Origin of the sequence: Bacteroides sp. M10 (assembly GCF_014334015.1) — a bacterium.
Taxonomy (GTDB): Bacteria; Bacteroidota; Bacteroidia; order Bacteroidales; family Bacteroidaceae; genus Bacteroides; species Bacteroides intestinigallinarum.
Window position 1 is genome coordinate 2374968 of record NZ_CP060488.1, and the last position, 57671, is coordinate 2432638.

The 57671-nt window shown below is 42.5% G+C and carries 35 protein-coding genes (2 of these 35 cut by a window edge); 12 read left to right on the forward strand and 23 right to left on the reverse strand.

All coding sequences use genetic code 11. From position 1 onward, the window contains the following. From H8796_RS08470 to H8796_RS08485, 4 genes are all read right to left on the reverse strand, one after another. On the reverse strand, nt 1-1605 hold the 5' portion of the coding sequence (locus tag H8796_RS08470; protein WP_117932495.1) for a glycoside hydrolase N-terminal domain-containing protein. 828 nt of this gene lie to the left of the window's left edge; 1605 of the gene's 2433 nt are visible here — the first part of the coding sequence; it begins with the start codon at nt 1603-1605; its stop codon lies beyond the left edge, outside the window. A gap of 27 nt (nt 1606-1632) precedes the next feature. After that, nucleotides 1633-3585, reverse strand: coding sequence for a glycoside hydrolase family 97 protein (locus tag H8796_RS08475; RefSeq protein ID WP_117932140.1), 1953 nt, complete (start codon nt 3583-3585; stop codon nt 1633-1635). A 5-nt stretch (nt 3586-3590) separates the two neighbouring features. Continuing rightward, nucleotides 3591-4985 carry a glycoside hydrolase family 43 protein gene (locus H8796_RS08480; protein WP_117932138.1) on the reverse strand — a complete coding sequence of 465 codons (1395 nt, stop codon included), beginning with the start codon at nt 4983-4985 and terminating at the stop codon, nt 3591-3593. A gap of 132 nt (nt 4986-5117) precedes the next feature. After that, on the reverse strand, nt 5118-5567 hold the full coding sequence (locus H8796_RS08485; protein WP_117932136.1) for a hypothetical protein: 450 nt from the start codon (nt 5565-5567) through the stop codon (nt 5118-5120). Nucleotides 5568-5939: 372 nt separating this feature from the next. On the opposite strand from H8796_RS08485, the gene H8796_RS08490 reads away from it, so the two are divergent. The 10 genes from H8796_RS08490 to H8796_RS08535 all read left to right on the forward strand — a co-directional run bounded on the left by H8796_RS08490 (nt 5940) and on the right by H8796_RS08535 (nt 29190). Next, a complete protein-coding gene (locus H8796_RS08490; RefSeq protein WP_117971573.1) occupies nt 5940-9917 on the forward strand; it encodes a hybrid sensor histidine kinase/response regulator transcription factor in 3978 nt (1325 codons plus the stop codon). Nucleotides 9918-10671: 754 nt separating this feature from the next. After that, complete coding sequence (locus H8796_RS08495; RefSeq protein WP_117932134.1) at nt 10672-13824, forward strand: TonB-dependent receptor; 3153 nt, start codon at nt 10672-10674, stop codon at nt 13822-13824. Nucleotides 13825-13840: 16 nt separating this feature from the next. Continuing rightward, nucleotides 13841-15709, forward strand: a complete 1869-nt coding sequence (locus H8796_RS08500) for a RagB/SusD family nutrient uptake outer membrane protein (RefSeq protein ID WP_117932132.1) — start codon at nt 13841-13843, stop codon at nt 15707-15709. Nucleotides 15710-15741: 32 nt separating this feature from the next. Then, a complete protein-coding gene (locus tag H8796_RS08505) occupies nt 15742-18582 on the forward strand; it encodes a SusC/RagA family TonB-linked outer membrane protein (protein ID WP_117932130.1) in 2841 nt (946 codons plus the stop codon). Between the two features lie 26 nt (nt 18583-18608). Then, complete coding sequence (locus tag H8796_RS08510; protein ID WP_117932128.1) at nt 18609-20375, forward strand: RagB/SusD family nutrient uptake outer membrane protein; 1767 nt, start codon at nt 18609-18611, stop codon at nt 20373-20375. A gap of 32 nt (nt 20376-20407) precedes the next feature. Beyond that, a complete protein-coding gene (locus tag H8796_RS08515) occupies nt 20408-21442 on the forward strand; it encodes a DUF5627 domain-containing protein (protein ID WP_117932491.1) in 1035 nt (344 codons plus the stop codon). 37 nt (nt 21443-21479) lie between these two features. After that, entirely contained in the window at nt 21480-23720 is a 2241-nt protein-coding gene (locus H8796_RS08520) for an endo-1,4-beta-xylanase (protein ID WP_117932126.1), read from the forward strand. A gap of 45 nt (nt 23721-23765) precedes the next feature. After that, nucleotides 23766-26570 (forward strand): glycoside hydrolase family 98 domain-containing protein, encoded by a 2805-nt coding sequence (locus H8796_RS08525; protein WP_117932124.1) that lies wholly within the window; start codon nt 23766-23768, stop codon nt 26568-26570. A 122-nt stretch (nt 26571-26692) separates the two neighbouring features. Beyond that, the gene (locus H8796_RS08530) at nt 26693-28216 is read left to right on the forward strand and encodes a glycoside hydrolase 43 family protein (RefSeq protein ID WP_233530338.1); all 1524 of its coding nucleotides are present in this window, start codon (nt 26693-26695) and stop codon (nt 28214-28216) included. A gap of 101 nt (nt 28217-28317) precedes the next feature. Then, nucleotides 28318-29190 (forward strand): esterase family protein, encoded by an 873-nt coding sequence (locus tag H8796_RS08535; RefSeq protein ID WP_117932489.1) that lies wholly within the window; start codon nt 28318-28320, stop codon nt 29188-29190. A gap of 167 nt (nt 29191-29357) precedes the next feature. On the opposite strand, the gene H8796_RS08540 is transcribed toward H8796_RS08535, so the two are convergent. After that, on the reverse strand, nt 29358-31415 hold the full coding sequence (locus tag H8796_RS08540) for a hypothetical protein (RefSeq protein ID WP_117932487.1): 2058 nt from the start codon (nt 31413-31415) through the stop codon (nt 29358-29360). 310 nt (nt 31416-31725) lie between these two features. Here H8796_RS08540 and tnpB point away from each other — a divergent pair, with 310 nt between their 5' ends. Together tnpB and H8796_RS08550 are read left to right on the forward strand one after the other, a co-directional pair. Further along, complete coding sequence (tnpB, locus tag H8796_RS08545; RefSeq protein WP_117932120.1) at nt 31726-32235, forward strand: IS66 family insertion sequence element accessory protein TnpB; 510 nt, start codon at nt 31726-31728, stop codon at nt 32233-32235. A gap of 69 nt (nt 32236-32304) precedes the next feature. Then, nucleotides 32305-33918, forward strand: coding sequence for an IS66 family transposase (locus H8796_RS08550; RefSeq protein ID WP_117932118.1), 1614 nt, complete (start codon nt 32305-32307; stop codon nt 33916-33918). A 547-nt stretch (nt 33919-34465) separates the two neighbouring features. On the opposite strand, the gene H8796_RS08555 is transcribed toward H8796_RS08550, so the two are convergent. The 18 genes from H8796_RS08555 to H8796_RS08640 form a co-directional block, all read right to left on the reverse strand. Next, the gene (locus H8796_RS08555; RefSeq protein ID WP_117935589.1) at nt 34466-37003 is read right to left on the reverse strand and encodes a glycosyl hydrolase 115 family protein; all 2538 of its coding nucleotides are present in this window, start codon (nt 37001-37003) and stop codon (nt 34466-34468) included. Nucleotides 37004-37265: 262 nt separating this feature from the next. Next, nucleotides 37266-38081, reverse strand: a complete 816-nt coding sequence (gene murQ, locus H8796_RS08560; RefSeq protein WP_117935422.1) for an N-acetylmuramic acid 6-phosphate etherase — start codon at nt 38079-38081, stop codon at nt 37266-37268. 31 nt (nt 38082-38112) lie between these two features. Beyond that, nucleotides 38113-38964, reverse strand: coding sequence for an ATPase (locus tag H8796_RS08565; RefSeq protein WP_117935424.1), 852 nt, complete (start codon nt 38962-38964; stop codon nt 38113-38115). Beyond that, the gene (locus H8796_RS08570) at nt 38961-40076 is read right to left on the reverse strand and encodes an acyltransferase family protein (protein WP_117935426.1); all 1116 of its coding nucleotides are present in this window, start codon (nt 40074-40076) and stop codon (nt 38961-38963) included. Before H8796_RS08570 ends, H8796_RS08565 begins: the two co-directional genes overlap by 4 nt. 42 nt (nt 40077-40118) lie before the next feature. Further along, nucleotides 40119-41402 carry an MFS transporter gene (locus H8796_RS08575; protein WP_117935428.1) on the reverse strand — a complete coding sequence of 428 codons (1284 nt, stop codon included), beginning with the start codon at nt 41400-41402 and terminating at the stop codon, nt 40119-40121. Nucleotides 41403-41417: 15 nt separating this feature from the next. Then, nucleotides 41418-42749, reverse strand: coding sequence for a SpoIID/LytB domain-containing protein (locus H8796_RS08580; protein WP_117935430.1), 1332 nt, complete (start codon nt 42747-42749; stop codon nt 41418-41420). Further along, on the reverse strand, nt 42746-45211 hold the full coding sequence (locus H8796_RS08585; protein WP_117935432.1) for a DUF4922 domain-containing protein: 2466 nt from the start codon (nt 45209-45211) through the stop codon (nt 42746-42748). The genes H8796_RS08580 and H8796_RS08585 overlap by 4 nt, the downstream gene beginning before the upstream one ends. Continuing rightward, nucleotides 45211-46704, reverse strand: a complete 1494-nt coding sequence (locus H8796_RS08590; RefSeq protein WP_117935434.1) for a sodium:solute symporter — start codon at nt 46702-46704, stop codon at nt 45211-45213. Before H8796_RS08590 ends, H8796_RS08585 begins: the two co-directional genes overlap by 1 nt. Before the next feature lie 91 nt (nt 46705-46795). After that, on the reverse strand, nt 46796-48070 hold the full coding sequence (locus H8796_RS08595) for a lamin tail domain-containing protein (protein WP_117935591.1): 1275 nt from the start codon (nt 48068-48070) through the stop codon (nt 46796-46798). Between the two features lie 259 nt (nt 48071-48329). Continuing rightward, the gene (locus H8796_RS08600) at nt 48330-49364 is read right to left on the reverse strand and encodes a DUF4857 domain-containing protein (RefSeq protein ID WP_117935436.1); all 1035 of its coding nucleotides are present in this window, start codon (nt 49362-49364) and stop codon (nt 48330-48332) included. Between the two features lie 42 nt (nt 49365-49406). After that, a complete protein-coding gene (locus H8796_RS08605; RefSeq protein WP_117935438.1) occupies nt 49407-50075 on the reverse strand; it encodes a hypothetical protein in 669 nt (222 codons plus the stop codon). Nucleotides 50076-50099: 24 nt separating this feature from the next. Beyond that, a complete protein-coding gene (locus tag H8796_RS08610; protein WP_117935440.1) occupies nt 50100-50987 on the reverse strand; it encodes an ABC transporter ATP-binding protein in 888 nt (295 codons plus the stop codon). 22 nt (nt 50988-51009) lie between these two features. Continuing rightward, nucleotides 51010-51576, reverse strand: a complete 567-nt coding sequence (locus H8796_RS08615) for a PepSY-associated TM helix domain-containing protein (protein ID WP_117935442.1) — start codon at nt 51574-51576, stop codon at nt 51010-51012. Then, entirely contained in the window at nt 51563-52150 is a 588-nt protein-coding gene (locus tag H8796_RS08620; protein WP_004322225.1) for a hypothetical protein, read from the reverse strand. Before H8796_RS08620 ends, H8796_RS08615 begins: the two co-directional genes overlap by 14 nt. A 203-nt stretch (nt 52151-52353) precedes the next feature. Continuing rightward, nucleotides 52354-53979, reverse strand: a complete 1626-nt coding sequence (locus H8796_RS08625) for a fimbrillin family protein (RefSeq protein WP_117935592.1) — start codon at nt 53977-53979, stop codon at nt 52354-52356. A gap of 35 nt (nt 53980-54014) precedes the next feature. Next, nucleotides 54015-55526 (reverse strand): DUF6850 family outer membrane beta-barrel protein, encoded by a 1512-nt coding sequence (locus H8796_RS08630; protein WP_117935444.1) that lies wholly within the window; start codon nt 55524-55526, stop codon nt 54015-54017. Continuing rightward, entirely contained in the window at nt 55519-56751 is a 1233-nt protein-coding gene (locus H8796_RS08635; protein ID WP_117935446.1) for a DUF4876 domain-containing protein, read from the reverse strand. Before H8796_RS08635 ends, H8796_RS08630 begins: the two co-directional genes overlap by 8 nt. Before the next feature lie 4 nt (nt 56752-56755). After that, a protein-coding gene (locus tag H8796_RS08640) for a TonB-dependent receptor (RefSeq protein ID WP_117935448.1) crosses the window boundary here: on the reverse strand, nt 56756-57671 show its 3' end. The gene runs 1922 nt beyond the window's last position; only the last 916 of its 2838 coding nucleotides appear in the window; its start codon lies off the right edge, out of view — the gene reads right to left on this strand; the stop codon is at nt 56756-56758.

The following is a 57671-nucleotide window of genomic DNA, read 5'->3' on the forward strand; positions in this document are numbered from 1 at the left end:
AGAGGAGGTTTCACCAGTGATCCGGGAGGCTAATAATGTATTATGCAAAGCATCAAAAGCAATCTGATTATCCATAGTGCAACCGGCAGTAATCGGTCCATGTTCCGGTGATACGGAAGGAGACACTACTAACCATTTATAATCGGGATGTTCTACCAGAAAATCCATATAGAACTGTGCCGTTCCTTTCAGTATCGGGTAATATTCTTTCAGAAATTCCTTATCTCCTGTGAAAAGATAATGTTGCCAGATATGTTGGGCTAGCCAGGCACCGCCACTGGGCCACATTCCTGCCGCAGCAAAGTCTACAACACCACAGATTCTCCATAAGTCAGTGTTATGATGAGCCACCCATCCGCGACAATTATACATACTTTGTGCTGTTTTGGCTCCCGTGACAGACAAGTCTTTCAACATGGAGAATAGCGGACTGTGTGTCTCACTTAAATTAGCAACTTCTGCCGGCCAATAATTCATCTCCGTATTAATATTGATGGTATATTTGCTATCCCAGGGGGCATGGGTACTGTTGTTCCATATACCCTGTAGATTGGCGGGTTGCCCTCCCGGTTGTGAAGACGAAATCAGCAGGTAACGTCCGAACTGGAATAAAAGGGCTGCCATTGCCATATCTTCCCCTTTATTGAAATTCTCTATACGCCGGGGAGTTTCTGCTTTGGATGCTTCACTTGATGAAAGATTTAAACGGACACGGTCGAATTGTTTCTTGTAGAAAGCAATGTGATCCTTTAAAGCCTTGTTGTAAGGCGTTTGAATCGCTTTTTCCAGGAATTTGTTTGCCCGTTCGGATGCATTGGCGCTGACATTCTGATAATTTACGTAATTGGTAGCTGCAGCAATGTAGAGGGTAGCTTCCGTTGCTTTTTCTACCTGAAGAACTTTTCCGGCAGGATTGATTGCTCCGTTAGTTTTCACCTGAACGACACATTTCGCCTGGATGGCTGCTTTGATGCCCTCTTGTTCTCTTCCCTGGCAAGTAATAATAAGCTTGTCATCTTGGGCATTGACGTTATACTCAAGCGGACAATTATAGGTCACATTGAAATTCAGTGCCTGTGTTTTATCTGCTTGAATATGTATGATGATGACATTGTCTGTGAATGAAGCAAAAGTGGTACGGGTATAAGTCACACCGTTTACTTCATATCGGGTGGTAGTAGTCGCATTTTCGAGGTTTAAGTCCCGATAGAAATCAGACGCATCTTTATGTCCGGGGAAATCTATATACAAGTTTCCCAGCGTCAAATAACTCATTCCATGCTGCTTGGTCAGGAAGTTGGCATCTACCAGACTCTGTGCTTCCCTGTTCTTACTGTCGAATATAAGATTACGTACGACAGGTAATACATACTTTGCATTTGGATTGTTGTTACTATAAGGCCCGCCAGCCCAGAATGTTTCTTCATTAAGTTGAAGTTCTTCGCGCTCGGTTCCGCCATATACCATGGCACCAAGACGGGAATTACCGATAGGGAGGGCTTCCGACCAATTTCGGGCAGGTTGACTGTACCAAAGTTTCAGGTCCTGTCCGAAACTAACGTTGCTTATTAATAGAAGCAAAAAGATGAGTGTGTTTCTGTTCATCATAAAGTGTGACTTAAATAATATAGATTAATTTACGATTACGATGCCGCCATTGCAAGGTATTGAAACTTGTAACTGTTGATGTTTATTTAGTTTCTCCGTCGAAGTTTTTCCTACCAGTCTGGCATTATCAGTATAAACGCTTATTGTTTCTCCCGCAGAAATCATCGGTAAATGAAGTTTGACTTTGATCTCTTCGGATGAAGCATTAATGCCTGCAATATACCAATTATTTTGATGTCGTCTGGCCAATATGATAAATTTTCCCGGATATCCATCCAAAAAACGTACTTCGTCCCAGGTACTCGGAACCTCTTTCATGAATTTGATAGCCCATTCAGGAGCATCCGTCAAATTGTTGGGAGTGAGTGCGAAATGTTGTACGGGGCTTTGAAAGAGAACAGCCGTAGCGAGTGCAAATACATCCGAGGTGATACGGCGGCTGGTTCTTGTAGTTGAATCATTCCTTGCGTTATAATATTTATTCAATGTGCTGCCACCGAAGTCCATGCTACCGACCGTGTTGCGTATAAACGGATGCAAACAGGCATTGAACGCTTCAGCATCACAACTGCCTTGTGAAAAATGCATATTTTCACTAGCTAATACAGCTTCACTTGAAGCAAAATTGGGATACATACGCTCCCAACCACGTGGTAGCGTACATCCGTGGAATATAACTAATAATCCATAGTCGTTGGCATCTGCTAAAATATCTTCGTAAAGTTGCATGGTCACTTGTTTATCGCTTCCTATGAAGTCCACTTTTATCCCACGAATCCCGATACTTTGCATCCATTTCATCTCCTTACGACGATTGATAGTAGTATTCATGATACCTCTCGGACTTTGAGGTGCATCATTCCAATAGCCATTGGAGTTATACCATAAGTAAAGGGCGACTCCTTTGCTTTTTGCATATTCGGCTAATTTCTCAATACCTTTTCGTCCTATTTGCTTGTCCCATAAAGCATCGATTAAAACAGACTGGTATCCCATGACTGCACTGAAATCAATATATCTTATCTGTTCGTTGTAATTACAGCTGCTGTCTCCGCCAATAATCCAGCTCCATGAACCTTTTCCATATTTATATTCCTGAGAAGCCTCATAAAGTGGTTTTACAACATCGAAAGCTACAGTTGTTTCAACGATGGGGGCTAATGTTTCACCTATGGTTATGGTACGCCAGGGAGTTTCTCCGGGCAACATGATGCCGGGATTGGTAGTGCCGTTACCGTTATATTCGCCGGTTTGCGGGAATCCGATTTGATACACGCCGTCCGGTTTCCCTATCAGGCGACTGCCGCAATAAGCGCTGCTAACCCCGGTTTCGGATATCAGTATCCAACCTTTATCATTGTTGCGGAATAAGCATGGGAAAGTATATCCCTCGCCCCATCTGTTTTTTCCTACAGCATCATCTACTGTGTAAGGGGTTTCATAACTGGGTGACGTACGGGCGAATCCTCCCATTGGTTTGCTTTGCGGACATAGGAAAGTAGTACTTCCGGAAGGAAGTACGAATCCTGTCATTTCTTCATTAATCACACAGCAGAGAGTCTCCTTTTGCGGATACATGTTATATTTGAATGCGACATCCCGGTTGCTCACCTGAAAGATCACATCATATATTACTTTTCCATTTTGAGAGAAAGTAAATACTCCTCTATTGGCCTGATAGTGTACGTTACTTTGTTTGATCGTTGGCAAATTGTATTCTTCATTCAATAGTTGGACCGGACTGGTGGTAGACAGTTTCATTTCCCGGGTAAAATTACCGATATTTGTATCCAGCCCTAGCGGGGAAGCCAGGATAAATGGGATATGATTATAAGAAACGCTGTAGGATGGTACACCATTTTCATCGGTTATGTGAACTGACAGTTTCCCGTCAGGGCTTGTAATTTGACTCTGTTCTGCATGGATAGACTGACTGAACAGCCACAAAATACCTGTTAATAATATTATTCTGCTCATATCTATTAGTGATTAAATATCCAGTAATCTACGTTAAAAAGCTCTTCATCGCCGCCTTTGAATAGTAAATACAAATCATGTACCCCTTTGACGGCATTCACTTGGGTTGTCTGTACTTTCCATTGTTCCGATCCACCTGTCGGTGAAACGTCTAATGTTCCGATAACAGAACCTCCCAGTGCATCAATGCGCAGTTCTATGCTGCCTCCCTGCATCAAACCGGCTACGCAGGCGGAGAAGTTTGTCGCCCCTTTTTCTCCGAAATCGACGGAACGAACTTTCAGCCAGTCACCATTATGAATGGAAGTGATATAATGTTGCGAACCGGCCCTGCGGTCAGTCTTCAATCCATAGCTGAAAGCCATTGTTTCTGCTTCTACCCGCTGATAGGGATTCAGGTTACGGACAGGAGTACGAACCCCCTCTTTAGTGAAAGGGATAAAAGGAATCTTTCCATCTTCGCCAAACTTGAATTCTTCTATGCAGGTTGAACGACGGAAACCGCCTCCATTGGGTAATGCTCCATTATGATAGAACATAAAATGACGGTTATGATATTCGATGGAGCCTCCATGAATGGTGAAGCTGTTTGTTGCTTCATTCATGATACGTCCCTGATATTTCCATGGACCATGAATACTTTTGGCAGTGGAGTAGGCCATATGTTCCGGAACACCACCGGCAGCATATACCATGTAGTAAAGCCCGTTGCGCTTGAACACCCATGGGCCTTCTTCATAATTTGTTTTCAGCATACGTTTATTAAGCTGATAGTCTCGTTTCATAACCAATGGACCAAAAGCGGTGGAGTCATTCAGTTCTTTAACAGGAATGACTTCGCTGCCTAACGATATCATGTCCTTGTTTAGTTTGGCATACCATAATCCGTTATTTCCCCAGAAAAGATAGGCTTGTCCGTCATCATCAATGAATACAGAGGGGTCGATATAACCGAAAGCTCCGGGGACAAGAGGCTTTTTCAAAGGATCGGAGTAAGGTCCTTCCGGTCTGTCAGCTACGGCCACACCTATACCATGCAGCTTTTTTATGGTGTCATTGGCACAGATATACCAGTACCATTTTCCATCCCGTTCAATGGCTTGAGAAGCCCAGGCATTATCTCCCTGCATGGCCCACTGAAACGTTTCTGTGGAAATAGGAGTTCCACGGTAGGTCCAGTTTACCATGTCGGTAGTGGAATACAACTGCCAATCTTTCATTTTGAAATATTGTGCATCGTCTTCATCATGATCGGTGAAGAGATAAACAGTGTCGTTATGCACCATAGGTGCCGGGTCTGGTGTGAACCATGTTTGTACAATAGGGTTTTGCGCCTGGCAAACATGACTCATCAATAAGGGAAACAGGCTTATAGCCATTACTTTCTGTAAGTTTTTCATGTCTTTATTATTTATTTTACTTTGTTCTAGTTAAATACATCTCAATGACGTCTACACTGCCAGAGGTCATTGAATGGAAATATTCATCAATAATAGTCGTACAATGTTTCTCATGACTTCTGAAACTTTTTGTTAATTAATTAGATAGATGGATTTTATATGTAAAGTATGATAATTCCCCGTCTCGTCCACACTTTGAGCAGCTTCTATTCTGATATCTTTCACATCATTGATGAAAGGAATTAAAGATAAATTCATCTCCCGATTTATTTCAGACTTTACGGCTGGTTGGTAAAACTCCTTATACAGACCGTTCTTGTCTTGGAATTTAATACGTATCATTACTGTACTTTGAGGTATATCTATAACCATGTATTTGTATTTGGGTAGTTCCTGACTAATAGAAGCAGGCAGCTGAATAAAACTATTCCATTTTCCACCTTTAAAGGTCACTTTGCTTTGTGTTTCATCAAATACGGATTTTGTGAAACTAAGCTGATTGAGTGGAATTCTTTTGCTTTCCTGTGCATGAATGATCAATGAGACAGAACATATAAACAGGAATAAAAATAGTTTCTTCATATTATTCTTTTTCTTTGATTTATAATGAAAATATGTATGTAGCAAAGATAGTTTATTGTCTTTTAGTGAAAGGTGATCTTTGTTACCGATTTGTAGTCGGAAGTTGCCTCTGATTTTATCGGTGTTACCGATTCTATTGCGTATGTTACATCCGATACATATAAAAGGGTGATGTAACAAATGAATAGTATAAATGAAACAAAGTAGCGGTTGGAGGTTACAAAGAATCAGATTCCTGTATCAGCTATTTTTGCTTTTGGCTTCGGGGTAACATACCTTTGTTGTGTTAGATTGAATATAAAAATATAGGTGCAAGATTGTCAAGGATTCAGGCTTTTTCCTAAATTTGCAAAACATAATAAACTAATGCTCATGAAAAAGAATCTAATATCGATCGCTATCCTTCTGTTATTGATAGTAGGGTTTTGTCAAGCTCAACAGATACGCTCGTATGGATCAGGGAAGTTGTCGTGTAGTTTAATAAAGAACATCGTGCAAGATGCCCATGGTTTTGTATGGATAGGGACCGAAAATGGATTGAATAAATTCGATGGATGGACGTTTACCAATTATTTTCATGATGAGCGGGATTCTACTTCATTGGTAAATAACCTGATAGAAGCTCTTCTCTGTGATCGGCAAGGTGATCTTTGGGTGGGTTCCGGAAAAGGATTGCAACTCTACTCTCCTTATGAGGACGCCTTTAAGAATGTTACTTTTGTAGATGGCAACAAGCCGTCTGTATTGCATCTGCAAGAACTGCATACAGGGGAGATTTGGGCGGTTACCGCAGGATATGGCGTTTACTCTATTGATAAGGAAAAGATGGAAGCCACTTCTTTAGTGCATGTGAATGACCTTTGTAGTTCCACTTTTATGCATAATATCCATCAGGATTCCCGTCATAGGATATGGATTGCTTTACCCAATGGCAAGATAGTCCGCATTACTTCCGATTTAAAGGATGTTGAATTGATTAGTTCATCATCAGATGCGTTGGGTAAAGTGTATACCATTTTGGAAGATTTGAAAGGCCGGACATGGATAGCAGCCGTTGCCGGTGTTTATTTATGGAATGAAGACGAGCATCGACTTATTAGAATGGAACAACCGGATAATACCTTTATCGGTGTGCGGGGAATGATATGTACTAAACGTGGAGAACTTTATGTTAATACTGTAAATAATGGCCTTTACTCTGTGGATGTGGAAAAGTTGGCCTTAAAAACGTTTAACGGTCAACTGGAACTTGGAAAGGATCGAATTTATGCATTGATGGAAGATAAAGATGAGAATTTGTGGATAGGTGGCTTTAAGAAAGGCGTCGTGATGCTTTCGAATGAATCTTCCCAGTTTAAATTTAAACCTCTTTCTTCCTTTTCACCCCCTTTGGGAAATGCCTTGTCTTTTGTGTATGAAGATAAAAAGCACAGGATATGGACTAGTATAACAGATGGAAGACTCATTCGGATTGATGAAGATATGCAGGATTATTTTTCTTATGAGGTGGGGGATGGCATCCTGTCTATGCTTCATGATAGCGAAGGAACAATTTGGCTGGGTAGTTATTCGGGGCTTTCCCAGTTTGATGAACGGACAGGAACCATCCACAGACTGCCTTTGTTACAAGGAAAAGCTATCCATAATATTGTGGAGGGGCGTAACCGGATGCTTTATATATCAGTTTTAGGAGAAGGATTTGCAGAGTATGATAAACGGACAGGTGCATTGAAACAGATATGTGACACCACTAAATTGAGAACAACCATGCGGCTTGCCAATAATTGGGCAAATAAGGTCATGTGTGATTCGGAAGGACTGGTTTGGCTGGGACATTGTATGGGAGTCAATTGTTATGATCCGGTGAAACAGGAATTTGTAAAGTTGGAATGTGAAAAGGATTTGTATCCGTATTTGTGTTTTGCACTTCTGGAAGACAAAAACGGTCATATCTGGATAGGTACCAATAATGGACTGTTTGAATATGATAAGAAAACATTGAAGCTGAATCATTATGGTATAGAGGAGGGAATGCCCAGTAATATGGTTTGCGGATTAGGGCAAGGTAAGAATGGCGATATATGGTGCAGCACCTTCAATGGCTTGTGCAGATTGAATGATCCCGAGAGGAAAATCGTAAACTATTTCTTCGGTAACGGACTGGTCGATAAAGAATATCTGAAAAGTGTCTATTTTCAGCGTGAATGTGGCAATATCTATTGGGGAGGGCTGCAAGGCATCACCGGATTTATGCCTGATTCAATAGGGAGGCAGTCTTCTTTGCATGTTCCTCAACTGACTCATGTATATTTGAATAATGAAGAAGTCAGTGCAGATACCCGTCTTGGTGGAGAAACGATTGCGGATGATGTCTGGATGGACGCTCGACAAATCAATTTGACTTATAATAATGATATCTTTTCTTTTGAATTTTCTACAATGGAATTTCGTGACCGGGAGAACGTCAGATTTGAATATCGTTTGGTTGAACTGGGTGGAGTATGGAGAAGTACATCTTCCGGAGAAAATAGAATCACTTATAATTACCTCCCCTCGGGACACTACACATTTGAGGTTTGTGTATGTGAGAATGAACGTAAATCTCCGGTTCGTTCTTTCTCCATTTATATCGCTCCTCCCTGGTATGATACGTTATGGGCCAGGATAGGTTATGTACTGATATGTGCGGGGCTCCTGTTCTGGGGCTTTTACACATGGTATATGCGGCAACGCCGCCGTCGCCAGGACGAGCTGAATGAAGAGAAACTGAAGTTCTTTATTAATATAGCTCACGAACTCCGTTCTCCGATAACCCTGATTGTTAGCCCATTGGCAGCTTTGATAAAAACTGAACAGGAAGAGGGCAGAAAGAAAGCCCTGTTGACCATGCAGAGGAATGCAAACCGCATTCTTAATCTAATCAATCAATTGCTGGATATTCGTAAGATAGATAAGGGACAAATGAAAATCGAATGTCGTGAAACCGATTTGGTCGGATTCATAGAAGAATTGTTTCAGATGTTCGATTATCAGGCTACCAAACGTAATATTCAGTTTGCCTTTGTGCATACAGCAGAGAAATTACCTGTCTGGATTGATCGTAATAACTTTGATAAAGTCTTGATGAATTTGATAGTCAATGCTTTCAAATATACTTCGGATGGTGGTGAAATTCAGTTGACGCTTACTGTAAATGAGGACAAGAGTGTGCGCGGTCCTCTATCCAGATATGCCGAAATCACAGTTGTTGATTCGGGAATGGGATTGGATGAAAAGAAGTTGGAAAGAATATTTGAAAGATTTTATCAGGCTTCTTCTAACTCTCATGGTTTCGGTATCGGACTGAATCTGACCAAGATGCTCGTGGAATTGCATCATGGTTCAATCTCTGCTGCCAATCGTACCGATAAACAAGGTAGTTGTTTTACGGTGCGTATCCCTTTAGGTAAGGATCATTTGAGTCCGGAGGAGTTGGCAGAGAATATAGTTGTATCGAATGGGGAACCTGTACGTCTGGCTTTAAATGAAGAAGCCTATTGGGAAGAGGAAGAGAATAAAGTACAAACGTCGAAAAGCAAAACTCAATGGAGAATTCTGGTTGTGGATGACGACGAAGAGATACGCGAGTACTTAAAACAGGAATTAGGAATCTATTATAAAGTGGTGACAGCCTGCAATGGCGTAGAAGCTTATCAAATAGCTTTGAAACAGCGGATTGATCTGATTATTTCGGATGTTGTAATGCCGGAAATGGATGGATTTGAGTTGCTGAAAAAGACCAGAGGAAATGCGAACATCAGTCATATCCCTTTTGTGCTTTTAACTTCACAAACAGAGTCTGACAGCCGTCTTAAAGGCTGGAACGTGGGAGCTGACGCTTTTTTAACCAAACCTTTCCAAATTGAAGAACTATTTCTGATTTGCGAAAATCTGATTACTGGCAGAGTGCGTTTGAAAGGACGGTTTGGCATGGATCAGGAGGTAGAAGAAAAGATGAAGCCAATTGAAGTCAAGGCTAATGATGAATTCTTTATGGAACGGCTGATGAAAGCCATCAATGAAAATCTTGAAGACCCGAAGTTCAGTGTAGAAGACCTGGCAGAGGCAGTTGGGGTCAGTCGTGTCCAACTGCATCGTAAGTTGAAAGTTCTGACAGGCAATACAACTACAGAATTTCTTCGCAATATTCGACTGAAACAAGCCGCAAAATTATTGAAAGAGAAGAAAGTGAATATCTCACAGATTGCTTATCTGGTTGGATTCACAAATCCTACTTTATTTTCGATTGCTTTTAAGAAGTTTTATGGATGCGCTCCTTCAGAATATGCTGATAGAGAATATCAAGAATAAATAGTTTGCATTATACGCTTTTCCGTCATTTGTTTTCTTTTGATGATAAAGCCCTTCATCCTTCACAATGCCTATCCTGTCGACATTAGCGGGTGAAGGGCTTTCTATCATCTCCCTTTCACGAAACGTCTCTGTTTTCAAGGTTCTGTTGAGCGTTGAAGTCAGATTATATATAACCAAGAGTAAAAGTGTTAGGAGATAACTTCCTTTTGATTATGGGTAAACTTCCTTTCTATAGGGAGCAAACTCTCTTTCTATTACTTATAAACTATAAATGCAAGTTTTGATTATATAAATGAAGCTTGCAATTATATAAATGGAACTTGCGTTTTTATAATTGCAACTTGCAATTATAGATTAGACTTGGTGAAAAGTAAGTTTATATACTGTAGAAAAGAAGTTTACCCACTATGGAGAAGAAGTTTGTTCTTAATGAAACAGCCATGGTTTATAGGCATTTGAGAGTATGTATATAAGGGGATGAAACGTGTATATATGATGAATGTAACATCAGGTTACATGTCAGGGAATGAATGAAACAAAAAGACGGGCTGGTTCGATATTATCCCTCTACCTTTGTAGTGCTTCAAGGAGGACTCTATTGGATGATTTGAAGACAAAGAATAAAATCAGTATTAACCTTAAGTGAATAGTTTATGAGAAACAATTTAGATGATAGTTGAAAGAACGTTCCCCCTACTAACCTAATAATTTAATAAAGACGAGATTTTCACATTATTAATATCTTAGACTAATGGTAATGAAAAATGTAAAACAAGAATTCCGAAAGATTTCTTACCTGGTTTTGCTTCTGCTTTTTAGCTGTTTAGGGGCTTATGCACAAAATGGAATGACAGTAAGTGGAACGGTAGTCGATTCACATGGAGAAGCGATTATCGGTGCAAGTGTTGCCTTGAAAGGCTCGAAGACTGTAGGTACGATTACAGACCTGGATGGAAATTTTAAATTGACTGTTCCTAATGACAAGGCAACCCTTGTTGTTTCATTTATTGGTATGACTCCACAAGAAGTCAAAGTTGCAGGAAAGAAAATAATCAAAGTAACGTTGGCTGATGATAATATCCATTTGGATGAAGTAGTCGTGGTGGGTTATGGCCAACAAAAGAAAGCAAGTATAGTAGGGTCTATTGCGCAGACTAGCGGTAAGACACTCGAACGTGCGGGAGGTGTAACCAGCCTTGGCTCGGCACTTACCGGTACCTTGCCTGGTGTCATCACTTCCAGCTCTACTGGTATGCCCGGTGCTGAAGATCCCAAGATTATCATCCGTACCCAGAGTTCATGGAACAATAGTGAACCTTTGGTGTTGGTGGATGGTATTGAACGTGATATGAGTTCGGTAGATATCTCTTCAGTAGAGAGCATTTCAGTATTAAAAGATGCTTCTGCCACAGCTGTATATGGAGTAAAAGGAGCTAACGGCGTTATTCTTATCACTACCAAACGCGGTAAGGAAGGAAAAGCAAATATTCAAATCAAAGCCAATGTGACGGCTAAGGTAGCCTCCAAGCTTCCGGAAAAGTATGATGCTTATGATACTTTTTATCTGTTGAACAATTCCATCGAGCGCGAGGCTTGTCTTAATCCTAATGGGTGGAGTGATTATACTCCTGCTTCCATTATAGATAAATATCGCCATCCGGCTAACTCCGAAGAGTGGGATCGTTACCCGAATACGGATTGGGAAAAAGCACTGTTTAAGGATGTGGCAATGTCATACAATACAAGTGTCAATGTGGCCGGAGGAACAAAGTTTGTTAGCTATTTTGCTGCTGCTGACTTTATAAGTGAAGGCGACTTATTTAAAACGTATGATAATCGCCGTGGATATAATTCCGGCTTTGGTTACAATCGTATCAATGTGCGTAGTAACTTGGACTTCAATTTGACTAAGACTACCAAATTTTCTACCAATCTGTTTGGCTCGAATGCGGAACGCACTGTGCCTTGGGAGTATGGAGATCAGGATGCTACCTATTGGGCAGCTGCTTACAAGTCTGCTCCCGATGCTATGCGCCCGATTTATTCCAATGGCATGTGGGGATGGTATCAACCTCGTAATGCGGATGTTCCTAACTCTGTGTACCAACTAGCGACGTCCGGTACAGAAAAACGTACTACGACTAAGATGACTTCGGACTTCATCTTGGAACAAGATTTGTCAATGCTTACCAAAGGCCTGAAATTTAAGGCGAACTTCTCAATGGACTACACATTCGTAGAAAATAAGAGAGGTATCAATGACCAGTACCATAATTCACAACGTATGTGGGTTAATCCTAATAATGGTGAGATTTTAGTAGAACAGGAAGATACTGATGCTGGTCTGGATGCAGTTATCAATCCTATTCTTTGGCAACATCAGGCCGGAGGTGTCAATACTGACGCAACTTATCGTAAACTCTATTACTCCATGCAAATGGACTATGCACGTACATTCGGTCAACATGAAGTTACGGCACTCGGACTTTTTAGTCGATTGAAAGAGGCGTCGGGTCATGTATTTCCCATTTATCGGGAAGACTGGGTATTCCGTTTAACTTACAACTATGCAATGCGCTATTTCTTCGAAGCCAACGGCGCTTATAACGGTTCTGAAAAATTCGGTCCTGACTATCGCTTTGATTTCTTCCCTTCCTTCTCATTAGGCTGGATGATTAGTGAGGAAAAGTTTATTAAAAACAAACTGAAATTTCTGGATATGTTGAAACTTCGTGCCTCTTGGGGTAGAGTGGGTGACGATGCTGTGGTACAGCCCTGGCAAAGATATACAGATGGTCGTTTCTTATATAAAGATCAATTAGACTATGGTGGCAATACTATCATGGGAAATATCAGTCCCGCAAATACGCCTTATACCTATTATACAATCAAACGACTTGGTAATCCGAACATATCATGGGAGACTGTAGAAAAGCGTAATTTGGGTATCGACTATGCTTTCTTTGGCGGATTAATCGCCGGTTCAGTGGATATATTCAATGATACTCGTACTGATATTCTGGTTAAAGGTAGTGAAAGATCCATCGCTTCTTATTTCGGTACTGATGCTCCTTATGCCAATTTAGGTAAAGTGAAGAGCCATGGTTATGAACTGGAACTAAGACTGAACCATACCTTCAACAATGGTATTCGTGCCTGGCTTAATACCAGTATGACTCACGCTGTCAACGAAGTGAAATTTCGTGATGATGCTCCTTTGAAGCCTAACTATCAAAAAGGGGCAGGGCATACTATTAATCAGGTATATTCCTATATTGACCATGGTAACCTCACTACATGGGACGATGTGATTGGAAGTACTAGCTGGACGACAGGTAATGACGCTAAACTTCCCGGTGACTACAACATCATCGACTTTAATGGTGACGGTGTGATTAACTCTGACGACCAGGCACCCTACAAATATTCTACAATGCCTCAAAATACCTATAATGCTTCTATAGGAGTGGAGTGGAAAGGCTTCAGCATTTTTGCACAATTCTATGGAGTAAACAATGTGACACGTGAAGTGAACTTCCCGACCTTCCGCAATACCGCCCATGTAGCCTATACTGAAGGAAGTTACTGGACTCCTAACGGAACTGCTACATTGCCTACACCACGTTGGGGAACAACGGTTGATGCAGCTGCATCAGGCACACGTTACTGGTATGACGGCTCTTATTTGCGCCTGAAAAACGTCGAGCTGTCTTATACTTTTCAGAAAACCAACTGGTTGAAGAAACTGGGCATGAAGTCCTGTCGCATATACTTGAATGGTGACAACCTTTATATGTGGACCGATATGCCGGATGACCGTGAGTCGAACACCGGATATAGTTCCTCGGACGGTGCTTATCCAACCATGCGTCGCTTTAACCTGGGTATTGACATTACTTTATAAAAACAAAGTAAAGACTATGAATAAGTATATCAATAAAATATTTCTTATGTCGGTCATCACTTTGACTGGCATATTAGGTTTTGCTTCTTGTACTGACTATCTGGATAAATCACCGAATAGTGACATCAAGGAAACCGACCCGTATAAGAATTTCAAAAACTTCCAAGGATTTACCGAGGAACTGTACAACTGTATCCCTGTAGTGTCAAACAACGAGTATCACACTAGTTTCAACTACGGAGAAGATGAATATTGGGAGCCGCAGGAACTTCGTCTTTTTGCCCGTAATATCGATTATGGTGATTTCTGGGGATGGACCAACAATTATTATTCCTATCCTACTACAAGAGGCGGGAATGCAAATTCACAAGAAAGAGGGCAAAAAGGAAATTTATGGAAACTGTGCTGGTATGGTATCCGTAAGTCAAATATTGGCATTGCCAATCTTGATAACCTGGTCAATGCTACTCAAGAAGAGCGGGAACTCATCGAAGGACAACTTTATTTTTTCCGTGCATGGTTTCACTTTATGTTGATGGAATGGTGGGGTGGAATGCCTTATATTGATGAAGTGTTGCCGTCAGATGTTACTCCGACACTTTCAAGACTTACATGGCAGGAATGTGCAGAGAAATGTGTGGCCGATTTCGATCATGCCATTCCTTTGTTGCCTGTTGATTGGGATCAGACAACTGCCGGTGCCGCTACCCGTGGGTTGAACGACACTCGTATCAATAAAATCATGGCTATTGCCTATAAGGGCAAGACATTGCTTTGGGCTGGAAGTCCATTAATGAACTGGGCATCCGGTGGGGCGAGAGAATACGATGTGGAGCGTTGCAAACGTGCAGCCGAAGCTCTTGGAGAAGCCTTACAATTGACTGAAGAAACTAAACGCTATGAATTGGCGAGCATGGAAAATTACAACGATTTGTTTGTTGTGTATAATTCCGGTGGAAAATTGAATGGATTGAAAGAAGCTATTTTCCGTGAGAACCTGGTGGAGTATAATGGGCGTTGGGCTTATAATATGAATACGGATTTCCGTTCACGCAATTTTATCCCCAATGGTATTAAATGTTATCCTACGGCTAATTATGTAAACTACTTCGGTATGGCTAATGGATATCCTATCAAGGATATGACGAAAGCTGATGCTGAATCCGGATACGATCCCAAATATCCATGGAAGAACCGCGATCCGCGTTTCTATAAAGATATCATATTTGATGGTGAGTGGTGTGGTGAGGCAGGTAATGGTGAATACTGCCAGTTATATACCAATGGTGCGGACAGTGAAGAAAAAGACCCGCAGAAAGGCTGTTTCACAGGTTACATGAATAGTAAACACTGTCTGAAAATAGTGAATAATGCTAATTGTAGAGGACAATTTTTCATGGTGCTAAGTTTGATGCGCCTGGCAGATGTGTACTTAATGTATTCAGAGGCAGCGGCTGTGGGATATGGTTCACCACAGGGTAAGGCTTCCACCTTTTACATGACAGCTGAAAATGCTATTAATAAGATTCGTGAGCGTGCCGGTATGTCTTATGTACTTGATAAGTTTACAGGAAACACAACCGATTTCCTTAGCGAAGTCCGTCGCGAACGTGCTGTTGAACTCGCTTTTGAAGGTTTCCGATTCATGGATCTCCGCCGCTGGATGCTTCTCGACAAAAGTCCTTATACTCTGAAAACAAAGATTGAATTTGACCGTGCATTTACCGATAACTATAATAAAGAAAAACCGCAGGAAAACGAGATCTTGAACTTGCGCGAAGAAGTGCTGCTAGAGAGAAAATACACTGACCGCCACTACTGGCTGCCGTTGCCTAAGGGAGATGTTTACCTGTATGAAGGCTTTGGCCAAAATCCGGGATGGTAATCATAACGTATTAATTTAATCATAACGTAAATATGAATAGAAAGTTGATATATATTGGCTGTACTGTTTTTGCTGTGTCACTGCTAAACACAATAGGTGTGCAAGCACAGGAGCAAAATGACAGCCTGGTGAATGTAGCTTTCGGCAAAGTTGCACAAGAAGATTTGACTCATGCCATCTCTACTGTCAACACGTCAGAGCTGACCAAGAAAACAGCGAACAATTATAGCCTTATGGGGCTGGAGAGCTTTGTAGGAGGCTATAATGGAAATCTTTGGGGACAAGCGCCATTAATATTGGTAGACGGTGTGCCGCGCAGTGCAAACAATGTACGTGCTTCAGAAGTAGAAAGCGTAACGGTACTGAAAGATGCGGCAGCTGTTGTGCTCTATGGAAGTCGTGCTGCAAAAGGTGTAGTTCTTATCACTACTAAGCGAGGAGAGGAATCTCCCATGCACATTGATGTGCGCGCCAATGTGGGTGTAAATATTCCGAAATCATATCCTAATTATTTGGATGCGAGTAGCTATATGTTTATGTATAATGAGGCTTGTCGTAATGACGGTATAGCGGAAAGATATGACGCCAGTACCATCTATAATACTGCCATGGGGAACAATCCTTATCGTTATCCTGATATAGACTTTTATAGTTCAGATTATCTGCGGAAGTTCTATACTAATTCAGATGTTACAGGCGAAGTTTATGGAGGTAATGAAAGGACTCGTTATTACCTGAATTTCGGCATGAATTATGCCAATAGCTTATTAAAATATGGGGAAGCAAAGAAAGCTTACGACATGAGTTTCAACGTGCGTGGTAATGTAGACATGGCATTAACTTCATGGCTCAAGGCCAGCACCAATGCTGCCATGATTTTTGATAACAGCTATCAGGGACGCGGAAACTTTTGGGGAGCGGCTTCTACGTTACGTCCCAACTGGTTTGCGCCATTGTTACCCATTGATATGATGGATACCAATGTGGGATATATACAGGAATATATCACCAATAGCAATCATTTGATTGACGGCAAATATTTGTTGGGCGGTACATCGGCAGACACGACTAATCCATTCTCTGAACTGCTTGCAGCCGGATATACAAAGGAGAAAGCTCGCAAGTTTATGTTTGACGTAGCTGTGACTGCAGATCTCGGAGGTTTATTGAAGGGTTTATCTTTCAAAACAGCTTACAGTGTTGACTACACGTCCTATTATTCGGAGGCTTATGCGCAAGAATATGCCATCTATCAGCCCACCTGGTCTAATGTAAATGGTAAGGATGTAATTATCGGACTTTCCAAATTCAATGATGATAAGACACCTATCAATGAATATGTGGGAAAATCAACCTATGACCAGACCATGACCTTCAGTGCCCAGTTTGATTATGCCCGTACTTTCAGTAAATTTCATAATGTGGCTGCCACATTATTGGGTTGGGGGTATCAGACACAAAATTCAGCTGACGAAAATAATAATGCTATCGGCACTGATGTAAAAGGTAGTAATTATCACCGTACGAGTAATGTGAACCTCGGTCTGCGTGCTTCCTACAACTATGATCATAAATATTATGTTGATTTTAGTGGTGCTTTGGTACATTCGGCCAAACTACCGGAAGGTAATCGTAGTGCTTTCTCGCCATCGGTTACTTTGGGTTGGAGACTTAGCAAAGAGAAATTTATGAAGAATGTAGACTTTGTAGATGATTTGAAGGTAACTGCCTCTTATGCCAATCTGCATCAGGATCTTGACATTGCCAGTTACTACATGTATCAAGGATATTTCTTTTACTCTCCTAATGACGGTTGGTTCCAATGGCGTGATGGGGCTGCTGGTGGTCCGACTTCCGTTTCAAGACGGGGAAGCAATCCTGACCTAAGTTTTATAACCCGTAAAGAGTTTCGTGCAGGTATTGATGCGTCATTGTTCAATCAGTTGTTGAAAATCAATGCCAATTACTTCACTCAAAAAACGAGTGGATTGCTCACACAAGGTTCCACTACTTTATATCCGTCATTCTTTAATCTGGGTACTAATCATTCATTCTTACCTTGGACGAATTATAATGAAGATAAACGTACCGGATTTGATTTCTCACTTAGTGCCAATAAGAAAATAGGTGAGTTTGACGTGACTCTCGGTTTCAATGGGATGGTGTTTACTTCAGAAGCGTTGACTCGTGATGAAGTTGCTAATGAAGATTATTTGTTACGTGTCGGTCATGCGTTAGATGCTAATTATGGTTATGTATGCGAAGGTTTCTTCCAAGATGAGGCGGATATCGAAAAACATGCTAAACAGACATTCGGAACAGTTCGTCCGGGTGATTTAAAATACAAGGATATCAACGGTGATGGTGTGATTAATAGCGATGACCAGATAGACTTGGGCAAAGGCGGATGGTCGGCTGCTCCTTTCACTTTCGGTTTGAACCTGACATTGAAGTACAAAAACTTCACGCTTTTTGCGATGGGATCCGGACAGACGGGTGCAATGGCTTTCAAGAATAATTCTTATTATTGGAATAGAGGAACAAGTAAATTCTCTGAAGTAATCTTGGGACGTTGGACGGAAGCAACCAAAGAAACAGCAACCTATCCCCGCCTTTCCACCAGTAACGGTGACAATAATTACCGTAATTCTACTTTTTGGACGTACAAAAATAATGTATTCCGTTTGAGCAATGTGCAACTCACTTATGATTTTCCGGAACATACATTTAAAGGAACTTTCATACATGGACTTAGCGTATATTGTGGTGGAAGCAATTTGCTGACCCTCTCTAAAGAACGTGAATATATGGATATGAGTTTAGGATCTCCTCAGTATCGTAACCTTTATCTGGGCTTTAAGGCTGCATTCTAAATTTAACTTTTAAAGAGAATACATTTATGAAAAAGAAAATATTATTAATCGTAGCTGCAGCTTTTATGCTGAATAGTTGTGATGACCTTTTTGAACCGGCCAAGGAGAACTTCAAAGACGTGGAGCAAATGCACGATGATGCAGCGTATGCTCAAGGTTTTTTGTTGAGAGCATACGGCAATATTCCGGGTTATTATAATAATAGTGAATATGCTACAGACGATGCTGTAATCAATCAAAAGAATGACGCGTTCCTCACAATGGCCACAGGAGGATGGACTTCCCGTTTATGGACATCGATTGATGAGTGGAGCAGATCGTTTGGTGCCATTCAGTATCTCAATCTCTTTTTAGAGAATGTGGATCAAGTGAAGTGGGCGGAAGACCCGGAAAAAGCTCAATTATTGGCTCGGCGTACCAAAGGCGAGGCTTATGGACTGCGGGGTATGTTCTACTATTATCTGCTTCGTGCCCATGCAGGATATGGTGAAAATGGTGAATTGTTGGGAGTACCCCGTATCACAGAATATCTTACCGTTAGTTCTGAATTAAATTTACCCCGTGCATCATTTCAAGCATGTGTGGAACAGATTTACAGTGATTTGGCAAAAGCAGAAGAATTACTTCCTTTGGAATATCTGGATGTGAGCCAAGTGCCGGCTGATTTTCAAAGTATCACTCAAGATGTTGGTAAATACAACAATATAGTGGGAGCAAAATTCAGCCAATTGTTCAATGGTTTGATTGCCCGTGCCTACCGCGCCCGTACTGCTTTATTAGCTGCTAGTCCAGCTTTTCAAGATGGAGCTAATGCTGTTACATGGGCTGATGCCGCAAATGCCGCTGCTGCTGTAATTAATTACAATGGAGGAATAGATGGAATAGCTGAAGATGGTGTAGAATATTATTCGGCTGCAATCGCAGATAATATAAAGGGGGGAGTCAATCCAAAAGAAATAGTTTGGCGTCAAAATGTAGGTAGTGAAAATACGCAGGAATCAAGCAATTTTCCTCCTTCCTTGAATGGAAATGGTAATATGAATCCATCACAAAATCTGGTTGATGCATTCCCAATGGCTAATGGTTATCCTATCACAGATATTTCTAACAGTCAATATAATGAAAAGATCCCTTATACAGGCCGTGACCCCCGTCTGGCTAAATATATTATCTATAACGGAAGTACGGCAGGGGTATCTAACACGCTAATCTATACGGGACGTAATTCAGGTACAGATGATGGTATAGACGTGAAAGAACAAAGATCGACCCGTACCGGCTATTATATGAGGAAACGTTTGCGTATGGATGTCAACTGTGCTATAGGGTCTACTACTACCCAGCCACACTATAATCCACGCATCCGTTACACCGAGATGTATCTGACTTATGCCGAAGCTGCCAACGAGGCTTGGGGACCTAAAGGGGATAACGGAAACGGTTATTCTGCTTATGATGTAATCAAGGCTATCCGTAAACGTGCCGGTGTGGGTGGTGGATCGGACCCATATTTGGAAAAGTGTGCAAATAGTAAGGATGAGATGCGTAAACTCATCCGCAACGAACGCCGATTGGAACTTTGTTTTGAGGGATTCCGTTTCTGGGATTTACGTCGTTGGAAGGAGAATCTCAATGAACCGGTATATGGTATAGACTGGGGGAAAGACGGTAACTCTTTCGATAAGTTTGTTGTCGAGAAACGAGATTATGATGACTATATGTACTATTGCCCGATTCCAAACTCTGAAATCCTTAAATTCGACAATCTTGTTCAAAACAAAGGATGGAAATAATTATTGAATGTATATTTAATTGGAGATACGTTATGAAAAAGAATTTAGCATATATCGGACTGGCTTCATTGATTTTTGCTTTTGCATCTTGTGAAAGCGGTGACAACGAGTTTCCGGATTTCGATTATCAGACAGTATATTTTGCCAACCAATACGGACTTCGCACCATAGAACTTGGCGAGAGTGAGTTTGTGGATAATACTCTTGATAACCAGCATAAAATGGTAATTAAAGCTGCTTGGGGCGGAGGGTATACCAACAGAAAGAATGTAGTGATAGATTATAAGGTCGATGAGTCGCTGTGCAACAATTTATACTTTAAGGACACAAATCAGCCTCTTGTTCCCATGCCGTCATCTTATTATACGTTGGCTTCCAACCAGATCGCAATTCCCAAAGGACAAATTATGGGAGGGGTGGAAGTACAGCTTACAGATGCTTTCTTTGCTGACGAAAAGTCGATTGGTGAGAATTATGTAATTCCTATGTTAATGACAGGGGTTCAGGGCGCAGATTCTATTTTGCAGGGAAAACCTGCTATTGAGAATCCTGTATTGACCAATAGTGAAGACTGGAGTGTACAACCACAAAATTTCGTTCTTTATGCTGTGAAATATGTTAATCCTTGGCATGGAGAATACTTGCGTCGTGGTGTTGACCATGTCACCATGGGAGGTGTATCTAAAGAAATCGTCCGCCATGAACAATTTGTGGAAAAGGATGAGGCTGTGAATATTTCTACCAAGAGCATGAAAGATAATCTTCTGACATTGAAAACAAAGGATGAGGGAGGTAAGGATATCAGCTATACTGTCCGGCTGACATTTGCTGAAGATGGCACATGTACTCTTAGTTCGGATGCACAGGATGTTGTGGTGAGTGGTCGTGGAAAATTTGTCAGCAAAGGTGAAAAAAATAGTCTTGGTGGTAAAGACCGAAATGCTCTTTACCTCGATTATACAGTTAACCTGACGAACAATAATATCCAGCTTGCAACCAAGGATACTCTAGTATTACGTACTCGCAATGTTCAAGGTGGTAAGTTGCTTGAAGTCGTAAAGAAATGATGTTCTAATCTGATATAAACATTAAAACTAAGAGAACATGAAATACATCAATAACAAAATAACCGCTTTAATATTGGTAGCTGTATCGGCAGTGTCATGCGCAGATGAATATGACTACCGTCTCCGGATGGAGAAACCCGAAGATGTGGCTGTCAGCGAATATTTAAATCAGTTTGACTTACTGAAGTCATACATCAATCGCGACGGTAGTCCTTTTCAACTGGCTGCGGGCATGCCGGTAAGTGAATTCGTAAAGAAAGATGTTGCATTCAGTACATTGCTCGCTAACTTTGACGCAGTAGACTTGAACGGTTCTTATGATCCGATCAGTGCGTTGAAGGTGGATGGTACTTACGATTTTGGCGGAATGCAGACAGCTGCAGATGTTGCCGCAGAAGCTGGAGTAGAACTTTATGGTGGTGTCCTTTGTTCAGATCAGGGACAACGGGCCGCATACTATAATAAGCTTATCGAGCCTATTGATATACCGGTGGAAACCGAAAAAGGAACGACTAAATTATTCAATTTCGATAGTGATGCAATCGGCAAAACTTATCCAATGACTGGCAATAGCTCGGCTACAGTGGAAGAGGATCCTGCTGGTGAAAGTGGTCATGTGCTTCATGTGGGTACGAATGACGTGAAGGCTAATGATTCATATGCCAAGCTACATGTGGTGTTACCCAGTGGCAGAATACTTGGCGACTATGTCAGGCTGAACATCGATTTACGGCATGTGGGTACTGATGGTATTTGGGGAAATGGTATGAAAGTGCTTATCAACGGGACTAAGTTCGATTTGGGGACAAATGCGGATGCTCTTGGCGTAGCCAACAACACTTGGAAACGTGGTATTACGATTAAACTCAATGATGCTGCTGCCCCAGGGTTTGTGATGCCTGAAAGTTTGAAAAGTCTTACCGAATTCGATCTTTCTGTGGGTTCGCAGTCTGGTGCTGCCCAGTATTTCCTTGATAATCTTTCTATGGACTACGAAGTATCAGGGAAAGGCAATACGGTTATTAATTTTGAAGATGACAATTTGGGTACTGCTTATCCTATGACTAATGGTGGAAAGAATGAAGTAGTGACCGATCCGGATGGAGAGAGTGGTAAAGTACTTCAAATCGTGCATGCTAATCAATCGTTCCCTAAATTTCATGTCAAGTTAAAAGAAGGCATGACACTGGGGAATTATACTGGCGTAGCAATGGATATGCGTCTCAATGCAGGTCAGTATGGTGCTGGTATGCGAATTGTAATTAACGGTACAACGTTTGAATTTGGTCGGAGCGCTGCAGATTATGGGTTCTCTGGTGGGCAAAATGTATGGAAGCGTGGAGGTATATATGTGAAATTTGTAAAGGAAGGTACTTACACTGCTTTGGGTGAAAAAGTTCCGGTAGGAACGATTGAGATACCTAACTCAATGAAGGACCTCACTGAAATAAACGAATTCTCACTCGGTTCCGCTTCGGGGGACTGGGATGCATATATCGATAACTTAAGTTTTACATGGGAAGCCCAGCCGCAGCATATAGAAAAAACTCCTGAAGAAAAAGCAGAGATCTTTACCAAAGAAATGGAAAAATGGATTGGAGGTATGGTATATGCAGGTGTGAATGATGTGAAGAGCGTGAAAGTCTGGAACATTATCAGCAATCCTCTCGATAAAACCCTTAATGAGAATACATTTAAATGGAGTGAGTATCTGGGGGAGGCGGACTATGCCCGCACTGCTGTAAAGATTGCACGTGACACGGTGAAAAATGTGGGAGTAGAACTTGATCTTTTCGTCAGCCAGACTATCAATCAATACGACGAAATGGCTAATATGGCTGATGAACTCATTTCGCTGGTTCAAACTTGGGAAGAGGACAACGTTACTAAGATTGATGGGTACAACATTCTTCTCAATGCGATTTATTCTAAAGATGCCAATTTCCAGAAAGGGAATGAGGAGATTATTTCCAAACTGTTTGAGAAACTTGGTAAGACCGGTAAATTGGTACGTGTTTCCAACCTTAGTATGATGGTAGAGGATAGTGATGGCAATTACATTGCGACTAACAAGATGTCTACGGAAGACAGGTCTGTTGCAGCTTCTTATGTTGCTTTCATTATGCAGGAATACCGGAAACTTATTCCGCAGGACAAGCAATATGGCATCTCCATTTCGAGTATGACCGAGACAAATACAGGATATCAGATTTGTCCCTGGACGTCGGGATACAATCGTAATGGTATGTATGAAGGAATAGTGGAAGGATTGAAATAACTCCTGGTATTTTGAAATCAGATTTATATAACGAATATTAAAAATATGATGAGATTATTTAATATAAAAAGCAGGTTATCGTGCCTGCTCCTTATAGGGATGATGTGTTGCACCTGTTTTCTTAGTGCATGTAAGGACGAAAATGTCATTGAGATAGATGGCTCTTCTGCGCTGCCTAATACATCAATAGAGAGTATCAATACCAATGTAAAGGCATTGCGCAGGCTTATAGAGGCTAAACAACTGGAGCTGGATGTAAAGTCATACAATCCGGTGAATAACGGTGCAAGCTATACCGTCGAATTGTCCGACGGTACAAGTTTCAGCATGTATGCTCAAATAGAAGCATTAGGTGGAGGAGATGCCGTAGTGTATTCTCCAAAGATAGGTGCCAAAATGAATAATGGTGACTATTACTGGACGGTTGATAATGAGTGGCTGACATTTGATAACAATGAAAAAGTGAAAGTTATCAATGAGGGTAGCACTGTTACGCCGGTAGTGGGTGTTAATGGAGATCGTTATTGGACTGTAACGTATGGGGGTAAGTCTCTTGCCCTCGGACACAAAGTTGAAAATGGGAAACTTGTCAGCCAGTTTAAACAGCTGGATGCGAGTGATGCAGAGTCTGTTCACTTCATCTTTAATGATGAGACATCCGATATCGTACTTCCTCTTAATGAGGATAAACCCGATATTCCTCCACTGATAGGAAGCATACGTCGTCCTATTTCTCCTGAACAACCAGCTTGGTTTGTTCATATCGACTCATGGAACTATGCTGACCCACAGAAGATCATTGATCTTATCCCGGCTGATATTCGTCCGTATGTTATTTTTAATGTTTCATTATCAGTAAGTCACGATGAAACTACGGGGCGTTATAATGTAAGCGAGTATGGTTATGAGATTGCAAAATCGTGGTTACGGACTTGTGCCGAGAACAATGTCTGGGCTATGGTACAGCCGTCAAGTGGTGGTTTCTGTCACTTCCCCGATTTTAGTTCATACAATGAATTCGAAGGTAGTGTATACGATGAGTTCTTTAAGGAATATCCCAACTTCCTCGGTTTTAATTATTGCGAACAGTTCTGGGGGTATGACGACCAGTTCTCTGTATCATGGTTGCAACGAGTGGCTCACTGGACTCAACTTATGAAACTTACTCATAAGTATGGAGGCTATTTGGTAGTGAGTTTCTGTGGTAATACCTGGTCAGCTAATATCGATCCTATTGCGCTAGTGAAACGTAATCCTGATTTTGCACAGGTTGCCAAGTTGTGTCCTGAAAACTTTATCATGTGTGAGAAATATACGACACAGACTGGTTTCTTCAATGTGGAGAGTATGTGTCTGGGTACATGGTTGTCCGGTTTCGCCGGTCAATACGGTATTCGTTTCGACCAGTGTGGCTGGACAGAAGAGGTAGGGCAGAATGGTGATAAAGATTTCCCACCGGCTGCTGGTGCGCTTCCCATTATTGAGCATGTGATGTTGACCGGACAAACTATTATCGACGGTCCCGAATTGATATGGCAACAGTGCTTTAAGGAAACCGGTGTTGTCAGTGTAGGCAATGGTTATCAAAGCCGTAACTGGGAGTGTTTCCCGCAGTTTGTCAATATTAATATAGACATGTTCCGTAAGATTATTGATGGAACGATTCGTATACCTTCCCGTAAGGAGGTCATTGACCGCACCAAACTCGTGATTCTTCAGGATGTATATTCCGGTGATGACAATGCCCAATATTGCGCTCCTAAGAATTTATATGAAGGACTTTATTTACGTGATGACGACGGCAATTTGTGGGACAATAAATGCTATTTCAAAAAGACAGGCCGTTATCCGACTATCCCTGTAGTATTTGAACTGTGCGATGAGTTAGCTAATTCTTTCACGTATAAAATCAATCAATCCAGTTTTAACGGAGCATGGGGCAGTGATGTACAGCTTAAAATCGGAAAATTCAACCGTATATTCCCAGAAGAGTATACTGGAGAGCTCTATGCCGGGCGTATAGAGAATGGCTGGGTAATTTACAATCATCTTGCCGGTACACGTAATGCTACCATTCCATTCAAGTATAATACTTGTGACAAGATGGAACTTGCTTTTTCCAAATATACTGTAGCTGTTGTGAAAGAATACGCTGATAAAGTAACTTTTTACATGAATAATCATGATAACGGCGGTTCGAACAAGACGGAGGTTATCAAAATATACGGATGCAAGTCTACTCCTTCATGTGACATATCTCCCAGGGCGAATGGTACAGCACAGATTACCAAAGAGTGGAAAGACGGTGTATATACGTTGACTGTGAGTCATAACGGACCATTGGATTTGAGTGTAAACTGTTCAGGAAATGCAGTGGAACGTGAGACTCAATATACTACGGCATCCGTTTCGGCTCCTGCTTCTCCACAGATCTATCAGGGAGCTCATCAGTATGAAGCTGAATGTTTTGACTTTAAAAATGTTGCTAAGAGAATTACGGCAGGTGATGGTGAGGCAATACGTAACTATACAGCACAAGGGTACATAAACTTTGGTGCTGGTGCTGAAGCTGCGGTGCGTGATGAAATTACTGCAGTGGAAGAGGGGATGTACAAGTTCCGTATCCGTTACCGTGCTCCATCAGCTACAGTCAACACTGTGGATATGTATGTGAATGGTACCAAGATAGGTACTCCGGAGTTTGCGAAGACTGATAATGACAATACTACCTGGTATACGGTTTCGATGTCGGCATCTCTGAAAAAGGGTAAGAACACTTTTGAATTGAAAGCCAATTCATCAGGCGCAGGCGATCTGTATCTTGATAACATAGTTGTTGAGAGGATTTAAGAAGTTCTCATTTATTTGATTATTCACATTTTGCAGGTAGTATATCCTGTTTATATAAACTAATTGAGATGAATAGAATATTTACGTTGTTGCTAATTATTGCCTTGTGTGGAAGTTGTAAGATGACTTCTGTCTCTACGACTTTTACTAATCCGGTGATTAATGCTGATGTTCCGGATATGGACGTAATCAGGGTCGGTGACAACTATTATATGATGAGTACTACTATGCACTTGATGCCGGGTGCCCCAGTCATGAGGTCGAAAGACCTCGTGAACTGGGAAATCATCAGTTATGTGTTTGATAAACTGACGGACACGTCCAACTATGATCTTATCAATGGAACCGTTTACGGACGTGGTCAATGGGCTACATCCCTTCGTTACTATCAGGGGAAATACTATGTACTTTTTTCTCCCAATGATCGCCCATATCGGTCGTATATCTATACAGCGACCGATCCGGCAGGAAAGTGGGAGTTGCTGACACGTACCCAGCATTTTCATGATTCTTCTCTTTTCTTTGATGATGACGGCCGGGTATATGTATTTTCCGGTACCGGTTCTCTGAAGGAACTGAAAGGTGATCTTTCTGATGTAAAACCGGATGGAGTTGATATGAAAATATTTGAAAGGGATGAGACGGAGACGGGACTATTGGAGGGAAGCCGGGTGGTGAAACATAATGGCAGGTATTATCTATTGATGATTTCGTGGCCGAAAGATGGGAACCGTAGACAAGTATGTTATCGTGCCGATAAGATTACCGGACCTTATGAGAAAAAAGTGATACTGGAAGATAAATTCGAAGGTTTTCCTTATGTAGGTCAAGGCTGTATCGTAGACGATGAGAAAGGTAATTGGTACGGCATGATTTTCCAGGATCGTGGAGGAATAGGCCGGGTAGCTACTTTGATGCCTTGTCGCTGGATAGATGGATGGCCGATATTAGGAGATGAAAATGGAAAGGTTCCCCAGGTGATGGAAAAGCCTGTGCAGGGCTATCCGGAGAAATCGCTTGTTGTGAGTGATGATTTCAGTGACTCGACCTTGAAACTTAACTGGCAATGGAATCACAATCCGGTAAACGAGGCATGGGCATTGACAGAGCGCCCGGGTTTCTTGAGGCTTAGAACAAATAGGGTGGTTGATAATCTTTATTTAGCTCCGAATACTATTACTCAACGAATGGAGGGACCTCAATGTAGTGGGGTAGTAACATTGGATATTAGTAATATGAAGGAGGGAGACGTGGCTGGTTTCAGTGCTTTCAATGGAGATGCGGCTCTCCTGTCGATTACCATGGAGAATGGACAGAAATGTTTGACCATGTCTGAAATCTCCGTTAGTTTGGATAGCTCAAACAAAGCTGTTCTTGGTGTAAAAAACGAAGAGAAGGAACGGGTGGAAATCAATCAACCTCTCATTTACCTGCGGATTGACGGGGACTTTCGTCTGAACCGTGATATAGCAACTTGTTATTATAGTTTGGACAATAAGAACTGGGTAAAGATAGGTACTGACTTCAAGATGCGCTTTGATTACCAAAGGCTTTTTATGGGGACTAGATTTGCCATCTTTAATTATGCTACCAAAGTACTTGGAGGTTATATAGATGTGGACTCATTTAATTATAAGAAGAACTAAACTAGGTAAAAGAAAATTGCCGGCTCTGAAAGGGACCGGCAATTTTTAATACTATAACGAGTGAATACATTAAATACAAGAGAAATAGAAAAACGATGAAAATGAAAAGAATAGGAATATGGGTTGCCATGTCTATTTATATCCTCTCCCTGTATGGACAGGCAGGCTATCAAAGTAAGGTAATCACTGATACAATCTACAGTGAAGTCTTAAAGGCTAAACGTGCGTATACTGTATATCTGCCTAAGAGTTTTGAACAGAATAAAGAAAAAAGGTATCCGGTTCTCTATCTCTTGCATGGTATGTGGGAAAAGAATGATGTGTGGGCGAATCGTGGACATGTAAAAGATGTAATGGATTGTCTGACAGCGAGTGTAGAAGCTCGCGAAATGATTATTGTTACCCCTGATGCTGGAGGTGGAGATCCGAATGTATTCCAAAACGGTTATTTTGATATGCCGGGATGGAAGTACGAGACTTTCTTCTTTACGGAGTTCTTGCCATCCATAGAGAAACGTTACCGTATTATTGGCGATAAATGCCATCGGGCTATTGCAGGGCTCTCGATGGGAGGTGGCGGAGCTGCCAGTTATGGTCAGCGTCATTCCGATATGTTTTGTGCGGTTTATGCAATGAGTGCATTAATGGATATTCCGCAAGAAGGAGCAGCTCGTTTTGATGACCCGAACGGAAAGTTGGCAGTATTGACTCGGTCGGTGATAGAGAAGAGTTGCGTGAAATATATCACGGGATCTGATGAAGGGCGAAAAGCAGAACTGCGCAGTGTTGCCTGGTTTGTTGATTGTGGTGACGATGATTTTCTGCTTGATCGAAATATTGAATTCTATCGTGCGATGCGCGGGACGAATATTCCTTGCCAATTTCGTGTACGTGATGGCGGACATACTTGGGAATACTGGCATTCGGCTCTTTACATTTGTTTGCCTTTTGTGAGTCGTATATATCCGGATTAATACAGTCTCATAGGGGTATAATACTTGATGAAAGACTAAAAGTTTTAATTATACTTCAAACTCTCTGCGATTCTGGCATGAGTTTGAAGTATAATAATATGTTATAAAAGCAATGTGGAAAATCATTCTTCAAGTTCCGGTTTTCATTGCTTTATTGTGTGTTGATTCTATTCAGCCAATAGAATGGTGTAAGTCTTGACTGTCCCTTTATATTCAAAGTTTACTACTGCTTTCTTGTTGCTTGAAGTGGGTTGAATGATGTCTATTCTGACACTTGGATCATTTGAGGTAGCAGAGACTTTAGGCGTATCTTTAGTCTTGACAGGAATGGTGTACGTTGTCTCATACTGATTAAATCCGGTAATACCATTTGCATTGGTTGATCTTACCGGTGTAGTTGGTAAATCCACTTTCTGGCCGTCAACCATAATCTCTACTGTAGGAACCGTCGGATATTCCAGACTTTTGCCCTTTTTACTGAATCCTAACCCCTGAAGTACACATAATTTCTCTTTAGAATTACTTTCAGCAACCAGGAAGATTGCGTGTTTTTTGTCCAACTTGTCTACAACTTCAGATACGTCAATCGTATATTTCGTTATTTCCTGAATAGAACCGGCAGGAACAGTGATTTCGCCAATCTTTTTCCCTTTCCAAACACTATTATCCCAAGGCCCGTCCAACCAAATGTTTATTTTGAAAGAAGCATCGGTTACAGGAGTCAGAAAGAGATTGAATGATGTCTTATTCCCCTTTTTGGTTCCTTCAAAAGGTTTTAATCCTTTTTGAGCTTTCTTCAAACCGCCAAAACCAAAATATTTATAGCCAATGATATCGCTGCCTCGTACATCTACAGGCATATTATTATCCCAAATATCCCAGGAGTCCTGTTGGCTACCGATATTGGATAAATAGCAGGCATATCCGGCAGAATAATATTTGTATGGATCCAGTCCAAAGATCTGAAAACCTTCTGAAGTGACTTCCGCACCTGTATATTCATTGCCATTTGTTGCTTTAGCTTCCCATATCCCTTCTTCTGCATAAGGATCATATCCGCGAATAACTACCTTTCCACCTTCCGCAACAGATTTCTCATCCCATTTGATGGTGACGGGAGCAACCATTGCCTGGCGTGCAAAACCAAATCCGCGTGGAGGCCGGTGATAGAATACATACCACTGGCCGTTAATCTCTTGTAGACTGCCATGTGTATTGTGCGCTCCATTGGTCGCCTGTAATTTACTGCCATCCTGATTGGGAACTACTCCGCGGGAGTCTACAAGTACCCCACCGCTGCGCCATGGACCTAACGGAGAATCACCAAAAGCATAACGGAGGGTTGAATTGGAATTTCCCAAACCATACTCCGGTCCGGAGTATCCGGAAAAGATCATCACATATTTATTACCGATCTGGCGAATAGACGATGCTTCGAAGAAATTGAAATCTTTGGGATTCTGCTCTTTATACAATGCAGGATAGGTTGTTCCGGCAGGATCTCTTATAATACCGGAATTGGTACTTGCCGGAATAAAATAAGGGATAATTTCAGTTCCCGGTCTGACGGAATACATCGTATTCTGATCTAGTTGGGCTGCTGACGATCTTTGGAATCCCCAGAATCCGTAAGCACGAAATCCTATTTCATAATCAGGATCATTGGGATCTGTGATGTTTTCAACAAAGACGGATGGATCGAATCCAAGAAAGCTACCAGGAAGTGTTCGTGTACCATCTTCGTTCAGATTGATAGGAGTAAAAGGCCCGTCCGGACGGCTACCTTTGCAAACCATAGCCTCACGGTTACGACCACGACTATGTGGAAATAGATAATATTCCTTAGTTCCGTCTTTTCTCTTTATTTCAACCAGATCGGGAGCATACATGACGTCCCACTGGTTTTGAACGTGGTACGTAAAGATGGCTCCCTCATCTCGCCAATTGGTTAAATCTTCTACAGGAGCCGACCACATGCGAATATCTGCCCCACAGTAGCTATTGAAACGAACATCGTGTGAACCAATAATATATATGCGATATTTGCCGGGATTATCCGGGTCCTCAAATACACGGGGTTCTCCGTCGGGAAGATGTTCCCAAAGCGGCAGATAAGGATTCCCCGTGCCTATAATATCATGTTCTTTGTTACTCTTGTTTGCTCCTACTATATTTTGAGTAGCGAATAGTGTCATGGCTGTACATAATAGAATTTTATACAGCATTCCATAGTTTTTTCTGTTCATACTTGCTGATATTTTGTTTCAGGCAAAGTTAGCCTGTTATTTATAGACTATGTTTTGAATTTACACCTGATTGTTTTACAGAGGTTACTGTCGGTTTCATTTTATATCTTTCATGTTACATTAGGCTATATTTGTTCTCCTTCCTGTATCCATGTTGTTAATTGTAGCTATAGTTACGTTGGGATACCGGTATCGTTCCATTGAAGTGTGTAAGCATTCGGGCTCGTGCGTGTTTCTTTCCCTTCTTTTCTTTCCTACCTTTGTGCCTTCATAATCATCTTAATCCATTATGTGTTCAGTATTAGTATTTTCTAGTGAAAGTGAAAAGCTGCGTAGTCTCTTATCCGAGTCTAACCATTTTGATTCTGTTCTTTTCATATTTGATGGTGGTCGTCGTTATAAAGTTTCGGCTTCCAGTCTTGGCATCCATTCTCCTCAGGATCTACTTCTCCCCTTAGGTCTTGGTCTTTTCCGTAACAGTCCTTTCTGGTCTTATTACCTTTATCCCAATGGTTGTAATTTCCATAAAGGTATTGACGGTCTTTGTGGCGAGGTCATCCGGCACACGGGTTCTTGCGTGTCAGAGCAGAGTTGTCATATTTTTCTTGACCGTTCCCGTAGCAGATTGCATATCCTCTATCGGTGCGAGGACGAATACCGACTGGAATGCCGTCGTCTGAACCACAGTTCTTTCTTCTTGAAAAAGGACGAACGGAAAAGAGATTTTCTTCAAATTTCCTGGAATCGCCTGAATGAGCTGCTTACTGTTAAAAAGTATCGGAAAACAGTTGAAAAGTAATCTCCCATCCTACAAGCCGTACAGGTTTATTTTGATAACTTTGCCACATAATAAAAAAGTGGATATGCAGTGAAAGAACCAGTCATTACCTTTACTTTGGAAGAGTACGAAGAGTTGCGCAAGGAACGTGAACGTCTTGAAAAGGAACATGCGGAACTTCAGAGAAAATACGCAGCCTCTTTGCAGGAGTATTCCCGCCAAGTTGAGGAAATCTCAGCCTGTACAGCCGTCATTGCTGACCTGAGATGGAAATTGGCTGATTTGACACGCCGTTTATGGGGTAAATCCAGTGAAAAACGTCATCTTCCCGAAGATGCCAACCAATTGAGCATCTGTTTTGAATCTCCGTCCGATGTCAATGACCCGGTAGCGGAGGAGCAGAAAACGGCTGAGAAATCTGCCCGGTCGGAGAATGGTTACAATCGTTTCCGTAAGAGCTTCACCCAAAAGATTACTCCCCACGCCCGTAAGCCCATCGATCCGTCCCTTCCCCGTGAAGAAATCATCATTCCCATGCCGGAAGGTCTTTCTCTGGAGGGAGCGACGAAGCTGGGGGAGGAAGTGAGCGAACAATATGCCGTCAGCCCTGCCCGATTCTATGTGAGACGCATCATCCGTCCTAAATACCGGCTTGCCGACGGTCGTATCATAACTGCTCCCATGCCCGTAATGGCACACCCTCACAGCAATGCCTCGGAGAGTGTACTGTCCCACATTGCCACCGCCAAATATTACGATCACCTGCCTCTGCACAGACAGCTGGACATTTTTGAGCGTGAAGGCATCCATCTGAGTCCTTCCACCGTAAGTAACTGGATGATGGCTGCCGCACAGCGTTTGGAGCCGATCTACAATGAGCTTCGTGAACTGGTTAAGGACAGTTATTACGTCATGGCCGATGAGACGCCCCACCCCGTACTTGAAAGCGACCGACCCGGTGCTCTTCATCGCGGGTATATGTGGAACTTCTATCTGCCCCGGTTTCATACCCCCTTCTTTGAATATCACAAGGGGCGTGGCAGCAGCGGAATAGACACACTGCTGGCAGGACAGGTCCGCGTGGTACAGAGTGACGGCTTTGCAGTATATGACGAGTTCGACACGCTACCCGGAAAGTTGCACTTGTGCTGTTGGGCACACGTCAGGCGCAAGTTTGTGGAAGCGGAAGGAAATGACCCTCCCAGAGCAAGGTATGCACTTGAACAAATAGGCAGACTGTATGCTGTGGAGGAGGAAATCAGGATAGAACATCTGGAAGGCGAGGCTGTAGTAAAGCTTCGCCGGGAAAAATCGTACCCTATTATCAAAGGACTGGAAAAATGGTGCAAAGAGGAATATGAACATACGGTCGATAAATCGCCTGTTGCCAAGGCCATATTCTATATGTACACACGCTTTGAACAACTGTCCGGATATGTCAATGATGCACAGTTCTGCATTGATAATAATCCGGTGGAGCGTTCTATTAGACCGTTGACTGTAAACAGAAAAAATACACTCTTCTCCGGATCGCATGAGGCAGCACACGCAGCGGCAATATTCTTTTCACTGATGGGATGTTGCAGGGAAAATAAGGTGAACCCAAAACTATGGATGCAGGACGTGGTGATTAGAGTACAGGATAAAGAAAGAGAAGAGAAAAACGACTACTCCGATTTACTGCCATTTAATTGGAAAGGATAAACAAGAAAGGTTTATAAAGTCAAAAGCCAGACGTACTCCGTCTGGCTTTTGACTTTATAAGAGTTTGGAGAGAATACGCACGAGACCGAATGCTTACTGAAGTGTCGGTATCACTAATTTCCCACGGCCGTGACAAGATCTTTCCACGGCCGTGGTAGGAACTCTTCACGGCTGTGGGAAGAAGCTACCACGGCCGTGATGAATTAAGTATATCGGTATCCTGATCGAACAATAGTGATTGAATGATATAAGCATACCAGTTGTATGACGGATGTTTAATGGGGGCTTGTCGTGAAAGGTAAGTAAAGCTGGATGGATAGGAGATCCGGGAGAGTAAAATCATAAAATAATAGGCTGACAATAAAACATATAAAATGATATTGTCAGCCTATTGTCAGGGCTTATTGTCAGCGTCTAATGAACTGTAAATCATTTATCTAATAACTAGAAACGATAGGCTGACAATAAGAACTGCAAAATTTGTATGTGAATATAATCTGTGATGTAGTTATTAACTCATCCCTGCATTGATTGGATTGATCTTTTTTTATTTACTTTCTCTTTTGCTTTTCGATTCGTTCATAAACAGATAAGATTTCTTGTAGCCTCCGTAGTCTACGACTAGCTTTTCAAGCACGATGCCCGGATCAAGAGGTTTGAAAGTGATTGTCTGCATACCGTCTGATGTGTTTGGTACATTTAATTTCGCTTTTTTCTCAACGATGCGTCGTGCAACTGTCGGATAGTATATGCTGTATACATTTTCAGGAAGCTCGTTTAAGTTATGATTGAAATTGATTGTCTGATCCTTTCCTCCTTCAAATCCGATACTGTACTCATGTCCTTTGCGGTCATGGAAGGCAAGAGTTGATTTTACTATCACGTGGACAGTCACCTTGTCGATGCCTTTAGGCAATTTTATCTTGTAGGAGATGGAAGCTCCGTCAGTCGGTTGTGTGTAAGGCATCAGAGCCATGCCACTAAGGGTACGTCCCATATAGGGGATCACTGTCCATTCCGTACCTGGCGCTGCTTTAGCGCTGTAATAATGTTCGGCTTCTATGGCTATATATCCGTCTTGCCCGGTGAAGACGTATCCGTCGACTGCTTTTTCCGGATTCTCGATGCGGTAGATTTTGGGCAGTGTATCAGCGGGGAAGTTATCATTCCACGATGTATAACCGATATGTTTCTGAATCATCATATTCTTCCATTTGCCGCCGGACATAATGTTGTTATAATCGTCACTCAACGCTTTATCCCGTGCAAAAGCCTGTTCCACTTTATCTGCCCATTCGTTAGCTTGCGGATTGTTTTCTTTGTACAATTTATGGTTCATGGCTTGTGCATAATACATTTCGTACAGGTTTGCCATGGCTTGAACGGGGAAGAGAATCAACTGCTTGTAGGCATCTTTATATTCCGGTTTCAGTGATATGTATTGTCTCAAAGCTTCCGCTTCCAGTTTCAGATATTCATCAGATACTTGTTTCCATTCGCCTGTCTCCAGGTTATATGTATTCCGGTCGAGCATTTCTCCCGTCACGCGACCGTTGTATTTGCTGTACAGGTTTAAGATTCGCATGGCTTCATCCGCCTGGTCTTCGCCAAACTGCTGTGCGCAGAAACGACGGGGATGATCTAATAAGTTGGAGACGTTGAACTGTTTGGGATTCCATGCCATATCCATGAAGAGCGTGATGGGATATTCCATGGGTTTCAAATCGCCTACATTCAGTATCCATAGCTTTTCTACTCCGTAATCGTATGTGAGTTGAAGTTGCTCCCACATATTTTGTATAGGGGTTACGTTCAGCCATTTGGAATTTCTCGGAGCGCCTACGTAGTCTACATGGTAATACATACCCCAACCGCCCGGATGCTTACGTTCCTTGGCATTCGGCAGGCGGCATACATTGCCCCAATTATCATCACACAATAGCATGATAACATCATCGGGCACACGCATACCTTTATCATAATAATCCAGTACTTCTTTGTATAGTGCCCATACTTGCGGAGTTTCTTTGGCAGGACGTTTGGTAATCTCTTCAATAATCTTGCGCTGGTTTTTCACTACATTCTCCAGAAGTTTCACATTGGTGCTTTTACTCATGGCCGCATCACCGTCTCCGCGCATACCGATGGTTACGATATCCTCTGTACCTTGCATACGTTCGATACCTTCACGGAAGAACTGATCGATGACCTTTTGGTTGGTCGAATAGTCCCATGCACCATATTCTTTGCGTTTGCGTGACCATTCCTGATGATTACGTGCCATCGGCTCGTGGTGGGATGTGCCGATAATGACTCCCATCTCACTTGCTGTCTTGCTGTTCTGCGGATCATCCTGATAGAAAGCCCAACTCCACATGGCCGGCCAAAGGAAATTACCTTTCAGGCGTAGTATCAGTTCGCACACCCGTGCATAAAAACGATGGTCACCATAGTTGGTGCCATAAGTGTGTTTCACCCATCGGGTAAGACACGGTGCTTCATCATTCAGAAAGATGCCGCGATAGGTTACGGCCGGTTCTCCGTCCGAGTACTGTCCGGATTTGATATATACATTGGGCTGTTTCATGACGGGAACATCTGCCCACCAATACCAGGGAGATACTCCCATCTGTTCGGAAAGTTCGTAGATACCATAAATAGTACCGCGTCTGTCGCTACCGATGATAACTACCGCTTCATCTACCCCTTCACAAGGATTGGCGATGACTTGCAGGATATATTTTTCATTTTTCCCATCCAATTCCTTTTTGTCTATTTTTCCTGCTGACACCAGCTTCTTTATAAAAGGAGTGCCGTAAGTACCTGCGATGATACACCGTTTCGAACTTGCGCTTGTTAAGAGTTCGGGCTTTTTTCCGCATACCTGCAGTATGTCTTGTTGAAGATTGCCGGCAGCAATCATTACCCCTTTGTCTTCGGAAGAATCTATGTATATCGGACAAGGAACTCCGTTGGCAACCAACGGGAAATGGTTGCCGGTTGCTGTGAATACTACGAATGGTTCAGCGGCAAATGCCGCTATACTCACAACAGAGAGATAGAAGAATAGAAATAACTTTTTCATGGTTTCAATATTTAATAATTTGTGGTTAATCATTTATTATTCCACTTGTACTGTGACACGATGCAAAGATAGTTGGTATTGATAAGAACGGGCTTTTGGTATGTTTCAATTATTTATACTGTTGATACCTGTCGACTTTTTTTTGAAGTTTTTTTCTTTATGGATAATACGGGGGAGTGTGAACAAACAGGTTTGCTCAATAAATGTTTTTGATTTTGTTTCAAAATCTTTTTATCTTGTATGTGTGGGGACTTTAAGGTGCTTAATAGTCTTTTGAGTGTTGATAGGCGTCAATCGCTTTTTTCACCGAACCGTGTAACAGCAACAATTTCTGTGCATGGTCATGATCTAATCCCAGTTCCTCCATAATCATTCTGGTTCCTCTTTCTACCAGTTTATGATTGCTAAGCTGCATGTTTACCATCTTATTTCCTTTCACCCGTCCGAGTTGAATCATCACCGACGTACTAATCATGTTCAGAATCATTTTCTGTCCGGTGCCTGATTTCATTCTCGAACTTCCCGTGACATATTCCGGACCGACAATCATTTCGATGGCGACATCTGCTTCTGCCGCCATCGGAGAATCCGGATTGCTGGTGATGCAACCTGTCAGGATGCCATGCTTGCGGGCTTCCCGTAAAGCACCGATTACATAAGGGGTAGTGCCCGAAGCGGCAATGCCAATCACGGTGTCTTTGGGGTTGATGTGATATTCGGTAAGTTCTTCCCATCCCCGGCCCATATCGTCCTCGGCGCCTTCTACCGGATTGCGCAGGGCGGTATCTCCACCGGCTATCAATCCGATAATCCAGCTAGGAGGCATTCCGAATGTCGGTGGTATCTCCGAAGCGTCTAGTACTCCCAAGCGACCACTGGTGCCTGCACCCATGTAAAAGATACGTCCGCCCTGTTTCATGCGGGGCACAATCTGGTTGACGAGCAGTTCGATTTGTGGAATGGCTTTTTGAACGGCTAACGCTACCTTTTGGTCTTCCCGGTTAATGTCTTCTAATATTTCCCGTACGGACTTCTTTTCCAGATTGTCGTAGAGCGACGGTTGTTCGGTTATCTGCATATTGATAATGGTGATTGACTAAAAATACAAATTACAAGGATTGAGATGAAGCGGTATGATATAAAATTAATCCCTCCATCGGACTTTGCAGAATCTTTCCGATTCTGATTCCTGTCTCTTGTGCAGCTTCTTGTAATATCTCCTTGTAGCAGTGAGCCACTGATCCGATAAAGTGTGCAGGATACTGTGTATAATCATATTGCATTACGTTTCTTCGGAAGAAAGCAATAAAACTGCCAAGCACTAATTGTCGTATCCCCGGCTCTTCCAGATGTTGCGCTATAAAAGGGGACAGACTTGCCAGGAAACGATTCGGGAAGGGCTGACGGTAAACCCGGTCGATGATTTCGGGAGCTGTCAGGTCGAATTGTTTTAGAAATGCTTCTTTGATGGCAGGCGAAAGTTGATTCTTCAGAATGTCTCCCACCAGTAATTTGCCAAGGACGGCTCCACTTCCCTCGTCGCCCAGGATAAAGCCTAAAGGGGAGATGTTGTTGACAATTTCTTTTCCATCATAGAAACAGGAGTTGGAACCTGTTCCCAGAACACAGGCAATGCCTGCTTCATGGCCGCATAATCCACGGGCAGCAGCTAACATATCCGAGTAGGCTTTGATGTTCCCGACAATAGGTAAACTGTCGGCTATCGCCCGTCGGAGAACGGGAGCTTTCTCGGGTGTACAACCTGCACCGTAAAAGTAAACGGAGTTGATAGTCCCTTCCGGCAATTGTGGCAGGAGGGAATGTGTCAGTTCTTGCTGAATTTCTTCTTCTGACTGGAAGAAAGGGTTAAGCCCTTTCGTTCCAATCCGTTTGATAGGTGTGCCGTTGAGGATGACACACCAGTCAGTCTTGGTAGAACCACTATCTGCAATAAGTATCATATCTTGATGTATATTTTCTTTTTATATAGTATATAACCGATTGCCCAGTTGAGCAGGACAAACAGGATGGCATAGGCGAGAGAACCACCTTCATTACCGAACACAGGTTGAAGAGTGCTGGCATAAAAAGCCTGTTGCAAAGAGGCGCTTTCTCCCTGATAAGTGATGGTGATAACACTTAATAAGATGGCGAGCACATCTGCCAACACATAGATAAAGAGGGGATTTACTCCGAAAGATTCGAAGAAATGGCTCCATCTCTTGTATCCTTTGATGTCAATGATCCATACAAGCAAGGCTAAAAGGCTGGAACCTAATCCGCAAGTGACTAGGACAAAAGTGGGTGACCATATCTTTTTGTTGAGCGGGCATCCGTAACTAAGCAGGAAACCGGCAAAAGTGAGAATCGTACCGATCAGGAAAAGCCGCTCCAGCTTTTCACGTATATCTTTTACCTCCATCAGTAGTTTGCCTACGCAGAAACCGATGAGCACGTGTGCAATGGAGGGAATCGTACTTAATAATCCTTCCGGGTCGATGTGATTATCCTGGTACATGTGTGCATCTCCCAGAATACTACGGTCGACGATGGAAAGTATGTTCGTTTCATTATAGGCAAATCCATTACCGGTGACGAGAATGATAAAGTACCCCACTAATAATGCTACAATCAGATAGGGGATATATTTATGCTTGATGAGTAAAGCTATTAAAGCCGATGCGCCGTAGCAGAGGGCAAGTCGCTGCATCACCCCCAAAATACGGATATGCGCAAACGGAAGCGGATCGTGGGTGTAGCAAAGTAAGGCGAACCAGTTGATGGCTATTCCGATCAAGAAGATGACAATCGTTCTCTTGATAATCTTCAGGGCGGCAGGGGTGCTGAATGTGAAGTTATACTTTCTAAGTGAAATGTAGGTGGAGATTCCCATGATAAACATGAAGAAAGGAAAAACCAGATCGGTGGGGGTAAGACCACTCCATTGAGCATGTGTGAGGGGAGTATATGCATACGTCCATGAACCTGGATTATTCACCAGTATCATTCCTGCGATGGTAATGCCTCGCATTACATCGAGTGCCAACAGGCGTTTATTACTTGTTACATTCATGACTGTTACTTTTTAATGTGTTAAGTTATTCAGTAAGTAAGTTCATTGTTTCTTTCCAAAAGAGTCTTCTAATCGGTTGCGAATCATTAGTGCGGCAATAATACCGGGGAGGGTGCAAATACAAACCCATATAAAGAAATGGGTATATCCGATATGTTCCTGTATCCATCCTGCCGGCATACCCGGAAGCATCATTCCAAGTGCCATGAAACCGGTTCCGATGGCGTAGTGGGCAGTTTTGTGCTCACCCTCCGCAATATAAATCAGATAAAGCATGTAAGCGGTAAAGCCGAAGCCATACCCTAGTTGTTCGATGGCTACGCAACTGGCAATCAGTATTGTATTGTCCGGAGTAGTGGCTGCCATCCACACATATAATAGGTCGGGAATATTGATGGCTAATGCCATGGGTAATATCCACTTCTTGAAACCGTCACGGGAAACGAGAAAACCGCTGATAATTCCTCCCATTAGCAAAGCTATGACACCTATGGTTCCGTAGATCATTCCGACTGTTGCCGTAGATAAAGCCAGTCCTCCTTTTTCAGCGGTATCCAATAGAAAGGGAGAAGCTATTTTGGCTAGCTGCGATTCTCCCAATCGGTAGGTGAGCAGGAAAAAGAACATGAGACCCAGGTGTTTCTTTTTGAAGAAAGTGACAAAAGTCAGGAGAAAGTCTTCTAATAGCTTACCTGCCGTGAGTCCGGGACGTTTGACATCGGAATCGGGATGGGGGAGGATAAAGCGATGGTACAAAGTAAGAGCTAGGAATAATCCAGCCAGGAGGTAAAAAGTGATGCTCCATGCCAGAGGTATATTGCCTTGAGAGGTTTCCAACCATCCTGCCAGCATGACGAGAATTCCTTGCCCAAAAATATTGGCGAGTCGGTAGAATGTGTTTCGGATGCCTACAAAGAAAGATTGTTCCTTGTTGTTGAGGCCGAGCATATAAAAACCGTCTGCTGCGATGTCATGCGTAGCCGAACTGAATGCCAATAACCAAAAGAAAGCAAGAGTGAATTGTACGTAATGTGCCGTTGGGATAAAAAAGGCGATGCCTGCAAATCCGGCGGCGATGAACCCTTGCATGGCGATAATCCAGGAACGTTTCGTTTTTACCAGATCGACGAATGGACTCCATAACGGTTTGATAGTCCAGGGAAGATAAAGCCAGGAAGTGTATAAAGCTATTTCGGTATTGGATAATCCCAGACGTTTGTACATGATGACGGCAATAGTCATTACCGCTACATAAGGCAATCCTTCTGCAAAATAGAGGGTTGGAATCCAACTCCAGGGATTTCTTTTTATAGTGGGTGTTGTCATGGCATTCGTTCGATTTTATTTATATTGTTTTTCAAGTGTACTACCGGGGTAATAGTGGGATAGTATTTCTTCATACTTATAACCTTGTTCTCCCATCACGGCGGCACCGATTTGGCAAAGTCCCACTCCGTGTCCCCAGCCGGCTCCGGTGAGGATAAATCGGGAAGGGAGTTCATTTCCGTACTCCTTGTCTACTACAAAAGCGGAACTGTAAAGATGGGAAGTCGATAGAGTACGGCGTATCTCCAACTCTTTTCCAATGATGAGTGTCCGTAAGGTTCCTACAATCTTTAGCCGGACAAGACGTCCGGATGTTCCCCGTTCTACAGGAATTAAATCAATGATTTGTCCGAAATCAATCCCTGAACGTTGATGAATCAGTTCTGAAAGCTCCTGTTGCGAATAACTGACTTTCCAACGATAGAAGTCTGCTGTTTCCTGATCGTAGTTGTTTAGTACTTGACTTAGGATTTTCTTATCCTGCGTGTTACAGAAAGCAACAGGCGAGGTACGTATCCATTTATCAGCTTCCGTCTCTATGGTCAAATCGGGAAGTTGTTTTTCAGTCTTGCTATCCCGTTGTCTGATTAGATAAGGGTGCTTAACGTTTTCCCAACAATTTTGGAACTCTTCAAAAGCTCCGCCACAACATTTAGAGAAACGGGCATCACAAATCGCTCCTTTATACATCAGTACTTCCCCCCGCGTGGCAGAGACTGCTTCGATGGCTTGTGGTGTTGAGGCTCGTGTAATTCCCTGATAACGTTGGCAATGATCGTCGGCACATACATCGAAATTCTTATGTGCTTCATGGTCATACCATTTTATAAATTGAGAATTGAGAATTGAAAATTGAGAATTGGCCGCGCTGTTTGACGGCATCGTCTTTTTTAATTTATCATTCTCAATTCTCAATTTATTAAGTAACCAGCTTCGGGAAATGACGGCGTGAGCCTTTAGTAATTCTAAAGAAGCTGTTGCGCTCATTTCTGATGAAATTACGCTGGTGAGATATTCTTCAATGGCAATCACATTGATGGCGGTTAGTTGTTCTCCTTCGATGATGATCTTTAATTCCCCTTTGAATTTCTGGATTTCTTTGCGTTCCCAATGGAAGTTGATTCCGATGGTTACATTTTTTAGTTCAAAGAAAGTATGTGTACCTTGTTGGGGAGTGAAAGATAATTCGTCGTACTCTTTTTCTTGCCACCGGATCTTTCCATTCTGATAAATAGCTTTCTGTGTTCCGGCAATTTCCGTCCCGACAGAAGAGATAAATTTTATAGGGAAAGAGAATTCAATCTCTTTCCCGGAAAGAATACCAACTGCTATTTGAGGCTCTGTCATAAGGCGGCTTTAATGCGTTCTATTATTTCTTGTAGTTTTTCTTTAGATATGGATACTTCCTGATAGATATCATATACCTTTTCAGGAGTCAGTTTCTCCATATCCTCTTCACGTACTATAGGGAATATGCCGTTCATTTCAGCAATAGCAGGACTGATGAGAATTTGTTCGTCTCCTTTTGCGTAATAGCAGTCAGGACGATGCTTGCTGCGTAAGAAGATCATACAATTGTAAGGGTGTTCGGCCACTGACTCAAATTCATCGTCGTAGCACTCTCCAAAATCCTCTTTGGTGCGTTCCAGACCATACCAGGCAAGAATATTCATCATCGGTTCTTTTCCGTTATCCTTGGTAGCTAAGATGTCGTAAATCAGATGGAAGGTTTTCGACATTGTTTTCTTATTTTCCGCCTGAATCCTGATGAAACTGCACGGGAAATCTTTATAACTAATTTGCACCTTGTCGTTATCTATTAATTCCATGCGATCGTAATATGCTCCCTGTATACTTTCCTCTTTACTGCAAGCTTGAAAATGGGCATGATCGGGAGCGGAAGCTCCACACTCCGGTCCATTATACAAAAGAAAGTATTCTTCCATTATGTCGGTGAGTTCTAGCATATCTTTAAAACGCCCGGCTATGGATTGCGATGTGTGTTCCTTATCTACAATTGTAAAGTGGTGTTTAAATATGGGATATGGATTAACCAGTATCTGATAATTCCCATAACTGATGAACTCTTGTTCCTGCGGTCGGTTTGTTTGGCAGAGGAAGCAAGGCCGTGAGTGAATAGAGACAGTATCTGTCTGTGCGGCAGCCGAAAGAATGCGCTTCGGATTAAGAAATAACTGCGCACCTAAACATTTGTGACCAAACCATTTAGATATTTTTATTGTTTGTGACTGATACTGTTCCAGTGCTTGGTAATTCTCTTTGGCAAGTTCCCAAGAAAGGGTTTGCTTTTGAAATAACTGTTCGATTTTTTGCTGAAATTTCTCTAAGGTCGTTTCTTTTTGTAGGATGCGCTGTTCCAATTCCCACGTACGAAGTCGGTCTTTATATAGATTATTCTGGTTGATTTTCTCAACAGGCAGTGCGGCATCCGAGTTGCCGTCCCAACGGCGGCAAAGGTAAATCACGTCGTATATTCTGCCTATCTGATAATCGTGTGAAATTTTCAATCCAAGGGCATAATCTTCTCCATAGCTTGTGTTCGGGACTTTGATTTCCCGAAGAATGGGCGTGTAGAATGCACGGGGAGCTCCCAGGCCGTTGATACGTAATGCATTATTTCGTCCGTTGTCGGGCGTCCATTCCTTATGATCGATGATGCCGGGGGCAATTTCCTGCATATCAAAGTTAGTCATCATATAAGTGCCGATTACCATTGCACATTTCTGTTTATAGAAAGTATCAATGATGATTTGCAGACTATGTTCGTCTTTATACACGTCATCGCTATCAAGTTGGACGGCAAACTTTCCGCATTTCTCGTGATGGATGCCTATGTTCCAACATCCGCCTATACCAAGGTCGTCTCTTTCGGGAATGACGTGAATCAACCGCTTGTCCGAACTAAGTTCATGGAGAACTTCACTGGTTCCGTCTGTCGAATGATTGTCGATGACAATGACATTGAACGGAAAGGTCGTTTGCTGGTCCAGTGCCGAGCGTACGGCATCTTTGACTGTGCGAATACGGTTGCGTACGGGTATAATGACAGAAGCTTCATACTCAAAAGTGTGGGAAGAGAAGTCTACGGGACGGAAGATAGGATAAAGATATCCGCCAATTTCCTTCAAATGGTTGGTGCATGCCTGTTCCATTTCAATCTGTACCTGACGGTTTTTAGGGTCTACATAATCGAACTGCTTCTCACCGCTTTTCCGCTTGTCGCTTTCTACTTCGGTATATAGATATTCGTTGATATGTACCAGTTTGCTCTTTTGGGATATTTTGAGTCTCAAATCATACAAGCCTGCATATTGATATTCCTCTTCCGTATTTTCTATAACTTCCTTGAATGCGTTGGCATTGAACAGTAATACCGAGCCGAAATTGAAGTCGTCACGCAGGCTGCCGGGTTGGTAATCAATGACCGGAGCAGGTTTTTGCACACCGTCCATCTGTTGGTAATGGTCTGCATATGCCATGCCAGCATGGGTCATTTCCATTACTTGAACCATTCTTTCAAGAGCGAACATGCCTATTTTTAGTGCGGTGCGTTTGGTATAAAGTAAAGTATATGCTTTATCAGAATGTTCTGCAATAGCCCGCATCGCTTGTGTAGACTGCATTTTCTCTACAGAAATGAGTTCGCATCCGGGAATACAGACATTGGTAATTGGTGATGCCAATAAATAAATTTTGTCTACCAGCGTCGATGCACGTAACTCCTTAACTGTTTGCACAGTTTCTTCCAACCGGCTGAAAGGAAGAAAACAGTTGATTGTTGTTTTCATTATTTTACTTCTTGTTTTGTAGTATGAGTTGTGTAAGATGTTTCTTTGTCTTGTCTTTTGATGAACAAACAAAGTCCAAGGAATGTGAACAGGGCATTGATTATCAACAACTCGTAACTAATTTGGTAACCGTTGAACCATGCTTCCGAATTTCTTTGTAGGATATAGCAAAGAATAGGAGAAGCGATAGCTACCAACGGAATATATTTATCATAAACTTGTTTCTTGGTGAAGATGCCGAAAGCGAACAGCCCTAAGATAGGACCATACGTATAACTGGCCAGTGTGTAAATCGCATCAATCACACTGGTGTTGTTCAGCAAATTGAATACGAAAATGACTGCCCCCATCACAACTGCCATACCGATATGTACATGTTTGCGTATCTTGCTAAGTGCCGCATCTCCTTTTCTCTGTGCATGTAAAATATCTACGGTGAAAGAAGTAGTCAGTGCTGTCAAGGCAGAACCCGCCGCAGAATAGGCGGAGGCTATCAGCCCGATAATGAATAATATTCCGACTATGCCGGGAAAATAATTTCCGGTAGCGATCATCGGAAATAACTCATCGCTTTTTCCCGGATTCTCGATGCCTTGCTGTGCTGTAAACGTATATAGGAGTACTCCCAGCATCAGAAAAAGCAGAATAACAAAGAACTGTGAGATTCCACTGGTAATCATATTCTTCTGCGAATCCCGGAAGTTTTTGCAGCTAAGGTTGCGCTGCATCATATCCTGGTCGAGTCCGTTCATGGCAATAACGGTGAATACACCTGCCAGGAATTGCTTGAAGAAATATCGCTTGTCATTGACATCGTCAAAAAAGAATGTCTTGGAAAAGTCACTATCTGAAATCGTACTAACCAGACCACTGAAATTCAGATGCAGACTGGAAGCAATATAATAGATGCAAAGTACAACCGACACTACGAGGCAGAATGTTTTTAGAACATCCGTCCATATCAATGATTTCACTCCACCACGGAAAGTGTAAAGCCATACGATAAATACCGTAAGGATCACATTCAACAGGAATGGAAGATGGAAAGGTTCGAAGATAAGAAACTGCAATGTCAGACATACGAGAAAGAGCCGAACGGCTGCCCCTAACATCTTTGAAATGAAAAAGAACCATGCTCCCGTCTGGTAGGAGGAGCTTCCGAACCTGTTCTCCAGATATTCATAAATGGAAACCAGGTTCATACGATAAAAGAGAGGAACGAGTACAAATGCAATGATAATTTGTCCTACTATGAATCCTAGCACCATCTGCAGGTAAGAAAAGCTGCTTGCCTGTACCATGCCCGGAACGGAAACGAAAGTGACTCCGGAAATGGTGGAACCGATCATGGCAAAGGCAACGATATACCAGGCTGATTTACGGTTTCCTACAAAGAATCCTTCATTGTCGGCTTTGCGTCCTGCTATATAAGAGATAGTGAACAGGATGATAAAGTATGCCACAATAGTAATAGATATAACGGCTGGACTCATATCTGCTGTTTAAATTCGTTTGAGGATGAATATCCGGAACTTGTTTACTTTGCCTACAAATGTAGGGAATTTATCATAGATATGCATACTCTTACATATCTTTTATTCCGGGTGTGCCTCCGGTCGCATGTTTTGATGAATGCCAATTCTTATTGAGAGAGGATAACTCCGGGGATTTCTTTTCGAGTGAAACGCCGGTTGTCTTTTCTGATGTATGCATCTCATCTCTGAAACAGCAGGTGTCAAAAGTATGCCCTGCTGCTGTCTCTTTACTGCTTGAAAGTGCCAGATAACCTCCATCATTGCTTAAAGCGGGGAAGTTGGGTATCGTAACCAGAGTTTCTCCTCCGACTTTATGCTTTTGAACTACCTTGTTGAAGTATTTGGTGAAACAAAGATACCCTTTGGACGGAATATTAAGAGGGATGGAAGCATCCTCCTTTTGAAGGGTAGTAGTACTGTATATTGTACCATCTTTATACATCTTATATAGATAGAGGGCTGGTACGCTGATTGTTGTTTCGGTCGGATTATAGATTTCTATATATTCTGCGCCATCACTCGCATTATCATACATTATTTCATTGAAAAGAAGCATGCCTCTCACATCTTCCGGTAATTCGGGTGTATTCGGATTATCCGGTATATCTGTTCCGGGTTCTTCAGGTGTTCCGTCGGGCGTGGTGGTCGTTTCTGCGTCATTAGACAATCGTATGTGGTGAAATGTGAATCCTTTGCAACGAGTTTTGGTATAGATGCAGTATATACCGCAGCAGAAGGAAGCTGGTATCTCTATATTTTTCACTTGCTTCTCTTTTACATATTCATTCTCGGATTCGAGACGTGTCCAAAAGGTCCAGTAACCGTTATTGTCACATTCTACTTTGACAGATAGCTTCGGTGAATTATTACCTTTCATCAGTTCTCTGCCTGAAGCCAGTAATTTGGAACCGTCTTCATTTTGGCGGTAAAGAGCTACATTATCTTTGGAGCCTCCTATCTGAATATAATAACCGTTTAGTTTACCGGAAAGCACATTGGAGGAAGAGGTTAGATAAAACCGTGCATAATTGTTGGCGGAAGGATTGAAGGTGAGGTGAACTCCAAATTCCCAACGGGTATTCTTCACCGAAGTGGACGGTATAGTGATATAAGCTGTTCCGGCATCTTCTTGTGGATCATTCAGATGAACTCCTTCTTTAGAATTGATGGTGAACTTATCAGTTTCTCCTTCCCAGGGAAGTTCGGAAGTAGCTGTGTCTTCTCCTTCTGAATCTCCTTTTTCTTCGTCATCAGCAGGAAGTGAACAATGATAGAATAACATCATAAAGAGACTAAGGAAAGCAAATGCTTTGTAAACTTTCATACGGTTTTGATTTTTAGTTTTTATTTTACCGTATTTGTTTGTGTATAATGCAGAAGCAATTGCGGTCTGAATATTTGAATGAGTGGGCAAAGATAAACCTTCTTGCCGGAAAAAGCTTATACTTACAGAAGAAAAGATTGTAATTCTTTTTGTTTTCTATAAATGCATGGGAAGAAAACAGTAAGGGACTATCCAAAGTCATATTTAATAGATTGACTTTTGATAGTCCCTTGCAACTGTTACATTCAATATGGGAATACTATTCGAAACGTGGCATTACATATTTATCAGTATAAGATGTGAAAGTAATACCGGGCATGGAATGAGTAGACGATGCATTCTCTAATTTTTTAATCAATGAATAATCGTCAGCATTCAATGCATAATAATTATCAGAGGTTGGAGTAGTTACACGTACCGTCCAATCGAACATATTACCGATGATGGTTAATGCATCCGTTTCGGGATTGAATACAGGAATTCCTGTTTTCACTACTTCGTATGTCCGGTTCTGCAGTACGTAGAAAGCATTGTTGACATCGGTCATGAACGCAAGTGTTTTCTTGTTTCTGAACTCTGTCAGATACAGATGTTCCAGTGTCAATCCTTCGGGCAAGGTGATGGCACGAACATACGGACGCCCTTTCACCTGTTTCAGATGAAACAGCCGGCGGTCGGCATCCAATAGAAGATAACCTTCGTCATACTCTTTTTTCACCGTAGGATTTCCTACGATCTCCGTTGCCGGGAAACGAAACTCCTTTTTAGTCATAGCTTCGGTAAACTGAAGACTCTTGTCTTCCTTTACGCTGTTGGAGGCCATGTCGATAAATTCAATTCCTTTGGAGGTGATGCGGAATACGTCATCCGGCATTTTCAGGTCTACACGTCCTGACATGGATTCCATCAGAGGATAAAGTCCGATAGAAGGCGCATTGATATCCGAAGGAACACTACGGAAGTTGAAGTTCTCCGTCTGTACCATTTTAGGAGTTACTGCTATCCCTTTAATAGTATCCGGAAAACGCTCATCGGACATCAACTGACGAAAATAAAACATAGGCAGGATACTGTCGAAAGCTGCTTCCGAATAAATATTACCTGCCAGGTCGCGACGCACACTTCCTTTTCCCTCTTCCTGTCCCATCTGTGCGAAATCGCCAATTACGAAACTGTACAGGGTAAAGGGAGTCTTCTCCGGCTTTACGACAAAGAAATTGTAACACCAGGGCAACTGCCAAAGAAGCAGAAAAGCGATGGTTACATATAATAATATAGTACTGAAACGTCTCATTACTCAATCTTTTAATTTTTAGTCTTTAATTTTTAATTGTTCCTAGTCCTGCTTTCCGGCCTTAAATCGTACGATAGAAAGCCACGAGAAAGAAGCTGTCAACAAAGTATAAACCACTAAATAAGGGAGGAACTTGTTATATGCTTCCGGTGTGGGCGACAGAAAGAAGATTCGGAGTAATAATACTGCGATAATGAGATTCAGAATACGACGTTTCCATGCCGGTTCGAGGCAGATCCATGCCACAAGCAGGTAGCCGGAAATCCCGGCAAGATACCACGTTAAAGCGGTGAGCAATATGTGGTTCTTCAGTTCATGGGCAAGTATTCCGTTCAGGTATACTTCCATCAACAGAAAATTGGAAGCGAAGCAGACAAATAGCAACACTAATCCCGAAAGTAGCATATTACCTGTCATCTTCAATTCCGGATAAGGCAGATGGAGAGTCAGTTTCAGGCATTTGCGCTGCATTTCGGGAACAAACTGCACAATAGCCATCAAAATTCCCGCAATCAGAGGGATATATTGCAACATATCAATGAAGATGACATCTCGTTGCAGCATCACTTCCCACACATGAGCAGCCCCTTTCATTTCTACCACCCGGTTGATGCGGAGCATACAGTAGCCTGTAAAACCAAGTGTGGCGAGCACGGCAAGTAGAAAATACCACCGTGTCTTTATCCATTCTTTATAAAATATAGCGTACATTGTTTTTATCAATTATCAACGATTCTAGTATTTGCCTGTCAGGCCGATAAATGCATCTTCCAGATTCACCTGTTCACTATGAAAATTAGTGTAGGGTACTGACATGGATTTCAGTTTTGCTTCTGTTTCTGCCGGTTGAAGGAAGGAGAAAGTCTCCAACTGGTTCCGCATGACAGAAGGATGATAGAAATCATCGGATGCGGGAAGTTCGTAGCCTTCAGGAATAGTGAAGGTGTAGCGACGTCCTTTTTCTAATAGTTCGGCGATTGGTTTCTGAATCAGTATCTTTCCGTAGTCCATGATGATGCAGTCGTCAACAAGCCGTTCCATGTCCTGAATGATATGCGAGGTCAGAAAGACGGTTTTTCCTTCTGAACGGGCATAGTCGCGGAGGTAGTCGACAAACAGGCGACGATAGCCGGGATCGAGTCCGAGAGAGAAATCATCCAGTACGAGAAGTTCCGGGTTCTGTGCGAGAATCAGTCCGAGGGCTACTTGTGAACGTTGTCCGCAGGACATGCGCGAGATACGTTGACCGGTGGCTACTTTCAATTTATTCATCAGTTCGTAGTAGGCTTCCTTTTTCCATTGACCGGGGTAGAAAACTGCGTAGAATTTCTCTATCTCGGTGATGGTCATGAATTGGTATTGCACATGACCTTCGATGAGCAGTCCGATATTACGACGCAGAGCCGGTGCCATTGTCTGTATCTCCTGTCCGAAGATGCGACATTCTCCCGAACGGGGTTTCAGATAACCGCTCAAGATATTGATAGTGGTGGTCTTGCCCGTACCGTTCTTTCCCAACAGTCCCAGGATGCGTCCTTTGGGTACTGTGAAGCTAAGATTTTCGTAAATCAACCGTTTGCCGTAATAGTGCGTCAGGTTGTTACATTCGATAATATGTTCCATTTGATTTTATCTGTTATTCTATTCAAAAGAAGAAAAGGAAAAGAATGGGAATCAAGATTCCGACAATTAGTTCGATTCCTCCTCTGCCGATAATACCCTTATTTCCTTTCAGCATGATGATGCCGGAGAGAGTAATGATAATAAGAGCGATAGCGAAAATATCAGCAAAGTAAGTCCACCATTGTCCCGGGTTGTAATGTAAGCGGGACATTGCTCCGATAAGCGGACGGTGGGTGACGGATTCATATACCGCTTCCCCTGTCTTCACATCTACCAGGAGGTTGGAGCCGCCTTTCAGGAATACTTTCATTACGTCCGTTTTCGGGAAGTAATGTTTGGTATAGTTGCCGCTTTCTCCTAATGGTTCCAGGAGGGTGAGCACTTTCTCCTTATTCATTCCTGCTTTATCCGGTAGCTTTTCTGCTATCTTATACTCTTTCCGTGTGATGGAGAAGTTCGGGTTAATCGTGTCACGGTGATTCATTACAATTCCGGAAATGGCATATATCAATACCATTCCGGAAAAGAAAAATGATAGGTCACGGTGTATGAGTCGACTCCACTTACGGATGTTACTACTCCACTTCATACGAGTTAGCTTCCATGAAATAGAAAGATAAATACTCTTTTCCTGTTTCTGCCTTGCGGTCGGCTATTTTGGCACGGAAATCTGCAATGCGGGCTTCGGGACTGTTGGCTGTTTCGCCACGTGCTTTCTTTTCAGAGTCGCATCCGGCTTCACCGGTTCCGTGTTTCTCGGCAGCCTGTGCTTTGAGTTGTGCTTCCCAGTTCTGGAGGTAGGCTTCGTCAATGCGTTGTTCTTTCAGTGTTCCGGTAACACGAACGATAGAGTTTACACATTTAGGATCGAATGCTCCCAAGGTTCCTGCTTCTACACGGATCACTTGGGTATCGTCGCTACCCATCAGGAAGATTTTCTTTGCTCCATGTTTGCAGGTGTGTGTGCAGACGCCTTCAATGGTTACTTCTTGTCCTGCAAGGCTTTCGGCATTGGCAAGGAGAGAGTCGATTTCCAAAGCGGAAGATGCAGACTGTTCTGTAGTTGCTTCTGATGCGCTTTTCTGTTGTTTGTTACCACATGAAGTTCCGATAAAAGTCATTGCCACGATGGCAATTGCGATTGTTAGCTTTTTTGTTTTCATTGTTCTTGCTTCGTTTTTATATAGTTTGTAATCTGTTTATCGTTTGTTTATAGCTTATCATAGCTCGCCTTACGGGCGAGGAGTCTTAACCTTACTTGAGACTTTGAGTTTCATGCCGGGAAACTGTTGTTTCCTCACCGAGAAACTGTTGTTTCCCCGTAGGGGAACTAAAGGTTTCCCGGTGTGAAACAAATGTTAGCCCTTTAGTTGCCGGCTTGATCCCTTACGCAACGAACTTGCATACCGGCTTTAATGCTGACATAAGATAATGATAATCTGCCTTCCGGATACTTGGTTGCATTGATTGTACTCATTAATCCAAAGAACTGTATATTGGTAAGTACTCCGCTAGTGCTATTGTATATAGGTTTGTAGGCAGTCGAAGTCATATAATAATTCATTGCCGGTTTTCCATGCCATGCAGCTTGAATATTGGCATCATCCGCTATCGCAGTTTTTTGATAACTGCCGGCACCAGTAAGACTTGTTGCCATACGAACACCAGAGAATTGGTAATTGAATTCTGCATCATTCAGTGCTGATATTTTGGCGCCATCATAAGTTGCATCATAAAAAAGAGCTTTATCACCATCAGCCGGTACTTTGCCATCGACATCATTTGTAGTCTTTCCTACCAGATTAAAGTACTCCAGACGTGTCGGTATGTGCCATCCTTTCGGGCAGATTCCTTGTGCTCCTTCAAAGGAGGTCAGATTACTTTCTGTGATTTCCTTACCACCCAGTGCAGCTTGGAAATCATATAGATAACCTAATTCTTTTATGGCACTTTCTTTGGTTGTAGCTACGGTTGCACCGTCGGCTGTAATTTCATACGGATACCAAACATGGCTATCAGCAGTTGGATCGGTAGACGGTGTCAGTCCTTTCGGTAAGTAAATAAGTGGTTCAGCCATCCATGTCGTACCGTTTGAGAGAGTTACAGTCTTATATTTCACATTGTCATACAGGAAATAGTTCTGATCGAGATGTTCCTCGAAAGAAATCTCATTATCAGCTCCGATTTCGCCCTCATCTGTCCAATTTTCAATGTCACCACTAAGTTTGACTTCTATATCGTCAGGTAACACGCGAATGTTCACACTGTATTGTCCTCCTTGTGCCAAAGTGGTAGACGTGAGCTTCTGTGACAAGGTTTTGCCGTCAGATGTGGCTACTTCAAGCGTCAAGGCTACTGTTTGGGGAACGATAATAGCGCGGTATGTCTCATTGGCTTTAATGGCTTGTGCAACAATGCTTGTAGCAGAGGCGTTTGCATCAGCAGTCACTGTGAGAGCACTCAAATCAAGAGTTGCAGTCGGGATAGAACCTTTCAATGCAATGGACGAGATGTTAGCTTCTACTTCCTTTGTTACATTAATTACTAATTTAGTAAACATGTGTTTGAAGTTCATGCTTATAACGTTGGTAGTCGGAAGTACATCCGATTTCTTTGCTGCCATAAAATCTGATGCTCCGTATCCGGTAGTCTGATCGGTTTCTACAGTAAATGAAGCCGGAGTATTGCCCTCTTTATAGGGATAATAGGCTACTATTTGCGATTTGTCATTTCCTTCCGGGTACCAGAGTAAATCACCTGCAAATATTCCGTTACTATATGTCATCTGCTTATTCTCTGCATATACGAAGTCACCGTTTTGGGTGATTGTAACACCGATTTTATCTCCGGTCTCAAAGTTAACTTCCGTAGCACGTGTAATAATAGGAGAGATAGTAATGCGACTGTTTGCAGGAGTCGTAGCTTCGTTCTCCTCTTGTTGGCAAGATACCAAAAGTGCTGCTGCGAAGATAAATGTCAAACTCTTTTTCATTGCTTCATAATTTAGTTTATATATATTCATTGTTATCAAAAAGTATATCCTAATTTGACAGTCTCATTCCAACGGTTCGAACCATCTATATATTGCAGGTTGAAACCGTGCGTATAACTGCCCTGTACTTCCGCATAAATTCTATAGTTGAAATGATAGCGCAATCCGAGATGAAATGTCGCTTGTGGGGCAGTTGCATATTCATTTTTCAGATGGTAATAATCAGTCAGTCGATGAGGCGGATCACCCGGTTCCGTATCTGTTGCCGTAGCCCTGTTTTTCTCGGTAAAGTTTCCTATGGCAAAGGATGCAGCCGCTTTCAGGTCGAGTTTCCCCAGATGAAATACACCGGAGATATAAGTCTGGCTACAAATCATCTTTTCCGAAGCCACATAAGGATACATCTGTGTGGTCAGTCGTCTGAATGTTGATATATTCGTTCCCAGGCGAAGTTCCGTGCGGGGACTAATCCATTCATATTCGGGATGGACGGAGAAAACATCCTGCTCAGAAATACGATTGAAACCGTGTACGTGAGTGGTCGTTATCCCGTTTACCGTTTCTTTGGTTATCACATTCTCGTTGTTGACCAGATGTGACCATTGCAGGTTCAGTCGCAGAAAATGCTCTATCTTTCCCTGTTTGAAATGATAACTCAAATGAGAAGTAATCCGGTGGGTTGGAAATTTAAACCAGATAGCATCTCTTTCACCGGCAGAACCAGAAGAATACGTGTATTCAACATCTCCGTAAAATCCTTTCCATTGAAACTGCAAAGCTCCCCCGTTCGACAATTCTTTGAGGGGGAAACCGTTGACGCCCGATTCACTAAGATGGATTCCACTCCCGTCCCATGCCTCGTAAGCTCCATACATAAGTCCTTTATCGAGAAAAGCATTGTAAGAGTTTTCGGCTGTACCGATGACTTCTGCTTTCACTGATTCGCTATTTTTACCGAGAATATAGGAAAAGCCGATCGCCATATCTCCCGAATGATACATGACGCTGGGGGCTACTTTCAAATCCAGTCGGTAATTGGTATGCCGCAAGTCTTTTCGTTTGGAATAGTTGGAAGCGGCAAAGTCAATCTTTCCTCCTAATCGCCAGTTGGGTGAAATATCAGTTGCAATACCACCCATAAAAGCGTAGGTTTGCAAGTCTTTGCGTCCGGGCGTGAACTCCAGGAGGTCTACGGGATAAAATCCCGGGTGGATGAACATCGAACCGCTCATATCCTTGCCTGAAGTATGGTCGAAGGAGAATGAACCTGTCAGTGAATAACCTTTCAGATGAGTGATGGACTTTGCTACCGCTCCGGCACTCCATGCTTCTTTTGCTTCGTAATAGTTGCGGAAATCACCGTGGTTATTCTTTCCGTACAGTTCGGCATAGGAAGCAGAAATACTGTCCATCATGATACCGGTGACATTTGCCCCGGCATTCCAGGAGTTACGCCGTTCGATGATGTCATAAGTCTGCGCCGAAACTCCGGACGTCAGACATAGGATCCAAAGACCTGTTATATATATTTTCTTCATCTCACTCATGCAAAGATTGTTTTTCCCGTTCATAAAAATCGGTAGAAGAGTTGTTTGTATCTACCAGTACTTCGTAACCCGCTTCCTGTGTCGCTTCTTCATCCACATGACGGTATAAACTGCGTCCGTTGTATGTGGCACTTTGAGTGACATATCCCGCATCGATGGATGGAGAAATACGCTTTTTATTGTTGGAGGAACCGCCATAATATACTTCCGTGCCATCAATCACCCAGTCAAGTGGTACCGCTATCACCTGATCCGTAGTGCTTCCTGGTTTTTGTATGATGCTTCCCTCTTTAAGGACGAAGTCCTGTATCGTGGTATCCTTGGCTTTAAAAATAACCGCGGCAGGAGAAAATATCGAGAATGAATAGGCGTTCGCCTGTCCTATCTTCCGTACAACGTTCAGGTAATGATCCGGTGTGATCTGGTCGCCCGGAGCCGGATGATACTGTGTGTTCGGGAAATAAACATTATTATAGCATACAAAATATCCGGGTTTGTTCAGGTTGACAGATTGCGGATATTGTGCCGCATGGTCAACCGCTCCGTTGATGGCAATCACTGCATCTTCTCCCGGCTGAAGCGGGAACGTTTTACCGGTACCGCCAAATTGCCAGATGCACTGAACGATGGGAGCGAAGTCCTTGAAGATGGTTGCTCCGGTTGCTTCATCCTGTGTCACCCATACATTAGTGGCTTGTGAATTGTAAGGGTCGAGTGCTCCGAAGCATAAACTATCCAGATATTGCACTTCCGAGTCGTTATTATGCAGGATAATGTACTTGTCGGACTGATAATTTCCTTCCAGCGGTAACTTTGTGCATCCTCCGCAGTAAATCTCTTTAATAATGATCGTCCCGGCCTTGGAATGAATGAGCGGGAGATTAAGAGACATGTCTCCGCTGGTAAGTTTGACATTATCAGCTAATCCGTTGAAAATATCCTTTCCGTCTTTGTCGCTGACTTGTACGCGGTATATGCCTTTGGTCAAAGAGAATTGTGCGACTCCATTCTTGTCGGTTTTAGCCTTGTAAGAATTCCCACGGTCGACATCTTCAATCTTTACGGTCACTCCTTCCCGGAGATGATCCGTGTATCCGTCCGGATATACGGCAGTAACCTGCAGGCTGTGCAATTGGTTGTCATACGGATTCTCTTTATCGATATCCGTGCATCCTGCAAAGATGCCGGTCACTGTTAGTAATAATATGTAGATGGATTGCTTCATATAGTTAGAATTTGATACGGCAAGTAAGTCTATAATAGAAATCCGGGGTGAAGAGAGCGCTTACACCCGTTGCATGAGATTTTACATAAGGCCGTGAGTTGGTGAAATTAATCGCATTGAGAGAAAGGGATACATAGTCTCCAATCTCTTTGGTGATATTAATATTGGCTGAAAAATAAGGATCATATCCGTCTGCTGCAAATGTATAGGCATTGCCCGATTTGCGTATCAGGTAGGAGAATGCCGGATTCGCGGCTTCTGCTGATGTGAAAGGATGCATCTCATTATTCAGGTCGAGGTATGCTACCGGCCAGATAGCGGTATAAGAGTTACCGTCATAGATACTTCCCCCGGTTTGGGTATTACTGCTTTCGCTCACATTGAAAGCATATTCTTTTCCTTGATACTCGGAGATGTTCTGCGAACGCTTCACAAGCGAAGCTTCCAGTCGGCACGAGATAATCAGTCTGGCTTTCGGAATACGGGTGATGGCTGTGATATTGGCATCCAGCGAGTGGGTACGCTTGCCGTTGGCGGTAGTCGATAAATTGTCGCCATTGGCGTAGATACCTACATATTGGTAAGAACGATTGGCAAGGCTGGTGTGCGACCATCCATTCTGATAATAATACGATAAAGAGTTGTCGATGTATTTCGTATAAGTATAAGCGGCATCTACCCGGAATTGCGTGCGAATCGGGGTAATTTCCGGGAAATCAACAATCATTTCCGCTCCGCGACGAATCACGTCCATTCCATTGTCGGGAGAAGTTGACTTTACAAAAGTCTGGTCGGTCACTTTGACATCCATAGGAGTCCAGTAACTGGATGCATTGTCGCGTATGTAAACCATCCCTGTCTGGTTATCTACATTGATTTGCGGGTTAGTCGGCATCGTGAATCCATCCGGCAATTGGAGC

What these genes read in the sequence shown, in the direction of transcription:
- H8796_RS08615 (WP_117935442.1), bottom strand. Translation starts at nt 51,576, where the DNA reads ATGAAGTGGAGTAGTAACATCCGTAAGTGGAGTCGACTCATACACCGT.
- H8796_RS08485 (WP_117932136.1), bottom strand. Translation starts at nt 5,567, where the DNA reads ATGAAGAAACTATTTTTATTCCTGTTTATATGTTCTGTCTCATTGATC.
- H8796_RS08495 (WP_117932134.1), top strand. Translation starts at nt 10,672, where the DNA reads ATGGTAATGAAAAATGTAAAACAAGAATTCCGAAAGATTTCTTACCTG.
- H8796_RS08540 (WP_117932487.1), bottom strand. Translation starts at nt 31,415, where the DNA reads ATGCTGTATAAAATTCTATTATGTACAGCCATGACACTATTCGCTACT.
- H8796_RS08625 (WP_117935592.1), bottom strand. Translation starts at nt 53,979, where the DNA reads ATGAAAAAGAGTTTGACATTTATCTTCGCAGCAGCACTTTTGGTATCT.
- H8796_RS08555 (WP_117935589.1), bottom strand. Translation starts at nt 37,003, where the DNA reads ATGAAAAAGTTATTTCTATTCTTCTATCTCTCTGTTGTGAGTATAGCG.
- H8796_RS08575 (WP_117935428.1), bottom strand. Translation starts at nt 41,402, where the DNA reads ATGACAACACCCACTATAAAAAGAAATCCCTGGAGTTGGATTCCAACC.
- H8796_RS08600 (WP_117935436.1), bottom strand. Translation starts at nt 49,364, where the DNA reads ATGAGACGTTTCAGTACTATATTATTATATGTAACCATCGCTTTTCTG.
- H8796_RS08595 (WP_117935591.1), bottom strand. Translation starts at nt 48,070, where the DNA reads ATGAAAGTTTACAAAGCATTTGCTTTCCTTAGTCTCTTTATGATGTTA.
- H8796_RS08610 (WP_117935440.1), bottom strand. Translation starts at nt 50,987, where the DNA reads ATGGAACATATTATCGAATGTAACAACCTGACGCACTATTACGGCAAA.
- H8796_RS08520 (WP_117932126.1), top strand. Translation starts at nt 21,480, where the DNA reads ATGAAATACATCAATAACAAAATAACCGCTTTAATATTGGTAGCTGTA.
- H8796_RS08480 (WP_117932138.1), bottom strand. Translation starts at nt 4,985, where the DNA reads ATGAAAAACTTACAGAAAGTAATGGCTATAAGCCTGTTTCCCTTATTG.
- H8796_RS08620 (WP_004322225.1), bottom strand. Translation starts at nt 52,150, where the DNA reads ATGAAAACAAAAAAGCTAACAATCGCAATTGCCATCGTGGCAATGACT.
- H8796_RS08475 (WP_117932140.1), bottom strand. Translation starts at nt 3,585, where the DNA reads ATGAGCAGAATAATATTATTAACAGGTATTTTGTGGCTGTTCAGTCAG.
- H8796_RS08530 (WP_233530338.1), top strand. Translation starts at nt 26,693, where the DNA reads ATGACTTCTGTCTCTACGACTTTTACTAATCCGGTGATTAATGCTGAT.
- H8796_RS08535 (WP_117932489.1), top strand. Translation starts at nt 28,318, where the DNA reads ATGAAAAGAATAGGAATATGGGTTGCCATGTCTATTTATATCCTCTCC.
- H8796_RS08570 (WP_117935426.1), bottom strand. Translation starts at nt 40,076, where the DNA reads ATGAATGTAACAAGTAATAAACGCCTGTTGGCACTCGATGTAATGCGA.
- H8796_RS08500 (WP_117932132.1), top strand. Translation starts at nt 13,841, where the DNA reads ATGAATAAGTATATCAATAAAATATTTCTTATGTCGGTCATCACTTTG.
- H8796_RS08515 (WP_117932491.1), top strand. Translation starts at nt 20,408, where the DNA reads ATGAAAAAGAATTTAGCATATATCGGACTGGCTTCATTGATTTTTGCT.
- murQ (WP_117935422.1), bottom strand. Translation starts at nt 38,081, where the DNA reads ATGCAGATAACCGAACAACCGTCGCTCTACGACAATCTGGAAAAGAAG.
- H8796_RS08565 (WP_117935424.1), bottom strand. Translation starts at nt 38,964, where the DNA reads ATGATACTTATTGCAGATAGTGGTTCTACCAAGACTGACTGGTGTGTC.
- H8796_RS08585 (WP_117935432.1), bottom strand. Translation starts at nt 45,211, where the DNA reads ATGAAAACAACAATCAACTGTTTTCTTCCTTTCAGCCGGTTGGAAGAA.
- H8796_RS08605 (WP_117935438.1), bottom strand. Translation starts at nt 50,075, where the DNA reads ATGTACGCTATATTTTATAAAGAATGGATAAAGACACGGTGGTATTTT.
- H8796_RS08630 (WP_117935444.1), bottom strand. Translation starts at nt 55,526, where the DNA reads ATGAGTGAGATGAAGAAAATATATATAACAGGTCTTTGGATCCTATGT.
- H8796_RS08505 (WP_117932130.1), top strand. Translation starts at nt 15,742, where the DNA reads ATGAATAGAAAGTTGATATATATTGGCTGTACTGTTTTTGCTGTGTCA.
- H8796_RS08525 (WP_117932124.1), top strand. Translation starts at nt 23,766, where the DNA reads ATGATGAGATTATTTAATATAAAAAGCAGGTTATCGTGCCTGCTCCTT.
- H8796_RS08580 (WP_117935430.1), bottom strand. Translation starts at nt 42,749, where the DNA reads ATGACAGAGCCTCAAATAGCAGTTGGTATTCTTTCCGGGAAAGAGATT.
- H8796_RS08635 (WP_117935446.1), bottom strand. Translation starts at nt 56,751, where the DNA reads ATGAAGCAATCCATCTACATATTATTACTAACAGTGACCGGCATCTTT.
- H8796_RS08590 (WP_117935434.1), bottom strand. Translation starts at nt 46,704, where the DNA reads ATGAGTCCAGCCGTTATATCTATTACTATTGTGGCATACTTTATCATC.
- H8796_RS08510 (WP_117932128.1), top strand. Translation starts at nt 18,609, where the DNA reads ATGAAAAAGAAAATATTATTAATCGTAGCTGCAGCTTTTATGCTGAAT.
- tnpB (WP_117932120.1), top strand. Translation starts at nt 31,726, where the DNA reads ATGTGTTCAGTATTAGTATTTTCTAGTGAAAGTGAAAAGCTGCGTAGT.
- H8796_RS08490 (WP_117971573.1), top strand. Translation starts at nt 5,940, where the DNA reads ATGAAAAAGAATCTAATATCGATCGCTATCCTTCTGTTATTGATAGTA.